At 68.2% G+C, this 53875-nt stretch carries 58 protein-coding genes and 1 tRNA gene; 14 read left to right on the forward strand and 45 right to left on the reverse strand.

Annotated elements, in window-relative coordinates; genetic code table 11:
- Positions 1–3 precede the first annotated feature (3 nt).
- The gene (locus VN378_RS02330) at positions 4–171 is read right to left on the reverse strand and encodes a hypothetical protein (protein ID WP_325740605.1); all 168 of its coding nucleotides are present in this window, start codon (positions 169–171) and stop codon (positions 4–6) included.
- Between the two features lie 113 nt (positions 172–284).
- On the opposite strand from VN378_RS02330, the gene VN378_RS02335 reads away from it, so the two are divergent.
- The gene (locus VN378_RS02335; RefSeq protein WP_325740608.1) at positions 285–1184 is read left to right on the forward strand and encodes a LysR family transcriptional regulator; all 900 of its coding nucleotides are present in this window, start codon (positions 285–287) and stop codon (positions 1182–1184) included.
- 238 nt (positions 1185–1422) lie between these two features.
- Here the strand turns inward: VN378_RS02335 and VN378_RS02340 are convergent, their stop codons facing one another.
- The 3 genes from VN378_RS02340 to tpiA form a co-directional block, all read right to left on the reverse strand.
- The gene (locus tag VN378_RS02340) at positions 1423–3075 is read right to left on the reverse strand and encodes a CTP synthase (RefSeq protein ID WP_325740610.1); all 1653 of its coding nucleotides are present in this window, start codon (positions 3073–3075) and stop codon (positions 1423–1425) included.
- An 89-nt stretch (positions 3076–3164) separates the two neighbouring features.
- Complete coding sequence (gene secG / locus VN378_RS02345) at positions 3165–3581, reverse strand: preprotein translocase subunit SecG (RefSeq protein WP_325740614.1); 417 nt, start codon at positions 3579–3581, stop codon at positions 3165–3167.
- Between the two features lie 86 nt (positions 3582–3667).
- A complete protein-coding gene (gene tpiA / locus VN378_RS02350; RefSeq protein WP_325740616.1) occupies positions 3668–4417 on the reverse strand; it encodes a triose-phosphate isomerase in 750 nt (249 codons plus the stop codon).
- A 177-nt stretch (positions 4418–4594) separates the two neighbouring features.
- Here tpiA and VN378_RS02355 point away from each other — a divergent pair, with 177 nt between their 5' ends.
- Positions 4595–6538 carry a peptidyl-prolyl cis-trans isomerase gene (locus VN378_RS02355; RefSeq protein WP_325740618.1) on the forward strand — a complete coding sequence of 648 codons (1944 nt, stop codon included), beginning with the start codon at positions 4595–4597 and terminating at the stop codon, positions 6536–6538.
- Positions 6535–8049: an anthranilate synthase component I gene (trpE, locus tag VN378_RS02360; RefSeq protein ID WP_325740620.1), complete on the forward strand. Its 1515-nt coding sequence runs from the start codon at positions 6535–6537 to the stop codon at positions 8047–8049. Before VN378_RS02355 ends, trpE begins: the two co-directional genes overlap by 4 nt.
- Here trpE and VN378_RS02365 read toward each other — a convergent pair.
- Positions 8046–8228, reverse strand: a complete 183-nt coding sequence (locus tag VN378_RS02365) for a peptidoglycan-binding protein (protein ID WP_325740622.1) — start codon at positions 8226–8228, stop codon at positions 8046–8048. The genes trpE and VN378_RS02365 overlap by 4 nt on opposite strands.
- A 105-nt stretch (positions 8229–8333) precedes the next feature.
- Between VN378_RS02365 and VN378_RS02370 the strand changes: the two genes are divergently transcribed.
- The 3 genes from VN378_RS02370 to trpC are packed head-to-tail and all read left to right on the forward strand — an operon-like array spanning position 8334 to position 10748.
- Complete coding sequence (locus VN378_RS02370; protein ID WP_325740624.1) at positions 8334–8924, forward strand: aminodeoxychorismate/anthranilate synthase component II; 591 nt, start codon at positions 8334–8336, stop codon at positions 8922–8924.
- Position 8925: 1 nt separating this feature from the next.
- Positions 8926–9960 (forward strand): anthranilate phosphoribosyltransferase, encoded by a 1035-nt coding sequence (trpD, locus tag VN378_RS02375; protein ID WP_325740626.1) that lies wholly within the window; start codon positions 8926–8928, stop codon positions 9958–9960.
- On the forward strand, positions 9957–10748 hold the full coding sequence (trpC, locus tag VN378_RS02380) for an indole-3-glycerol phosphate synthase TrpC (protein WP_325740628.1): 792 nt from the start codon (positions 9957–9959) through the stop codon (positions 10746–10748). The genes trpD and trpC overlap by 4 nt, the downstream gene beginning before the upstream one ends.
- A gap of 1 nt (position 10749) precedes the next feature.
- Here the strand turns inward: trpC and VN378_RS02385 are convergent, their stop codons facing one another.
- Positions 10750–11364, reverse strand: coding sequence for a DJ-1/PfpI family protein (locus VN378_RS02385; RefSeq protein WP_325740630.1), 615 nt, complete (start codon positions 11362–11364; stop codon positions 10750–10752).
- 190 nt (positions 11365–11554) lie between these two features.
- On the opposite strand from VN378_RS02385, the gene lexA reads away from it, so the two are divergent.
- The gene (gene lexA, locus VN378_RS02390) at positions 11555–12247 is read left to right on the forward strand and encodes a transcriptional repressor LexA (RefSeq protein WP_325740632.1); all 693 of its coding nucleotides are present in this window, start codon (positions 11555–11557) and stop codon (positions 12245–12247) included.
- A 67-nt stretch (positions 12248–12314) separates the two neighbouring features.
- On the opposite strand, the gene VN378_RS02395 is transcribed toward lexA, so the two are convergent.
- Entirely contained in the window at positions 12315–14456 is a 2142-nt protein-coding gene (locus VN378_RS02395) for a ComEC/Rec2 family competence protein (protein ID WP_325740634.1), read from the reverse strand.
- On the opposite strand from VN378_RS02395, the gene gltX reads away from it, so the two are divergent.
- From gltX to VN378_RS02415, 4 genes are all read left to right on the forward strand, one after another.
- Complete coding sequence (gene gltX / locus VN378_RS02400) at positions 14455–15879, forward strand: glutamate--tRNA ligase (protein ID WP_325740636.1); 1425 nt, start codon at positions 14455–14457, stop codon at positions 15877–15879. The genes VN378_RS02395 and gltX overlap by 2 nt on opposite strands.
- 65 nt (positions 15880–15944) lie before the next feature.
- Complete coding sequence (gene gltA, locus VN378_RS02405) at positions 15945–17246, forward strand: citrate synthase (protein ID WP_325740637.1); 1302 nt, start codon at positions 15945–15947, stop codon at positions 17244–17246.
- Positions 17247–17470: 224 nt separating this feature from the next.
- Positions 17471–17944 (forward strand): hypothetical protein, encoded by a 474-nt coding sequence (locus VN378_RS02410; protein WP_325740639.1) that lies wholly within the window; start codon positions 17471–17473, stop codon positions 17942–17944.
- Between the two features lie 122 nt (positions 17945–18066).
- The gene (locus VN378_RS02415; protein ID WP_325740640.1) at positions 18067–19152 is read left to right on the forward strand and encodes a transcriptional regulator; all 1086 of its coding nucleotides are present in this window, start codon (positions 18067–18069) and stop codon (positions 19150–19152) included.
- Here VN378_RS02415 and lpxB read toward each other — a convergent pair.
- From lpxB to VN378_RS02605, 38 genes are all read right to left on the reverse strand, one after another.
- Complete coding sequence (lpxB, locus tag VN378_RS02420; RefSeq protein ID WP_325740641.1) at positions 19149–20315, reverse strand: lipid-A-disaccharide synthase; 1167 nt, start codon at positions 20313–20315, stop codon at positions 19149–19151. The genes VN378_RS02415 and lpxB overlap by 4 nt on opposite strands.
- Positions 20312–21163 (reverse strand): UDP-2,3-diacylglucosamine diphosphatase, encoded by an 852-nt coding sequence (gene lpxI, locus VN378_RS02425; RefSeq protein ID WP_325740643.1) that lies wholly within the window; start codon positions 21161–21163, stop codon positions 20312–20314. Before lpxI ends, lpxB begins: the two co-directional genes overlap by 4 nt.
- Positions 21160–21948 carry an acyl-ACP--UDP-N-acetylglucosamine O-acyltransferase gene (lpxA, locus tag VN378_RS02430; RefSeq protein ID WP_325740645.1) on the reverse strand — a complete coding sequence of 263 codons (789 nt, stop codon included), beginning with the start codon at positions 21946–21948 and terminating at the stop codon, positions 21160–21162. The genes lpxI and lpxA overlap by 4 nt, the downstream gene beginning before the upstream one ends.
- Positions 21945–22412 carry a 3-hydroxyacyl-ACP dehydratase FabZ gene (fabZ, locus tag VN378_RS02435; RefSeq protein ID WP_325740647.1) on the reverse strand — a complete coding sequence of 156 codons (468 nt, stop codon included), beginning with the start codon at positions 22410–22412 and terminating at the stop codon, positions 21945–21947. Before fabZ ends, lpxA begins: the two co-directional genes overlap by 4 nt.
- A gap of 25 nt (positions 22413–22437) precedes the next feature.
- Positions 22438–23442 (reverse strand): UDP-3-O-(3-hydroxymyristoyl)glucosamine N-acyltransferase, encoded by a 1005-nt coding sequence (lpxD, locus tag VN378_RS02440; protein WP_325740649.1) that lies wholly within the window; start codon positions 23440–23442, stop codon positions 22438–22440.
- A gap of 7 nt (positions 23443–23449) precedes the next feature.
- On the reverse strand, positions 23450–24031 hold the full coding sequence (locus tag VN378_RS02445; RefSeq protein ID WP_325740651.1) for an OmpH family outer membrane protein: 582 nt from the start codon (positions 24029–24031) through the stop codon (positions 23450–23452).
- 33 nt (positions 24032–24064) lie between these two features.
- Entirely contained in the window at positions 24065–26488 is a 2424-nt protein-coding gene (gene bamA, locus VN378_RS02450; protein WP_325740653.1) for an outer membrane protein assembly factor BamA, read from the reverse strand.
- Between the two features lie 32 nt (positions 26489–26520).
- A complete protein-coding gene (locus VN378_RS02455; RefSeq protein ID WP_325740655.1) occupies positions 26521–27735 on the reverse strand; it encodes an RIP metalloprotease in 1215 nt (404 codons plus the stop codon).
- Positions 27736–27758: 23 nt separating this feature from the next.
- Positions 27759–28955, reverse strand: coding sequence for a 1-deoxy-D-xylulose-5-phosphate reductoisomerase (dxr, locus tag VN378_RS02460; RefSeq protein WP_325740657.1), 1197 nt, complete (start codon positions 28953–28955; stop codon positions 27759–27761).
- Entirely contained in the window at positions 28952–29767 is an 816-nt protein-coding gene (locus VN378_RS02465; protein ID WP_325740659.1) for a phosphatidate cytidylyltransferase, read from the reverse strand. The genes dxr and VN378_RS02465 overlap by 4 nt, the downstream gene beginning before the upstream one ends.
- Positions 29767–30531, reverse strand: a complete 765-nt coding sequence (uppS, locus tag VN378_RS02470; protein WP_325740661.1) for a polyprenyl diphosphate synthase — start codon at positions 30529–30531, stop codon at positions 29767–29769. The genes VN378_RS02465 and uppS overlap by 1 nt, the downstream gene beginning before the upstream one ends.
- Before the next feature lie 29 nt (positions 30532–30560).
- Positions 30561–31118, reverse strand: coding sequence for a ribosome recycling factor (gene frr / locus VN378_RS02475; RefSeq protein WP_055829332.1), 558 nt, complete (start codon positions 31116–31118; stop codon positions 30561–30563).
- A gap of 35 nt (positions 31119–31153) precedes the next feature.
- A complete protein-coding gene (pyrH, locus tag VN378_RS02480) occupies positions 31154–31894 on the reverse strand; it encodes a UMP kinase (protein ID WP_325740664.1) in 741 nt (246 codons plus the stop codon).
- Between the two features lie 76 nt (positions 31895–31970).
- Positions 31971–33644 carry a ribonuclease J gene (locus VN378_RS02485; protein ID WP_325740666.1) on the reverse strand — a complete coding sequence of 558 codons (1674 nt, stop codon included), beginning with the start codon at positions 33642–33644 and terminating at the stop codon, positions 31971–31973.
- Positions 33641–34420, reverse strand: coding sequence for a type III pantothenate kinase (locus VN378_RS02490; protein ID WP_325740668.1), 780 nt, complete (start codon positions 34418–34420; stop codon positions 33641–33643). The genes VN378_RS02485 and VN378_RS02490 overlap by 4 nt, the downstream gene beginning before the upstream one ends.
- The gene (locus VN378_RS02495; protein WP_325740670.1) at positions 34420–35169 is read right to left on the reverse strand and encodes a biotin--[acetyl-CoA-carboxylase] ligase; all 750 of its coding nucleotides are present in this window, start codon (positions 35167–35169) and stop codon (positions 34420–34422) included. The genes VN378_RS02490 and VN378_RS02495 overlap by 1 nt, the downstream gene beginning before the upstream one ends.
- A gap of 6 nt (positions 35170–35175) precedes the next feature.
- Positions 35176–36621 carry an NADH-quinone oxidoreductase subunit NuoN gene (nuoN, locus tag VN378_RS02500; RefSeq protein WP_325740672.1) on the reverse strand — a complete coding sequence of 482 codons (1446 nt, stop codon included), beginning with the start codon at positions 36619–36621 and terminating at the stop codon, positions 35176–35178.
- Between the two features lie 7 nt (positions 36622–36628).
- Entirely contained in the window at positions 36629–38107 is a 1479-nt protein-coding gene (locus tag VN378_RS02505; protein ID WP_325740715.1) for an NADH-quinone oxidoreductase subunit M, read from the reverse strand.
- An 11-nt stretch (positions 38108–38118) separates the two neighbouring features.
- Positions 38119–40212, reverse strand: coding sequence for an NADH-quinone oxidoreductase subunit L (nuoL, locus tag VN378_RS02510; RefSeq protein WP_325740674.1), 2094 nt, complete (start codon positions 40210–40212; stop codon positions 38119–38121).
- A 2-nt stretch (positions 40213–40214) separates the two neighbouring features.
- Complete coding sequence (gene nuoK / locus VN378_RS02515; protein WP_325740676.1) at positions 40215–40523, reverse strand: NADH-quinone oxidoreductase subunit NuoK; 309 nt, start codon at positions 40521–40523, stop codon at positions 40215–40217.
- Positions 40523–41149 (reverse strand): NADH-quinone oxidoreductase subunit J, encoded by a 627-nt coding sequence (locus VN378_RS02520; protein WP_325740678.1) that lies wholly within the window; start codon positions 41147–41149, stop codon positions 40523–40525. Before VN378_RS02520 ends, nuoK begins: the two co-directional genes overlap by 1 nt.
- A gap of 73 nt (positions 41150–41222) precedes the next feature.
- On the reverse strand, positions 41223–41714 hold the full coding sequence (gene nuoI, locus VN378_RS02525) for an NADH-quinone oxidoreductase subunit NuoI (protein WP_055829299.1): 492 nt from the start codon (positions 41712–41714) through the stop codon (positions 41223–41225).
- Positions 41714–41932 (reverse strand): hypothetical protein, encoded by a 219-nt coding sequence (locus VN378_RS02530; protein WP_325740682.1) that lies wholly within the window; start codon positions 41930–41932, stop codon positions 41714–41716. Before VN378_RS02530 ends, nuoI begins: the two co-directional genes overlap by 1 nt.
- Positions 41929–42993, reverse strand: coding sequence for an NADH-quinone oxidoreductase subunit NuoH (gene nuoH / locus VN378_RS02535; RefSeq protein ID WP_325740684.1), 1065 nt, complete (start codon positions 42991–42993; stop codon positions 41929–41931). Before nuoH ends, VN378_RS02530 begins: the two co-directional genes overlap by 4 nt.
- 6 nt (positions 42994–42999) lie before the next feature.
- On the reverse strand, positions 43000–45045 hold the full coding sequence (nuoG, locus tag VN378_RS02540; protein ID WP_325740686.1) for an NADH-quinone oxidoreductase subunit NuoG: 2046 nt from the start codon (positions 45043–45045) through the stop codon (positions 43000–43002).
- Positions 45045–45542: a hypothetical protein gene (locus VN378_RS02545; RefSeq protein ID WP_325740688.1), complete on the reverse strand. Its 498-nt coding sequence runs from the start codon at positions 45540–45542 to the stop codon at positions 45045–45047. Before VN378_RS02545 ends, nuoG begins: the two co-directional genes overlap by 1 nt.
- A 131-nt stretch (positions 45543–45673) precedes the next feature.
- Complete coding sequence (nuoF, locus tag VN378_RS02550) at positions 45674–46987, reverse strand: NADH-quinone oxidoreductase subunit NuoF (RefSeq protein WP_325740690.1); 1314 nt, start codon at positions 46985–46987, stop codon at positions 45674–45676.
- 2 nt (positions 46988–46989) lie between these two features.
- Positions 46990–47220: a hypothetical protein gene (locus VN378_RS02555; protein WP_325740692.1), complete on the reverse strand. Its 231-nt coding sequence runs from the start codon at positions 47218–47220 to the stop codon at positions 46990–46992.
- A complete protein-coding gene (locus VN378_RS02560) occupies positions 47220–47486 on the reverse strand; it encodes a hypothetical protein (RefSeq protein WP_325740693.1) in 267 nt (88 codons plus the stop codon). Before VN378_RS02560 ends, VN378_RS02555 begins: the two co-directional genes overlap by 1 nt.
- Entirely contained in the window at positions 47486–47662 is a 177-nt protein-coding gene (locus VN378_RS02565) for a hypothetical protein (RefSeq protein ID WP_325740695.1), read from the reverse strand. The genes VN378_RS02560 and VN378_RS02565 overlap by 1 nt, the downstream gene beginning before the upstream one ends.
- A complete protein-coding gene (gene nuoE, locus VN378_RS02570) occupies positions 47659–48321 on the reverse strand; it encodes an NADH-quinone oxidoreductase subunit NuoE (RefSeq protein ID WP_325740697.1) in 663 nt (220 codons plus the stop codon). Before nuoE ends, VN378_RS02565 begins: the two co-directional genes overlap by 4 nt.
- Positions 48321–48509 carry a hypothetical protein gene (locus VN378_RS02575; RefSeq protein ID WP_325740699.1) on the reverse strand — a complete coding sequence of 63 codons (189 nt, stop codon included), beginning with the start codon at positions 48507–48509 and terminating at the stop codon, positions 48321–48323. Before VN378_RS02575 ends, nuoE begins: the two co-directional genes overlap by 1 nt.
- Complete coding sequence (locus tag VN378_RS02580; RefSeq protein WP_325740701.1) at positions 48506–48907, reverse strand: hypothetical protein; 402 nt, start codon at positions 48905–48907, stop codon at positions 48506–48508. The genes VN378_RS02575 and VN378_RS02580 overlap by 4 nt, the downstream gene beginning before the upstream one ends.
- Positions 48904–49230: a hypothetical protein gene (locus VN378_RS02585; protein WP_325740703.1), complete on the reverse strand. Its 327-nt coding sequence runs from the start codon at positions 49228–49230 to the stop codon at positions 48904–48906. Before VN378_RS02585 ends, VN378_RS02580 begins: the two co-directional genes overlap by 4 nt.
- Positions 49231–49238: 8 nt before the next feature.
- Positions 49239–50498, reverse strand: a complete 1260-nt coding sequence (locus VN378_RS02590) for an NADH-quinone oxidoreductase subunit D (protein WP_325740705.1) — start codon at positions 50496–50498, stop codon at positions 49239–49241.
- Positions 50498–51112: an NADH-quinone oxidoreductase subunit C gene (locus tag VN378_RS02595; RefSeq protein ID WP_414642205.1), complete on the reverse strand. Its 615-nt coding sequence runs from the start codon at positions 51110–51112 to the stop codon at positions 50498–50500. The genes VN378_RS02590 and VN378_RS02595 overlap by 1 nt, the downstream gene beginning before the upstream one ends.
- Positions 51113–51135: 23 nt before the next feature.
- The gene (locus VN378_RS02600; protein ID WP_370461032.1) at positions 51136–51813 is read right to left on the reverse strand and encodes a NuoB/complex I 20 kDa subunit family protein; all 678 of its coding nucleotides are present in this window, start codon (positions 51811–51813) and stop codon (positions 51136–51138) included.
- Complete coding sequence (locus tag VN378_RS02605) at positions 51783–52160, reverse strand: NADH-quinone oxidoreductase subunit A (RefSeq protein WP_325740709.1); 378 nt, start codon at positions 52158–52160, stop codon at positions 51783–51785. Before VN378_RS02605 ends, VN378_RS02600 begins: the two co-directional genes overlap by 31 nt.
- Before the next feature lie 265 nt (positions 52161–52425).
- Between VN378_RS02605 and VN378_RS02610 the strand changes: the two genes are divergently transcribed.
- The 3 genes from VN378_RS02610 to VN378_RS02620 form a co-directional block, all read left to right on the forward strand.
- Positions 52426–52502 (forward strand) — tRNA-Asp (locus tag VN378_RS02610).
- A 150-nt stretch (positions 52503–52652) separates the two neighbouring features.
- Positions 52653–53027, forward strand: coding sequence for a BlaI/MecI/CopY family transcriptional regulator (locus VN378_RS02615; protein ID WP_325740711.1), 375 nt, complete (start codon positions 52653–52655; stop codon positions 53025–53027).
- Positions 53024–53875, forward strand: an 852-nt coding sequence (locus VN378_RS02620; protein ID WP_325740713.1) for a M56 family metallopeptidase, incomplete at its 3' end; no start/stop codon positions are given. The genes VN378_RS02615 and VN378_RS02620, both read left to right, overlap by 4 nt.

Below are 53875 nucleotides of genomic sequence, written 5' to 3' on the forward strand. Positions count from 1 at the left end.
CGCTTACAGCGAGACGAGGACGTCGACGGCGGCGCAGGCGCGCGGAGCCACGAACAGCAACGCGAGGGCGCGGTCGGGGTTCTCGGCCGCCCACACCGGGCAGGGTTCCGCGGCGGCCTCGATGAGACGGGCGGGCGGCAGCGCCGCACAGGCGGCGGAGTCGAAAGCCATGGCGGAGTCCTCTGAACGAAGTCACGTGCGATAGCGGCGGTATCTCATGGCTTTTCTGTCATGACGATGCAAAGGTTTGAGCAATCGTTGTGCATTTTTGCACAGGAGGGCCAGTGGCGGATTTCAACTGGAACGACCTGCGGGCCTTCCTCGCGGTGGCCCGCACGGGCCGGCTGACTACGGCGGCGGCCCGCATCGCCATGGACCACACGACGGTGGCCCGACGCATCGCGGCGCTCGAGACCGGTCTGGGAGCCCAGTTGTTCGACCGCAGCCCCTACGGCTACGCCCTGACGCCGCACGGCGAGCGGCTGATGCCGACGGCCGAGAAGATCGAAAGCCTGACCCTGCGGGCCGCCTACGAACTCGGCGAGGCCGACCAGGCGCTGAGCGGCACGGTTCGCATCGGCGCCCCCGAGGGTTTCGGCAGCTATGTTCTGGCCCCGCTGATGGCGCGGCTGGCCGATCGCCATCCCGGCCTGGATATCCAGCTCGTGGCGATCTCCGGCGTGCTCAGCCTGTCCAAGCGCGAGGCCGACATCGCCGTGACGCTCAGCGCGCCGCGCGAGGGCCGGTTGGTCTCGCGCAAACTCACCGATTACGGACTGAGCCTTTACGCGGCTCCCTCCTACCTGGATGCGCGGCCGCCGATCCTGGCGCGCGCCGACATGGCTGGTCACCGCTTCATCGGCTATATCGGCGACCTGCTCTACGCGCCTGAGCTGGACTATATGCAGGCGCCGGATGTCGATATTCACGTCGCCTTGCAGAGTTCAAACCTGATCGCCCAGCTCCAGGCCGCCCTCGCCGGCGCCGGGCTGTGCGTGCTGCCGGACTTCATAGCTGCGCGCGAGGCAGGTCTGCGCCGCGTCCTGCCAGACGCGGTGCACCTGGATCGCAGCCTGTGGCTGGTGACTCATGCAGATTTGAGACCGTTGGCCCGGATCCGGGCGGTGACGGCCATGATCCTGGAGGCGGTAAAGGCGGATCGGTCGATGTTTACAGATGGCTGAGCGATCTCCGTTCCACGGGGAACCCTCGTCCCGGCGCTTGCGTTCAAGGTCCAATCTTGCGCTGCAACAAATTATAGAACATTGTTCTTTGGCGTACAGGCGAGGGAAACGGCTGTGTTCGAGTCTCTGAAATGCGCTCGCAAGGGCCACATGTATGTCGACAGCAGAAGTCAGCCCGGCACCGAGGTCTGCGTCCGCTGTCGGCATCGACGGCCGTTTGAGGGGATAAGCATCCCCGTCAAACCAGCCGACTCTGCACGACCGCCGCTTCGATAAATCCGGCGAACAGCGGATGGGGCGCGAACGGCCTGCTCTTGAGTTCGGGGTGATACTGGACGCCGATGAACCACGGATGGTCCTCGCGCTCCACCGTCTCGGGCAGGACGCCGTCGGGCGACAGGCCGGCGAAGGTCAGGCCGCCCTTCTGCTCGATGGCGTCGCGGTAGTTGATGTTGACCTCATAGCGATGGCGGTGGCGCTCGCTGATGGTGGTCGAACCGTACATCTGCGCGATCTTCGAGCCAGGCTTCAGCGTCGAGTCATAGGCGCCCAGGCGCATGGTGCCGCCCATGTCTCCGCCCTGCTGGCGCAGGACCCGTTGGTTGCCCTGGGTCCATTCGGTCATCAGGCCGACCACGGGCTCGGTCGTGGGACCGAATTCGGTCGATGAGGCCCTGGGGTAGCCCGCAAGGTTACGCGCCGCCTCGATGACCGCCATCTGCATGCCGAAACAGATGCCGAAATAGGGGATCTTGCGTTCGCGGGCGAAGCGCGCCGCCTCGATCTTGCCTTCCGAGCCGCGCTCGCCGAATCCGCCCGGCACCAGGATGGCGTGAGCCGCCTGCAGCCGGGCGTCGCAGGCCTCGCGGTCGCCCTCGAAGGTCTCGGCCTCGACCCAGTCGATGTTGACCTTGACGTTGTTGGCCACCCCGCCGTGGTGGAGCGCCTCGATCAGGGATTTGTAGGCGTCCTTCAGCACCGTGTATTTGCCGACGACCGCCACGGTCACTTCCCCATCCGGGTGCAGGCGACGGCGCACGATCTCTTCCCACATATCCAGCCGGGGAGCCGGGGCGTCGGTAATGCCGAAATGAGCCAGGACCTCGGCGTCCAGGCCCTCGCGATGGTAGTCCAGCGGCACCGCATAGATGTCGTTGGAATCCATCGCCTGGATGACGCCGCTTTCGCGCACGTTGCAGAACAGGCCGATCTTGCGCTTTTCCTCCGCTGGGATCGGGAACTCGCAGCGGCACAGCAGGATGTCGGGCTGGATGCCGATGGAGCGCAGTTCCTTGACCGAGTGCTGCGTCGGCTTGGTCTTCATCTCCCCGGCCGTCTTGATGAACGGCAGCAATGTCAGATGAACGAAGCACGACTGGCCGCGGGGAAGATCCTGGCCCAGCTGGCGGATGGCCTCGAAGAACGGCAGGCCTTCGATGTCCCCGACCGTGCCGCCGATCTCGACCAGGACGAAGTCCACTTCCTCACCCTCATCGGTCAGCGCCGGCGTCAGGCAGAAGGATTTGATCTGGTCCGTGACATGCGGGATCACCTGCACCGTCGCGCCGAGATAGTCCCCTCGCCGCTCCTTCTCGAGGATGGTCGAATAGATGCGGCCGGTGGTGATGTTGTCCGACTTGGCCGCAGAGACTCCTGTGAAACGTTCGTAGTGGCCCAGATCCAGATCGGTCTCGGCCCCGTCGTCGGTGACGAAGACCTCGCCGTGCTGATACGGGCTCATCGTGCCCGGATCGACGTTCAGATAGGGGTCTAGCTTGCGCAGACGCACCTTGTAGCCGCGCGCTTGCAGAAGCGCGCCGAGAGCGGCGGAGGCGAGGCCTTTTCCCAATGAGGAAACCACGCCGCCGGTGATGAACACGTAACGGGCCATGGGAGATTACCTTACCGCCGATTCGGGGGCGGCGGACTGGAGACTTTGAGGGCGGGAGCGGAAGGCGGGGATAAGGTCCCCGCTCATCCTTACTGCGCCGGTGCGGGCTGGACGGGGGTCGGCGCGGGGGTCGTTCCCGACAGGCTCGACTCCAGGTTCTGCAGCGACGGCGCGGCGGGCTGGGCCGGGGCCGAGGGATCCGCGGCGGGCGCGGTCTGCGGCGTCGTCGGCGTGATCAACTCGCCGATGGCGTCGGCGTCGACGATCGACCGGCTCGAACGCTCGACGTTGCCGAGGATGGTCAGGCCGATGGCGCAGGCGAAGAAGGCGCCAGCCAGCCACCAGGTCGTCACGGTCAGCAGATTGCCCGCGCCGCGCGCCGTCATGAAGCCCGACGGGCCTCCGCCCATGCCGAGAGCGCCGCCTTCGGAGCGCTGTATCAGGATCACGCCAGCGAGCGCGACCGAAATAAGGATCATGGCGACGAGGAGAATGGTCTGGAGCATGGCAGCCGATATGTGTGGCGCGACACCGCGCCGATCAAGCGGCGGCGTCTAACATTGATGCGGGACGGGAGCAAACGCTCCTCCGGTCAGGCTCCGCGGATGATGCCCAGGAAATCCGCGCCCCTCAGCGACGCCCCGCCCACGAGGGCGCCGCCGACCTCCGGCACGGCCAGTATCTCGGCGGCGTTGTCCGGCTTGACCGAGCCGCCGTACAGGATCGGCGTCGCCGCGATTCCCGGCCCCAGCCGCTCGATCATGGCGGCGCGAACCGCACGATGAACCTCTTCGATCTGCTCCAGCGTCGGCGTCAGACCCGTTCCGATCGCCCAGACCGGTTCATAGGCCACGGCGAAGTCACGGCCGGCCAGCACCAGCGGCAGGGAGGCCATGATCTGCGAACGCACCACGTCCACGGCCTGGCCGGCCTCGCGCTGTTGCAGGGTCTCGCCCACGCAGACGATGGGCTCCAGTCCGGCGCCCAGGGCCGCCTCGGCCTTGGCCGACACCAGAAGGTCGGTCTCGCCATGTCCCTGACGGCGCTCCGAATGGCCCAGGATCACGAGCGTCGCGCCCGCATCCCTGAGCATCGCCGCCGAGACGTCGCCGGTGAAGGCGCCGTGCGTCTCGGCCCGGCAGTCCTGCCCGCCGACCCCGATCGGGCTCCCGGCGGCCGCGCGCGCCATCCGCTCGATCAGGGTCGCGGGCGGACACAGGGCGACGCGGCAGGCCGCGGGCTCGCTTTCCAGCGCCGCGCGCAGGACCTCCACCTCGGTCAGGCTCGCGCCCAGGCCGTTCATTTTCCAATTGCCGGCGACCAGCTTCACGGATTGTTTCATGTGCGCCTTCTATGCGGCGGCGACCCTCAAGCCAAGCCATCCGGGCCGGCCGGGCCCGCGCGGTCCCGAAGAGGCCCATGGCCGCGCCCCGACAAGAATGGCCATCGTCTTGCCGTGCGGGTCGCTCACGCCCTATAGGCCAAGCGACACTCTGCCGCTGTTCCGCCAGGACCGACCATGCTCACCGCATTCCGCACCTTCGCCAAATCCAGATGGGCCATCGGCCTGCTTGTCGTTCTGGCGCTTGCGCTGCTGGTCACGGGAGGCACCCAGCTCGACGTTCTGGCCAACCTGGGACCGAAACATGTGGTCAGCGCCGGCGACCGCAGCGTCGGCCAGGCCGAATTCCGGGACGAGATGGACCGCATCCTCCAGCAGTCCCAGGAACAGGCCGGACGGGCCCTGACCTTCGAGGAACTGATCGGCCAGGGCGGCCTGGTCCAGTATCTCCAGCAGCGGTCGCAACAGCTCGGCTTCCTGAACTGGGCCTGGCAGGCGGGCATTCGTCCGGGCAAGGAACTGGTCCTGCGTCAGATTCGCCAGGCGCCGGGCTTCTTCGATTCCGTCACCGGCAAGTTCGACGAGAACCAGTACAGGAACAAACTGGCTGAAAACAAAGCCACGCCCGAGATGTTCGAGGCGCAACTGCGCGACCAGTACATCACCCAGCACTATGGCTCGGCGCTCGGCGCCGGCATGCGCCTGCCCCGCATCTACGGCGCGGTTCTGGCCAGTCAGGTGCTGGAAACCCGTGACGGCCGCTGGTTCACCGTGACCCAGGCCATGGCCGGCAAGGCCGCGGCCCCGACCGACGCCCAGTTGACCGCCTTCATGAACCAGAACGCGACCGAGCTGCGTCTGCCGGAATCGCGCACCGCCTCCGTCGTCCTGTTCGACGACCGCGCCGCCGCCGCCCCGATCAGCGAGGCCCGGATCGAGGAACGGTTCAACTTCCGCCGGGACGCCCTGTCCCTGCCCGAGAGGCGCACCTTCGTCACGCTGACGGCGCCGAACCGCGCCGCCGCCGACAACATCGCCGCCGCCCTGCGCGCCGGCCAGACTCCGGCTGCGGTCGCGAGCGCCAACAACATCCAGCCCGCAGACTACGCCGACACCCCGCGCAGCGCCCTGGGCGATCCCGCCATCGCCGCCGCCGTCTTCGGCCTGGCCGCCAACGAGGTGTCGGCCCCGGTCCAGGCCAGCGTCGGTTTCGTCGTCGCCAAGGTCACCGCCATCACCCCGGGACGCGCCGCCACGCTGGCCGAGGTGCGCGAACAGGTCATCCAGGAATTGCGCACCGAGGACGCCCGCGCCGCCGTCTATCGTCGGGTCGAGGCCTATGAGAAGGCTCGCCAGGACGGCAAGACGCTGGATGTCGCCGTGCGCGAGACCGGCGCCCGGATTATCCAGGTCCCCGCGATTCGCCAGGACGGCAAGCTGCGCAACGGTCAGGACATCAATCCGCCGCTGCCGCCGCAGTTGGTCCAGACCATGTGGACGCTGGGCAAGGGCGCCGAGAGCGAGGTCATCGACATGGGCCAGGGCCAGTATTTCGTGGTCCGCGTGGACGAGGTCATGCCTGCGGCCCTGCCGCCGCTGGAGGCGATCCGCGCGCCGCTGGCCGAGCAATGGGCTCTGCGCGAAAACGTCCGGCTCCTGACGACCCGCGCCAATGCTCTCGCCGCGCGCGTCCGGGGCGGCGAGGACCTGGCCGCGGTGGCCGCCTCGGCCGGCGCGACTCTCCAGACCGGAACCGGCCTGAACCGGCAGTCGGTCCAGTCCTACGGCCAAGGCGTCATTGCGGGCATGTTCAGCAGCGGCCGCGGCGAAATGTTCTCGCAGCAGAACACCGCTGACAGCTTCGTCATCGGCCGCATCGACCGGATCACTCCCGCCTCGGCCGTTCTGGCCGCGCCCGTGGCCGAGCAGTTCCGCCAGCGCATGGCCGGCGACAATGTGAACGCCGTCGGCGAACTGGCCCTCAAGGACGCCGCGACGCGCTCGAAGGCCCATTATGACGAAGCCCTCGCCCGCGCGACCCTCGGCCTGCCCGCCGAAGCCCCCGCGACGGCGGCCGGCGCTGCGGCGCCCGGTCGTCCGGCGCCCGCCCAAGGTCAATGACCCCAAGGGCCGCCGCGGCCGATTACGACGGCTTTCAGCGGGGGTGGGCCGCCGGCCTTCCCCGCGTGGTCGTCCGCCGACTGGTCGACGACCTGGAAACCCCCGTCTCGGCCTTCCTCAAGGTCGGGCATGGCCGTACCCACGCCTTCCTGCTGGAGTCGGTCGAGGGCGGGGCGGTCAACGGCCGCTATTCGATCATCACGCGCGAACCTGACGTCGTCTGGCGTTGCCGCGACGGCCGGGCGGAACTGGCGCGAGGCCCTGCGATCGACGAAGGCCGGTTCACCCCGGAAAGCGGCGACGCCCTCGCCTCGCTGCGGGCGCTGATGGCGTCGTCGCGCTTCGACCTTCCGGAGGACCTGCCGCCGATGGCCGCCGGCCTGTTCGGCGTCTTCGGCTATGACATGGTGCGGCTGCTCGAGCCGCTCGGCGCGCCCAATCCCGACCCGCTGGACCTGCCGGACGCCGTCCTGACCCGTCCGGCGCTGGTCGCCATCTTCGATTCCGTCCGGCATGAGATCGTGCTGGTTTCGGCGGCCTATCCTGACGCCGGCGCGACCGCAGGGGCCGCCTACGCCGCGGCTGTGGACCGGCTGGATGCCTTCGAGACCGAATTGCGCACGCCCCTGCCGGCCTTGCCGACCCCCATCGAGGCGTCGACGCCGGAGTTCGTCTCGCCGGTGGACGCCGCCGGCTTCGGTGAAATGGTGGCGCGGGCCAAGGACTATATCGGCGCCGGCGACATCTTCCAGGTCGTGCTCAGCCACCGCTTCGCCGCCCCGTGGAACGCCGATCCGTTCGCCTTCTATCGCTCGCTGCGCCGCTCCAACCCCTCCCCCTATCTGTTCTTCCTTGATTTCGGCGACTTCCAGCTGGCCGGGTCGAGCCCGGAGATCCTCGTTCGCCTCAAGAACGGCCGGGTCACCATCCGTCCGCTGGCCGGCACCCGGCCCCGGGGGGACACGCCCGAGGTCGATCGCGCCCTGGAGGCCGAACTGCTGGCCGATCCCAAGGAGCGGGCCGAGCATCTGATGCTGCTGGACCTGGGCCGCAACGATGTCGGCCGGGTCGCTGCGCCCGGCACCGTCGAGGTGATCGAGAGCTTCCGCATCGAGCGCTACAGCTCGGTCATGCACATCGTCTCCGAGGTCCAGGGCGACGCCGACCCGAGGCTGGACGCCGTCGACACCCTGCTGGCCGCCTTGCCCGCCGGCACCCTGTCGGGCGCGCCCAAGGTGCGGGCGATGGAGATCATCGACGAACTGGAGACGACGAAGCGCGGCGTCGGCTACGGCGGCGGCGTGGGCTACATCTCGGCCGGCGGCGAGGCCGATATCTGCATCGTCCTGCGCACCGCCCTGTTCGCCGACGGCAAGATCTTCGTCCAAGTGGGCGCGGGGGTGGTCGCCGACAGCGATCCGGCCGCCGAATACGCCGAGACGCAAGCCAAGGCCCGGGCGCCCATGCGCGCCGCCGAAGACGCCTGGCGCTATCCGTTCGGCAACCGCTAGGGCTGGGCCGAAACCGCCGTCTCGTCGAACCGCACGCCCGGTCCGAGAATAAGGACGCCGGCCATCAGCACGGCCGCCATCGCCGCCAGCGCAGCCGCGCCCAGCGTCGCATAAGGGTTGCCCCGGACGGGCGCCGGCGTCAGCAGGACGCGGGCCCTGGCGATGGTCTTGTCGGTCATGGCCGGTCTCCGTTGGGACAATCCCAATTCGGGACGGTTCGGTTAACGAAGACTTACGGCCCGGCGCGCTTGGCGCAGGCTCTCGCAGCCCCTAGAAGCCAGACCATGATCCTGGTCGTCGATAACTACGACAGCTTTACCTACAACCTCGTCCACTACCTCGCGGAGCTGGGCGCGGAGACGCACGTGGTGCGCAACGACGACCTGACCGCCGCCGAGGCCTGGGCGCTGAAACCCGAGGCGGTGCTGCTGTCGCCCGGCCCCTGCACGCCCAACGAGGCGGGCATCTGCCTGTCCATTCTGGACAGCGCGCCGCTCGACATGCCGGTCTTCGGCGTGTGCCTGGGCCATCAGGCCATGGGCCAGGCTTTCGGCGGCGAGGTGATCCGGGCCAAGGCCCTGATGCACGGCAAGACCTCGCCGATCGAACATGCGGGCCAGAGCGTGTTCAAGGGTTTGCCTTCGCCCTTCACCGCCACCCGCTATCACAGCCTCGCCGTCCGCCGCGACACCCTGCCTGACGTGCTGGAGGTCACCGCCTGGACCGCCGACGGGGAGATCATGGGGCTGGCGCACAGGACCCGGCCGATCCACGGCGTCCAGTTCCACCCCGAGTCCATCGCCACCGAGCATGGCCACGACCTGCTGGCCAATTTCCTCGATCTGGCCAACGTCAGACGCCGGGCGATGGTCTGAGATGGCCGAGGGCTTCAAACCCCTGCTCGCCAAGCTGGTCGACGGCGGCGTGCTGACCGCGGACGAGGCCCACGCCTTCTTCGCCGCCTGCCTGCGCGGCGAGCCGACCCCGGCCCAGGTCGCCGCCGCCGTCACCGCCCTGCGCATCCGCGGCGAGACGGTCGAGGAGATCGCCGCCTTCGCCGCCGCCATGCGCGACGCGGCCCTGAGGCTGGATCACCCCTATGACGTCATCGACACCTGCGGCACCGGCGGCGACGGCCAGCACACGTTCAACATCTCGACCGCCGCGGCCCTGGTTCTGGCCGGCGCCGGCCTGAAGGTCGCCAAGCACGGCAACCGCGCGCTCAGCTCGAAGTCCGGCTCGTCCGACGTGCTGGCGGCGTTGGGCGTCAACCTCGCCGCCACTCCGGCCCAGCAGCGCCGATCGCTGGACGACGCCGGCATCGCCTTCCTGTTCGCCCCCGCCTACCACGGCGCCATGCGCCATGTCGGGCCGGTACGGGCCGAGATCGGTTTCCGTACGGTTTTCAATCTTCTGGGACCGCTTTCAAACCCGGCGTCTGCGAAACGACAGGTGATGGGCGTCTATGATCCCCGCCTGTTGGAGCCCCTTGCCGAGGTGTTGGGCCGGCTGGGCGCCGAACGGGCCTGGGTCGTGCACGGACAGGGCCTGGACGAACTGACCACCACGGGGCCTACAGGCGTGGCCGAATGGCGGGACGGCGCCGTCCGCCGCTTCACCGTCACGCCTGAGGACGCCGGCCTGCCCCGGGCCTCGATCGAGGACCTGCGCGGCGGCGACGCCGAGGAGAACGCCCTGGCCCTGCACAAGCTGCTGGCGGGCGAGGCCGGCGCCTACCGCGACATCGTTCTGCTGAACGCCGCCGCGGCCCTCGTCGTCGCCGACCGCGCCGCCGATCTGGCCGAGGGCGCGGCCATCGCGGCCCGGGTCATCGACGAGGGCCGGGCGGCCCAGGCCCTGACCGATCTGGTCGTCGCCACCAATTCGCCCGTCCCGGAAGAGCTGGCGTGAGCGACGTCCTCGCCGGCATCGCCGCCTACAAGCGCAAGGACGTGGCCGCCCGCAAGGCCGCGACGTCGCAGGACGCCGTCGAGGCGCTGGCCCGTCAGGCCTCGGTTCCGCGAGGCTTCCGCGCCGCCCTTGAGCGCCATGTCGAGGAAACCGGCCGCCCGGCCCTGATCGCCGAGATCAAGAAGGCCAGTCCCTCCAGGGGCCTGATCCGCGCCGACTTCGACCCGCCGGCCCTCGCCCGCGCCTATGAGCGCGGCGGCGCCCAGTGCCTCTCGGTCCTGACCGACGGCCCCAGCTTCCAGGGCGACGACGCCTTCCTCGCCGCCGCCCGCGACGCGGTCGCCCTGCCCTGCCTGCGCAAGGACTTCCTCGTCGATCCCTGGCAGGTGGCCGAGAGCCGGGCCCTGGGCGCCGACTGCATCCTGATCATTCTGGCCATGATCGACGACGCCCTCGCCGCCGAACTGCTGGCCGAGGCCGAGCGATTCGGCATGGACGCCCTGATCGAGACCCACGACGAGGCCGAAATGGCCCGCGCCTGCACGCTGGGCGGTGATCTGGTGGGCATCAACAACCGGTCCCTGCGGACGTTCGAGGTCGATCTGGCGGTGACGGAGCGGCTGGCCATGCTCAGCCCCGTCCGGGCCCTGCTGGTGGCCGAGAGCGGCATCTTCACGCCGGACGATGTGCAGCGGGTGTCCGACGCCCACGCCCAGGCCGTGCTGGTGGGGGAGAGCCTCATGCGTCAGGCGGATGTCCAGGCCGCGACGCGGGCCTTGCTGGCCTGACTCAGGCCGCGAGCGACCTCTCCACGAACGGCGTGACGACCGCCATCGCACGCTCGACATAGGCCGCCTTCTCGCCAACCGGGGCGACGTAGTGGATCGCCTCCTCCGCGTCGCGGACGGAGGCCAGTCGGGCGATGGTCCAGGCGGCGAGGTATTGTGACGCAAGGCAACCGCCGGCCGTGGCGACGTTTCCGTGCGCCACGAACGGCGCATCCAGCACCTCGACCCCGGCCTCGACCACCCAGGGTTTGGTGGTGAGGTCGGTGCAGGCCGGAAGGCTTCCGATCAGCCCCAGCCTGGCCAATAACAGCGTGCCCGAGCACTGGGCGCCGATCAGTTGGCGCGTCGGGTCGAGCTTGATGCGCGACAGGAGAACGGGATCGGCGGCGACTTCGCGCGTGCGGATCCCGCTGCCGATCAGAACCGCGTCGGCCTCGACGGCGAACTCCAGTGGCTCCTGGCGCTGTATCGTGACCCCGTTCATCGAGGTGACCTCGAACGTGGGGGCTGCGATGCGCGCCTCCCAGCCTTTCGCGCGCATGCGGTTCAGAATGCCGGCGGCGATGAAGGAATCCAGCTCGTTGAAGCCGTCGAAGGTGAGGATGGCGATACGCACGGCGCGCTCCGTGATGACGCGGTCTCCCGACGTGGGGACGCTCGCGCTGGTCCATATGAGACGGGGCGCCGTCGAAACGCACGCCGGAATCCGCCGTCGAACCGGCGCTCCGCCGTTAAGTTGACATTAGGCAAGAACACTTACAGAACATCCGCAACGGTTCACGCCTTGTTCTGGACGATTCGACGCCATGCTCACGCGCAAACAGCACGAACTCCTGATGTTCATCCATGAACGCATCAAGGAGACGGGGGTCTCGCCCTCGTTCGACGAGATGAAGGAGGCGCTGGATCTGGCGTCCAAATCGGGCATCCACCGGCTGATCACGGCGCTGGAAGAGCGCGGCTTCATCCGCCGTCTGGCCCACCGGGCCCGGGCGCTGGAAGTCACCAAACTGCCGGAACAGGCCACGCCATCGCAACCGCGCGGCCGACAGCCCTTCCGCCCCGACGTCATCCAGGGCGGCGGTCGCCCCATGGCCGCCGAGCCGGCCAACGACACCCGCGAGCTGTCGCTGATGGGCAAGATCGCCGCCGGCACGCCCATCGCCGCCATCGAACACGAGACGGCCCGATATCCGGTGCCCGAGGCCATGCTGGGCGCGGGCGAGCATTACATGCTCGAGATCGAGGGCGACTCCATGATCGAGGCCGGCATCCTGAACGGCGATCTGGTGATCATAAAGTCGGTCGACACCGCCACTTCGGGCGACATCGTCGTGGCCCTGGTCGAGGGCGAGGAAGCCACCCTGAAGCGGCTGCGCAAGAAGGGCGGCTCCATCGCCCTGGAGCCCGCCAACCGCAACTACGAAACTCGCATCTTCGGCCCCGACCAGGTCGAGGTCCAGGGCAAGCTGGTCGGCCTCATCCGCCGCTATCACTGACCCCGTTCCCGGATCAGGTCCGGGATGACAGGTGCGCCGCCTTGTCATCCCGGAAACGGCGCAGCCGTTATCCGGGACGGCTCCACGGCCGGTCGCCGCGCACATCCGCCGACCAGGCCGCCCGCCAGCGGCCCGCTGACGCCGGCCCCTCACGCCACAGCTCGACCGCGCCGCCGCGCGCGTGGTCGACGCCGTCCAGCACCAGCCGGCCCTCGCACGACGCCGGCAGGACGGTCACGACCGGGCGCAGGCTGACGACCGGCGCGGCCCGGCACAGGGTGTCGATCTGTTCGAACGACGGAGCCTTGGCACCCCACCACAGGGCCAGGGGGCCCGCGCCCGCGACGGCGGGCGCGCAGGCGAACCGGGTGCAGGTCCAGCCCTCCGACGGCCGCTCTTCCGGCAGGACGCCCCGCCGTCGCGACCAGACGTCGACAGCGAACTGCCGCACGCCCGGTCGCATCACCAGAGCCTGCCCATCCTCCACCCAGGCCGCATTGGTCCCCCCGTCTCCGATCCACAGATCCGGCGTCGGCGGCCGGGGCCAGAGCATCACCGCCGCCGCGAACGGCAGGCCCAGCCACCGCAACGGTCCGCGCCACAGGCAACAGAACAGCACCCCGAGGAAGGAGATCGGCAGGGCGGCATCCGGCGCGCTCGCCACCGTCTTGACCGCGCCGGGCAGGCCGGCCGTCCATTCGCCGATCGCCAGCATCAGGCCGATCCCCTGCCCCGCCAGCCACAGGAAGGGCGCGCCCAGTCCCAGGGGCTCCAGCAAGGCTCCGAGCGCCAGCATCGGCATAATCAGGAAGTCTGACACCGGCGCGGTCGCCAGATTGGCCGCCAGCCCGTACAGGGCGGTACGGTTGAAATGCTGCATGGCGAACGGCCCGGTCGCCGCCCCCGCGACCAGACTGGCCAGAACCGCCGCCGCCAGCCAGGCGCCCGCCCGCTGGACGATCAGGATCGGCAGGGGGGCTGAGATTTCCCTGGGCCGCCGCGGCCACGCCTCGACCAGGGCCACCAGCGCCGCCGTCGCCGCGAACGACATCTGGAAGCCCGGCGTGACGATCGCCTCGGGCTGCAGCAGCAGGACGACGAAGGCCGCCACCGCCAGCGCATGCATGGTGATCGCCTGCCGATCCAGCAGGATGGCGAGGAAGGCGATCGAGGCCGTGATCGCCGCCCGCTCGGCCGGCGGCGGCGCGCCCGACACGATCAGATAGATCGCGACCGCCAGCAGCCCCGCGACCGCGGCGACCTTCTTGCCGGACACCCGCAAGGCCAGCCAAGGCCATGCGGCGACCAGCAGACGCGCAAGGAAGAAGGCGAAGCCGCCGACCACGGCCATGTGCAGGCCCGAGATGGACAGGATGTGCGCCAGTCCGGAATCGCGCATCACATCGACGTCGTCGGGGTTCAGCCACGCCTCCTGCCCCGTCGTCATGGCCGCGGCGATCCCGCCCGTCCGTTCGCCCAGACGCGCCACGATCCGGCTGGCCAGTTCGAAACGCATGCCGTTGACCGCCATCGCCGCCCGAACGCGCCATGGCGGGGGAGCCAGGTACGCAGGCCGCGTCTCCCCGAGCGAGAAGGCGACTCCGCCCAGACTCTGGAAGAAGGCGTTGCGGCCGAAATCGTACGCGCCCGGACTGGCCGGAGCCGGCGGCGGATTGAGGATGGCGAACAGCCGCACAGCCTCGCCGGGCCGCGGGACCGGGCCGCGCACCGTGGCCCGCAGGCGGACCGGCGTCTGCTCGGGCGTCAGTCCGCGGACGCGCACCGGCGCGATCACGACGCGCGGGCCCGCCGAGCCGGGACTGTCGACATCGATCACCCAGCCCTCGACCACCGTCGGCTCGGCCATCGCCGGGGCGATGGGGGCCGCGACCGCGTCGGTCCGCAGCTTCGCCACGGCGACGCCGAGGGCGAAACAGGCCAGCATCAGCAGCGGCAGGGTCCACACCCGAGCCATCGCCAGACGGCGCGCGCCCAGCCAGAGTCCCGTTCCGATCGTGGCCGCCAGCAATAGCGGCCACGTCGGCGGCTCGGTCTTCAGCGCGAAATAGACCGAACAGCCGCCGCCGAACGCCACCGGCGCCCACATCCGCCATCTCAGGGTCTGGGCCGCGAGCTGACCCGACACGAACGCGCGGGCGCGCGCGGCGAGGCTGGGCTTTGCCGGCGTCGGCGTTATAACGCCCGCCATGACCTCCCCGTCCGAACCGAACCCAGCTGTCGTCACCCGTTTCGCCCCCTCGCCGACAGGCTCCCTGCACATAGGAGGCGCCCGGACGGCGCTTTTCAACTATTTGTACGCCAAGGGGCGCAACGGGAAGTTCCTCGTGCGGGTGGAAGACACCGACCGCGAGCGCTCGACCGACGACGCCGTAAAGGCCATTTTCGACGGCCTGAGCTGGCTGGAGCTGTTTGCTGACGAGGAACCCGTCTTCCAGTTCAGTCGCGCCGACCGCCATCGGGAGGTCGTCAACGAGCTGCTTGACCGCGGCGCCGCCTATCGGGACTTCACCTCGGCCGAGGAGACCGGACGCCTTCGCGACCTCGCCAAGGCCGAACGGCGCACGTTCGAATCCCCGTGGCGCAATCGCGAGCCTTCAGTCGACGACCTGAGCCAGCCTCACGTCGTCCGCTTCCGCCGCCCCCTGCCGGGTCAGGTGACGGTCGAGGACCAGGTGCAGGGAACGGTCAGCTGGTCCAACGACGACCTCGATGATCTGGTCCTGCTGCGCTCGGACGGGGCCCCGACCTACAACCTGGCCGTGGTGGTCGACGACCACGACATGGGCGTAACCCACGTCATCCGCGGCGACGACCATCTGAACAACGCCGCCCGCCAGAGCCTGATCTACGACGCCCTGGGCTGGACCCGGCCCAGCTTCGCCCACATCCCCCTGATCCACGGCCCCGACGGCGCCAAGCTGTCCAAGCGGCACGGGGCGCAGGCGGTGCATGAATACGCCGAGATGGGCTATCTGCCCGAGGCCATGCGGAACTATCTGGCTCGGCTGGGCTGGGCCCACGGCGACGACGAGCTGTTCAACGACGCCCAGGCGCTGGAGTGGTTCGACCTGACCGGCGTGGGCAAGGCGCCGGCGCGGCTGGACTTCGACAAGCTGGCCCATGTCAACGCCCACTGGATCCGCCTGGCCGACGATGACCGTCTGGCCAAGATGACCCTGGACGTCCACCTGGCCCGCGGCCACGCCCTTGGACCCGATGACGAGGCCCGGCTGCTCACGGCCATGCCGTTCGTGAAGGACCGGGCCAGGACGGTGCTCGAACTGGCCGACCAGACCGCCTTCGTCCTGCGTCCGCGGCCGCTGAAAATCTATGAAAAGGGCCTGCCGCTTCTGGCCGGCGAATCGGGCGAACGCATCGCCCGTTTGCGCGACCGGCTTAAACTGTTCGCCAGCTGGGATGTGTTCGCTCTTGAGTCCGAGCTCAAGGTTTTCGCCGAGGAAGAAGCCGTGGGCTTCGGCAAGATCGGTCCCGCCGTGCGCGCGGCCTTGACGGGCGACGGCGTCTCGCCCGACATCGCCAAAACCCTGGCCGCCCTGGGACGTGAAGAAAGCCTCGGGCGCTTGGATGACGCGCTGCAACAGACTATCTGACAATTCACCAGACCGTGGATTACGCCTCCCCGCGCCGATCCGCCGCCTAACCTCCAGGGGCTGCAATGACTGAACACGCCAAACCCGCCGGCTCGGCCACCCTTACGTATCGCGACAAGAGCGTCGAGCTTCCGGTTCTGTCCGGATCGACCGGGCCGGATGTGATCGACATCCGCAAGCTGTACGGCGCGACCGAGGCCTTCACCTACGACCCCGGCTTCACCTCGACCGCCGCCTGCGAAAGCGCCCTGACCTTCATCGACGGCGACATCGGCACCCTGCTGCACCGCGGCTATCCGATCGACCAGTTGGCCTCACAATCCAACTTCGTCGAGGTCTGTCACCTGCTGCTGCACGGCGAACTGCCGACCGCCGCCCAGTACGAGGTGTTCGAACGCAGCATCACCATGCACACCATGCTGCATTCGCAGTTCGACCGCTTCTTCGAGGGCTTCCGCCGCGACGCCCACCCGATGGCGATCATGGTCGGGACCGTCGGCGCCCTGTCGGCCTTCTATCACGACAGTCTGGACATCCATGATCCGGTCCAGCGCAACATCTCGGCCATTCGGCTGATCGCCAAGATGCCGACCCTGGCGGCGCGGGCGTACAAATATCATATCGGCCAGCCGTTCATCTCGCCACGCAACGATCTCACCTACGCCGAGAATTTCCTGCGTATGTGCTTCGCCGTTCCGGCCGAGGACTATGTGGTCAATCCGGTGCTGGCCAGGGCCATGGACCGCATCTTCATCCTGCACGCCGACCACGAGCAGAACGCTTCGACCTCGACCGTCCGCCTGGCCGGTTCGTCCGGCGCCAATCCCTTCGCCTGTATCGCCGCCGGCATCGCCTGCCTGTGGGGCCCGTCGCACGGCGGCGCCAACGAAGAGGCGCTGAACATGCTCAAGGAGATCGGCACCCCGGACAGGATCCCGGAGTTCATCGAGGGCGTGAAGGCCAAGAAATACAAGCTGATGGGCTTCGGCCACCGCGTGTACAAAAACTACGATCCGCGCGCCAAGGTGATGAAGGAGAGCGCCGACGAGGTGCTCGAGGCGGTCGGCGACAAGAACGATCCGCTGTTCCAGGTGGCCAAGGAACTGGAGCGGATCGCGCTGAACGACGAGTATTTCATCGAGCGCAAGCTGTTCCCGAACGTCGACTTCTATTCGGGCATCACCCTGTCGGCGATGGGCTTCCCGACCTCGATGTTCACCGTGCTGTTCTCGCTGGCCCGCACGGTCGGCTGGATCGCCCAGTGGCAGGAGATGATCGGCGACCCGACCCAGAAGATCGGCCGCCCGAGGCAGCTGTACACCGGGCCGACCGAGCGCGACTACGTGCCGATCCAGAAGCGCGGCTGAGGCCGTCCGGATCGCGACAACCCCGACACAGTCGACCGATACAATTCGACCGCGACAAGCGCGACAATCGGACCGCTGAAACCGGGACAGGGTCGCGACATGCACGACAATGAAGACGCCGGGGCCCAAGCCCCGGCTTTTTTCAGCGGACAGCCTGCGATCAGCTCACTGGACCTGGCCAGACGGCGTCACTAGCCTCCGGGCACGAGGCTGCGGGGGAACGCGTGCTCATCATTCAGCACCAATGGTGTCGGTGGACCGCGCCGGGGCGGCAAACCGCCTTTCCCGGGCCGCGTGAGGTTCAGGTGTCGACCGAGCGGGTCTTCGGGTGGGGCCAGGTGTTTGATTACTCCGAAGACGCCGTCCGGTGCTTTCGCGTGCGCCTGGACCAGCGCCCGGACGATCGGTGGCGACCGCTCGAATGGCGTGGCGGCGCCATGGAGATTCAAATTGGCCTGCACCGACCGGGCGCGATCCGGTCAAGATGGCCCGTCGGGTATCATTCGCCCGATTGGCTGTTCACACTGAAATGGGGCCAGACCGGCCGCGTACGGTGGAACGGCCGCTTCGGCGCCCGGGGCGGGGTCGGTCCGTGCTTCGAGGAGCACACCTACTGGATCGGCGTCGGCGATCCCGATCCGGACATGTTCCGCGACCGTCCCCTGCACGCCACGCAGGAACGCATCTATCTGCGATAGCGAGGCGCGGCGGTCCCGTCCGTGTTCGCCATTGCCTTGCCGCCGTCGATGGTCGAGGCTCCCACCCTGTATTGCACGGTCGGCGAGCGGCACGGGCAACGGCTGAGGTCCTGCTGAAAAACATGGCGCACGGCCGCTTTCGTTTCGAACGCTTCCAGCTCGACACCGGCGACCGGCTGCTGACCCGGGATGATGCGCCGGTCGAGCTGAACGCCCGCTATCTCGACGCCCTGACCCTGCTGGTCCGCGAGGACGGCAGGCTGGTCTCGAAAGACCGTTTCCTCGAGGAGGTCTGGCGCGGCGTCCCCGTCACCGACGAGGCCCTGACCCAGTGCATCCGGACCATTCGCAGGCAGCTGGGCGACGACGCGGCCCGTCCGCGGTTCATCGAGACGGTGCCCAAGCACGGCTACCGCTTCATCGCGCCCGTCACGCACCTCGAACCTGACGCCCCGCGCCTGGCGCCTGGCGACCGCCCGGCCGCCGGGATTTCGCCGCACGATCGATGGCGGCCCTTTCTCCGTCTCGGCGTGGCGGGCATGGCCGGCGGGGGAGTCGCCGGCGTGTTCGGAGGCCTGTTCTATGGCGTCATCGGCGCCGCCCAGCCGCAGCCGTCCGGCATGGGCGCCTTGTCGATCATCCTCGTTCTGGTCTGCCTCACCACCATCATCGGCCTTCTGGGCGGGGCCGGCGTCGGCTTCGGCATCGCCACAGCGAGCGTGATCCCGGGCCGGACCGCGCTGTGGAGCACGGTCGGCGGGGCCGTGGGCGGAATGTTTGTCGGCGCCGTCGTGAAGCTGGTCGGCGTCGACGCCTTCAGCCTGCTGTTCGGCCAGACCCCCGGCGAGATCACGGGCGCGGCCGAAGGCGCCCTGCTGGGCGGCGCGATCGGTTTCGGCGTCTGGCTGGGACGGCGAGCGGGCGGTCCGTCCTCGCCGGGGTACAGCACCGCCGTCGCCGGTCTGGCCGGGGGCGCGGCCGGCGCGCTCATCCCCCTGCTGGGCGGACGGCTGATGGGAGGCAGCCTCGAACAACTCGCCCGAGGGTTCCCCAACTCCCGCCTCGGCATCGACCGGATGGGGGCCCTGTTCGGCGAGAGCAGTTTCGGCCCGGTCAGCCAGGTCATCACGGCCGGTCTCGAAGGCGCCCTGTTCGGCGCCTGTGTCGCGGGCGCCCTGCGGTTGGCGAGGCGCCGGCCGGGCGGCTAGGCCCGCTTGCTCGCGATGACCCGGAGCACCGCGTCGGCGGCGATCTCGGACGGGTCGCGCCCCGCCCGCCCCATCAGGTCCAGCGCCGCCGTCTGCCGCTCCGCCTGCGCCCGCCGCGCCTCCGGATCGGCCAGCAGCCGGCCGACCTCGGCCGCCGCCGATTCGGGCGTGGCTTGGTTCTGGATCAGCTCGCGCGCGATCTCGGCGTCGGCGGCGTGGTTGAACAGGGTCGCGTATTTGCCCGTGAAGAACGGCTTCATGATCGCATAGCTGAGCGGCTGGAACCGATAGGCGATCACCATGGGCGCCCCGGCCAGGGCCAGTTCGGTCGAGACCGTGCCGCTGGTCGCCAGGGCGACCGTGGCGGCGCGCATGGCGGCGTATTTCTCGCTCTCCGGGACCAGATACGCCCGGAAAGGCCAGGCCGCGACGCGGGCCGCGACGTCGTCGGCGACGGTGCCGGCCGCGACGACGGCCACCTCCAGCGACGGATCGGCCGCCTTCAGCCGCGCGACCGCGGCCTCATAGACCGGCGTCATCAGCCGGATTTCGGAGGGCCGGCTGCCCGGCAGGACCAGCAGCAGGTTCGCATCGGAGGCAATTCCCCGCGAGGCCCGGAACGCCGCCGGATCCGCGTCGCCGAAATCGACGTGGAGGGCCTGCGAACCGACCACGGTGGTCGGCAGGCCTTCCTGTTCGAACCAGGGCGCGTCGAAGGCGTAGAGCGCCAGCAGATGATCGACCGACGCCGCCAGCGTCTTCGCCCGGCCGGGCCGCGAGGCCCAGACCTGGGGGCCGACGTATTTGATCAGCGGCACGCCCGGCAGGGCCGTCCTCAGCGCCTTGGCGACGCGGATGGTGAAACCCCAGCTGTCGATCAGGACCACGGCGTCGGGCTTTTCAGCGACGGCGAGCGCGACGGTGTCGATCACGCGACGCTTGACCAGGCCATAGGCTTTCAGCCCCTCGAGCCAGCCCAGGATGGACAGTTCGGCGATGTCGAAAGGGCTTTGGACCCCCTGTTCGGCCATCCGGTCGCCGCCGACGCCGACGAAGACCACGTCGGCTCCCAGCCGCGCCTTCAACGCACGGGCCAATCCGGCTCCCAGCGCGTCGCCGGACGCCTCGGCCGCGACCAGCATGATCTTCAACGGCCGGCTCATCGGTCCGTCTCGCCCCAGACGAACAGGCCCAGCCGGTCGGCGGCCTCTACGATGGCGGGATGATCGATCAGGATCAGCTTGCCGGCGATCCCGCCGACGCCGGCCAGGCCCGCCGCAGCGGCCATCTCGACGGTGCGCGCGCCCATCACCGGCATGTCCACACGCAGGTCCTGGATCGGCTTGGGCGCCTTGCCCAGCGCGCCCTTGTGGCTTGTGGCCGAGCCGCGCAGGTCCGCCGGCAGGGCCGCGACCCGCGCCAGCATGGCGTCGGTGCCCTCCTGCGCCTCGACCGCCAGGACCAGGCCGTCGCACACGACCGCGCCCTGACCGATATCGAGTTCTCCTGCTTTTTCCGCAATGTGAAGCGCTTTCCTCAGGTCGAGGATCTGCTCGGGTGTCGGCTCGACCGCGCCCAGGGCGCCGGCCGGCAGGGTCTCTCCGCCCAGAATGTCGTCGGCGCCTTCGATGGCGTAGCCCTCATTCTCGAACACCGACAGGATCTTGCGCAACAGGGCGTCGTCGCCCTTGCTGGCCGCGGCCACGATGCCCGGCAGCAGGGTCGCCCCCTTGAAATCCGGCTTCAGGCTTTTGAAGTCGGGCCGGTTCACCGTGCCGGCGAAGGTCACCGCGGCGCAGCCAGCCTTCCTGAGCGCCGACAGCACCTTGCCGATCTCCGCCATCCCCGCCTCGATCCCGGGATAGCGCGCCAGATGCGGATCGGCGAAGCCGGTCAGCCGCACCACGAACACCGGCCGTCCCTCGGCCTCGCATCGCGCCGCTACGGATATCGGCAGGGCGCCCGCGCCGGCGATCAGGCCCAGCTTGCCGCCCGTCCCGGCGCCGCTCATTCGCCCGGCAGGCAAAGGGGCCGTTTGCCGTCCTCGCGGATGAAGGCCGTGATTTCCATGATCTCGGGCAGGTCTGCGTAGGCGGCCTCGACCGCGTCCAGCCGGTCGGCGAAGGTCCCGCCGCCCTCGAACAGATCGCGGTATGCGGCCAGCAGGCGGCGGATCGACGCCTTGTCATAGCCCTTCCGCTTCAGCCCGATCAGGTTCAGGCCGTGCAGCTGCGCGTGATTACCCCAGGCCGAGCCATAGGGGATGACGTCGCGCGTCACCGCCGCGAGGCCGCCGACGATGGCGCCCTGCCCCACCCGGCCGTTCTGGTGCACCGCCGCCAGACCGCCGAGGAAGACCTTCGAGCCGATCCGGGCATGCCCCCCCAGAGTGGCGTTGTTGGCCATCACGACATTGTCCCCGACCACGCAGTCGTGGCCGACGTGGGCGCCGGTCATGAACAGGCCATGGGAGCCCACCCGCGTCACGCCCGCGCCCTGCGGCGTGCCGCGGTTGAAGGTGGAGTGTTCGCGGATGCTGTTGTCGGTCCCGATCTCCAGCCTGACAGTCTCGCCCTTGTAGCCGGTGTGCTGGGGGTCGCCGCCGATGACGCAGAAGGGATGGATGACCGTCCGCGCGCCGACCGTCGTGTCCTGCTGCACCACCGCGTGGCTGACCAGCCGCACCCCGTCGTCCAGCACCACCCCGGGGCCGACGATGCACCACGGGCCGATCTCGACGCCGTCGGCGATCCGGGCGCCGGGGTCCACGACCGCCGTGGCGTGGATGCGGCTCACGCAGCCACCGGCTTGTCGATGGTGACCATCATGGCGGCGAAGTCGGCTTCCGAGGCCAATTTGCCGTCGATGAAGGTCTCGCCGCGGAATTTGAAGATGTCGCCGCGCATCTTCGTCACCACCACCTTCATGCGCAGCTGGTCGCCGGGACGCGCGGGTTTGCGGAAGCGCACGCCGTCGATGGACATGAACATGATCACCTTGCCCTCGACCTGGACGTCCATCGACTTGGACATCAGCAGGGCGCCCGTCTGGGCCATGGCCTCGATGATCATCACCCCGGGCATGACCGGATCGATCGGGAAATGGCCCGGGAAATAGGGCTCGTTGTGGGTGACGTTCTTGATGCCGGTGATCGAGGTGTTGGCCACGAAATCCTCGGCCTTGTCGATCAGCAGGAAGGGATAGCGGTGCGGCAGCCGCCGCATCACCTCGGCGTAGTCGATCTTGCCGTCACTGCTCATCCTGCGGCCTTCCTCGCCGACGACGCTACGAACGCGCCTTTCCGGACGCCTGTTTGGCGAGCCAGATCGTTTCGCGCAAGAACTGTCGGATCGGTTTGGCGGGATAGCCCGACCAGGTCTCGCCGGCGGGGATGTCGGCCAGCACCCCCGCGCCGGCCGCCACGCGGGCGCCTTCGCCGATCCTGATATGGTCGCCGATCCCCGCCTTGCCGCCGAAGATGACGTTGTCGCCGACGATCACCGAGCCCGAGATGCCGGTATTGGCCGCCATCAGGCAGTTGCGGCCGATGACGCAGTTGTGGCCGATCATGACCAGATTATCGATCTTGGTGTTCTCGCCGATGACCGTGTCGTCATAGGCGCCGCGGTCGATGCAGGAGTTGGCGCCCAGGGTGACCCCGTCCTGAAGGATGACCCGACCCAGCTGGGGAATATCGACCGGCCCCGTCTTCGACCCGGCCGCGCCGAAGCCCTGTTCGCCGATCCGGGCGCCCGAGTAGATTTTCACCCGGTCGCCGACGAGGGCGAATCCGACCGTGACGTTCGAACCGATCTGGCAGTCGCGCCCGATCTGGACGCCGGGCCCGATGACGGTGTTGGCGCCGATGCGCGTGCCGCGTCCGATCCGGACCCCCGCGCCGAGGACGACGCCGGGCTCAAGGACGACCGATCCGTCCTCGGCGGCCTGGTCCCGGTCCGCCGCTACGTCCAGCGGGACGGGCCGGTGAAACTGGAGCGACGCCCTCGCCCATGACGCCTGGGCCTCGCCGGATACGATCACCGCCGCGTCCGCCGGCGCGAACTCGACCGCGCTGCGGGGCACGATCACGCAGCCCGCGCGGGTTTCGGTCAGGACTGACTGGAATTTACGGTCGCCCAGAAAGGCGACCTCGGTCGGGCCGGCCGAAGCCAGGGGCGCGACGGCGGAGACCTGACGGTCTCCGCCTCTTTGGGTTTCGCCCCCGATCCGTCCGGCCAGTTCGCCGACGCTGAGCGCCGGCAAGCTGTCGAAAAAACGCGGATCGGGCATCGAAAGCTTACTGCTGCGGCGCTTGCACCGGCACCGGGGTTCGGTTGAAGCTCAGCGACGGCAGGGCGGTGTTCAGGCGTTGGATGACCACGTCGGTGATGTCCATCGCCGGATTGGCGATATAGACCGCCGAGCGGTCCAGCAGCAGGCCGCAGCCGCGCTCCTGATAGACGGCGACCAGGATCGGATCGGCCGCCTGGGCGATGGCGCGGATCTGCAGCTGCTGGGTGTACTGCAGCTCCTGTTGACGGGTCTGCTCGAGCTGCTGGGCCTCCTGGGCGCGCTGCTGCAGAGCCTGACGGCGCGTGCCCTGCGGGTCGGCGGCGGCGCCGCCCTGCTGCAGCTGTTGGGCCTCCGTCTGGATCGCGGCGGCGTAGGGCTGAAGCTCGCCCTGAACCTCGGTGACCAGACGCTGCATGCCGGTCTGGACCGATTGGCCGGCGGTGGAGGTGGCCAGCAGGCGGTCATTGTGGAAGATGCAGACGCCGGCGATCGCCGGGCCGGGGTTGGCCGGAGCCTGGGCCTGGGCGGCGGCCGAACCGGCGGCCAGCGAAGCGAGCGCGAAAGCGCCGAGAGCGAACAGTTTCATCGTTAACCTTTGAGCGGAACCGGGTCCCGCAAGTTAGAACTGGGTTGAAGTCGAGAAGCGGAAGGTTTCTGTCTTGTCGTATTCTTCCTGGCCGATGATGTGGCTCAGATCGAAGCGGATCGGGCCCATGGGCGAACGCCAGTGGATGCTGACGCCGGCCGAAGCTCGCAGCTGAAGCTCATCAATGATGCCGGGATCGGGATTGCCAAGCGAGTTCACCGTATAGCGTTCGTCCAGGACGCCCAGCGTCCCCACGTCGGTGAACAGAGAAGTGCGAATGCCGTATTGCTCGGGCAGGAAGTTGGGAACGGTCAGCTCGAGCGTGCCGATGGCGTAGAAATTGCCGCCCAGGGCGTCCGTCGTGTTGAGGTCGCGCGGGCCCAAGCCGGCGGTTTCGAAGCCGCGGAAGCTGTTGCCGCCCTTGAAGAAGCGGTCGTTGATGCGGATAGGATCGCCGCCCCACCCCGCGATATAGCCGGTCGAGGCGGTGGCCGTGACCACCCATTCAGGCGTGATGCCCCAATAGGCCGAAACGTCGCCCTCGGTCTTGATGTAGTTCACGTCCCCGCCGATGCCGGCGAAATCCTGACGGAAGGAGCCCGTCCAGCCGCGGGTCGGGCGGACGGGGTCGTTGCGGCGATCGACCAGCAGGGTGTAGCCCGCCGACGAGTTGAGGAACGACCCCACCTGGTCGCACAGCGCCGTCGAGCCCGAACCGGTCGCCGAGCAATAGCCCGTCGGAACGATGATCTCGTCGCTCTTGAGGAAGTAGCGGGTGCTCAGCAGCGTATAGCCGTTCAGCGGATACGACAGGCGCACGCCGCCGCCCGTCGAGCGATAGTCGTAGGACGAATATTCGCTGAGATCGTACCGCGAGTGGAAGGCGTCGAAGCCCGCCCGCAGGTCGCGGCCGAGGAATTTCGGCTCGGTGAAGCGGAAATCGATCTGCTGGCGCAACGAGCCCCACTCCAGACGGGCCACGACGTTCTGGCCCCGGCCGCGGAAGTTGCGCTCGGTGATGCCCAAGTTGACGACGAAGGAGTCGACCGAGCTGAAGCCGGCGCCGACCGAAAGCTCGCCGGTCGGCTGCTCCGTGACCGTGACGTTGATGACCGAGCGATCGGGCGCCGAACCGCGCGCCTCCTCGACCGTGACGTCCTTGAAGAAGCCCAGGGCCCGCAGGTTGTTGCGCGAGCGCTCCTGAAGTGTGCGGTTGAAGGCGTCGCCCTCGGTCAGCATCATCTCGCGGCGGATGACATTGTCCAGGGTGCGGGTGTTGCCGATCACGTTGATCCGGTCGACGTAGACCCGCTGGCCTTCCTTGATGTTGAAGGTCACATCGACGGTGTCGGTCTCGGGATTGGCCCGATAGGTCGGCTCGATCTCGACGAAGGCGTAGCCGGCGGAACCGGCGGCGAACGTCAGGGCGTCGACCGCCGTCTCGATCTTGTCGCTCTCGTACAGGTCGCCGGTCCGGATCGGCAGCAGCAGCTTGAGGAAGTCGGGGTTCAGCCGGTCGTTCTCGGTGACCACGTCGACCGTGCCGAAATTATACCGGTCGCCCTCCTCGATCGTGAGGGTGATGCCGAAGGCGCTGTCGTCGGGCGCCAGTTCCGAAATCGCCGACAGGACGCGGAAATCGTAATAGCCGCGGTTGGTGTAGAATTTCCGCAGCTGCTCGCGGTCGTAGTCGAGCCGGTTCGGGTCGTAGTTGTCGTTGGTCGTGAACAGGCGGTACCAGGCGGACTGCTGGGTCACCATCACGCCGCGCAGGTCGTTGTCCGAGAAGGCGGTGTTGCCCAGGAAGGTGATCGCGCGCACCCCGGTTTCCGGTCCCTCGTCGATCTCGAACACCACGTCGACGCGGTTCTGGTCCAGCTGGACCAGCTTGGGCGTCACGGTCGCGGAAATCCGGCCCGACAGGCGATACAGCTCGACGATCTTGCCGACATCCTCCTGAACCCGGGCGCGGGTGTAGATGCCGCGCGGCTTCAGGGTGACTTCCTCGGTCAGCTTGTCCTCGCTGAGCGCGCCGTTCCCCTCGAACACCACCTGGTTGATGATGGGGTTCTCGACGATCTCGACGACCAGGTCGCCGTTCGGCTGGACGCCCAGCTGGACGTCGGCGAACAGCTGGGTCCGGGTCAGGGTGCGCACGGCGACGTCCAGCACCGCGGCGTCGACCACGTCGCCGGGCTGGATCGGCAGGTACGACAGCACCGTCGTCTGGTCGATGCGCTGGTTGCCGCGCACGAGGATGCGGCTGATCTGGATCCGCTCTTCCTGGACCGGCGCGGCCGCGGGGGCCGGCGCGGCCTCGATCGGTGCGCCCGGCTGGATGGCGGGGGCGGTCTGGGCCAGCACGGGGCCGGCCAGACCCGCCGCGACCGCAAGGGCCAGCAGGCTCGGGCTCAGGCGCCGGGCGAAAGAGAGGGCGGACGCGTCTTGTCGGATCATGCGGGAAACCATCGGGGGCTGGCGTCGGCTCGTCATGCGAGCCCGCCGAGGAATTTGAACAGGCTCAGCTTTTGCAAGTCGTTCCAGGTGGCGAACAACATCAATCCCGCCAGCAAAGCAAGGCCGACGCGATAGCCCGCCTCCTGAACGCGGGCGGGGACTGGCCTGCGGGCCACAGCTTCATAGCCGTAGAACAGCAGGTGGCCCCCATCCAGAACCGGAATCGGCAGCAGATTAACAATGCCAATTCCGATCGAAACTATGGCGGCGAACTGAAGAAACGTCAGGCCGAGGTTCGCGGCGATGTAGCCGGGGTCGGGATCGGCAGCCACAGCCTGACGGGTAGCCCCTCCGGCTGCCCGGGCGATTCCGATCGGTCCGCTCAGCAGATCGCCCGATTCCTTGCCCGTGAAGATCCGGCCGATGTAGGTGCCGGTCGTCGCGACCGTCGTCCCGATCATCTCCGCGCCCTTCCCCGCCGCCTCGAGCGGGTTCAGGCGGCGAAACCGGTAGTCCTCACGCAGGGGCAGAAGCGCAAGGCCGACCTGGGCTACGCGCACGCGGCCGGACAGTTCGTCATCCCGCAGTTGCCGCTGTGGCGTGGCGACCAGGTCCAGCCGCCGGCCGGTGCGGTCCACCGTAAAGCGCAGGGATTCGCCCGCGCTCAGCATCACCGTCTGGGTGACTTCGGCCTGATCCTGGATCGGGCGGCCGTTGATGGCGAGGATCTTGTCGCGGGGCAGGAAGCCGGCTTCGGCCGCCGGGCTGCCGGGCACGACGGCCGCGACGCGCGGCGCGGCGATCCGCTCGCCGATGACGCTGAACAGGATGGTGAACAGCACGATCGCCAGCAGGAAATTGGCCGCCGGACCCGCGGCGACGATCAGGGCGCGCTGCCAGATCGGCTTGAAATGGAAATAGTCACGTTCCGCCCCCGCCCCGTTCTCGGCGACGACCCGCTGGCGCAGCTCGGCCAGGCCGGCCTGATCCGGCACGCTGGACGCGTCCAGATCGCCGGCGAATTTGACGTATCCGCCCAGCGGCAGCCAGGCCAGCCGCCACTCGGTCCCGCGCTTGTCGGTCCGGGCGACGATCGTCTTGCCGAAACCGATCGAGAAACGGTCGATCTTCACGCCGAAGGCGCGCGCGACGAGGAAATGGCCCAGCTCATGGATGGTGACGATGAACGTCAGCACCAGAAGGAAGGGTACGATGTAGAGCAGCGCCTGGCCGAGAAAGCCCGTCATGCCGATAAGGGTCCCCTCCGCCGTCAGGCTGCCGCCGCGATGCCCTGGATGATCGATTCCGCCGTCCTTCGCGCCTGCGCATCGACCTCGAGGGCCGCGTCGCAGGCGTCGTCGGAACAGGAAATCGCCCCAGGGGCCGTCATGCGCGACAAGGTGTCGGCGACGACTGCGGCAATATTGAGAAAGCCCAGTCGGCGGTCAAGGAAGGCCAGGGCGGCCACCTCGTTGGCGGCGTTGAACACCGTCGGCGCCGCGCCTCCCGCCCGCAACGCCTGCCGGGCCAGTTTGAGGGCCGGGAAACGCTCCTCGTCGGGGGCCTGGAAGGTCAGCCGGCCAAGGGCGGCCAGATCCAGCCTGGGGGCCCGCCATGCGATCCGGTCCGGCCAGCCGAGGGCGTAGGCGATCGGAGTCTTCATGTCCGGCGGCCCCATCTGGGCCAGGGTCGAGCCGTCGACGTATTCGACCATGCTGTGGATGATGGATTCGGGATGGACGACCACCTCGATCCGCTCGGCCGGCATGTCGAACAGATAGGCCGCCTCGATGGCTTCCAGACCCTTGTTGGCCATGGTGGCGCTGTCGACCGAAATCTTGGCCCCCATGCTCCAGTTGGGGTGGGCCACCGCCTGCTCGGGCGTGATCCCGCCAAGGGTCTCGCGCGGCATGGTCCGGAACGGTCCGCCTGACGCCGTCAGCACCAGTTTCGCCACCTGTCCCGGCGCCTCGTGCGGAAACACCTGATAGATGGCGGAATGCTCGGAATCGACCGGAATCAGCCGCCCGCCGGACCGCCGCACCCGCTGGATCAACGCCGGTCCGCAGCAGACCAGGCTTTCCTTGTTGGCCAGGGCCAGCGTCGCCCCCGTGGACGCGGCCGCCCAGGCCGAACGCAGGCCCGCCGCGCCGACGATGGCGGCCATGATCCAGTCCGCGGGCCGGGTCGCGGCCTCGATGACGGCCGCGTCCCCGGCGGCGGCTTCGACGTCCGTCCCGGCAAGGGCCTCCCTCAGCTCCTGCAGGCGCGCGGGGTCCGCGGTCACGGCGATCTTCGGCCTCCAGCGCCGGGCCTGTTCGGCCAGCCGGGCGATATTGGCGCCGCCCGTCAGGGCCACGACCTCGAAGGCGCCGGTTCCGGCCGCCTCGATCTGGTCCATCAGGTCCAGCGTCGAACAGCCGACCGACCCGGTCGAGCCCAGCACGGTGACGCGCCGCCGGATCACGCTCCGCCTCCGAACACGCCCGCCAGCAGCCGCCCGCAGGCCACCACCACCACGGCGAACATCAGCCCGTCGACGCGGTCCAGCAGGCCGCCGTGCCCGGGTATCAGCTTGCCCGCATCCTTGACGCCATAGCGCCGCTTCAGGGCGGATTCCCACAGATCGCCGGCCATGGTGGCCAGCGCCGCCGCCAGACCCAGCAGGGCGCCCCAGGCCGGGCCGACGCCCATGTCCAGGAAGGCCGCCAGCAGGGCGCCCGCGGCCGTCCCCGCCGCCAGACCGCCGATGAAGCCCGACCAGGTCTTGTTGGGCGAGAATCGCGGCCACAGCTTGGGTCCGCCCACCAGACTGCCGACCAGATAGGCCATGATGTCCGAGGCCCAGGCGATGGCGAAGGCGTACACCGTCCAGGCCAGCCCCGACTGGCTGTCGACGTCCCTCAGCCAGATCAGCAGCACCGCCGGCCAGCCCAGGTACAGAACCCCATAGGCCGCATCCAGCGCCTCCTGCCCGCGGTTGCGCGCGAACAGGCCCGCGGCGACGGCGCCGAAGACGAGCATCACCAGGGCCAGCGACAGCTGTTCGGCGTGGGCCGCCACGACGCCCGCGACCAGACCGAAGGCCACCGCCCCGGCCATGACACGCCACGCCCTGGCGGCGCTCATCATCGCCCATTCGACGGCCAGCAGGGCGCAGGCCAGCAGCATCAGCCCCAGGAACCACAGGCCGCCGGCCCAGATGGCCAGAACGGCGGCGGGAGCCAGCACGACGGCCGATGCGGCCCTCAGGCCAATGTCGCCCGCCTTGACCGCCATCAGCCGGCCGCGAGGGCGGGCGCCGCATTCGGCGCGGCCCGTCCGCCGAAACGCCGGTCGCGGTTGCGGTACTGCTCGACCACGTCCGCCAGCGCTTCCGCTCCGTAATCGGGCCACAGCACATGCTGATAGACCAGTTCGGCGTAGGCGGCTTCCCACAGCAGGAAGTTGGACAGGCGTTGCTCGCCCGAGGTGCGCACGATCACGTCGACCGGCGGCGCGCCCGCAGTGGACAGGCCGGCGCCCAGCGCCTGCTCGTCCAGCGGTCCCGTCGCTTCGCCGGCCAGCACCCGGTCCACATGCCGCCGGGCCGCGTCGACGATGTCGGCCCGGCCGCCGTAGTTGAAGGCCACCTGCAGGGTGAATCGGTCGTTGTGGGCCGTCGTCGCCTCGGTCCGGTCGATGATGGCGGCGATGTCGGCGGGCAGGCCCGCGCGGCGGCCCAGAATCCGCACTCTCACGCCCTCGCGCTCCAGCCGCTTCAGATCGCTGGCGACATAGGTGCGGACCAGCCCCATCAGATCAGAGACCTCCTCCGCCGGCCGGCTCCAGTTCTCGGTCGAAAAGCCGAACACCGTCAGACAGGTGATACCCAGCGCCGGCGCGGCCTGAACCGTCCGCTTCAGCGCCTGCACCCCCTCGCGGTGACCCATGGCGCGCGGCAGGCCCCGGGCTTGGGCCCAGCGGCCGTTGCCGTCCATGATCAGGGCGACGTGACGCGGCCCGTCAGTCGGCGCGGCGGGATGGGAAGGTTTGGCGGGCATCGGCGCTTATCCTACGGCAATTCGCGCCGTCAAACCTGCATGATCTCAACTTCCTTGGCCCTCAAGGCCTCGTCGATGCGTTTGATGGCCGCGTCCGTGTCCTTCTGGACCTCGGTCTCCATCTTCTTCTGTTCGTCCTGGCTGATCTCGCCGGCCTTCTCGGCCTTCTTCAGGTCCTCGTTGGCGTCGCGGCGCACGTTGCGGACGGCGATCTTCTGCTGCTCGGTGTATTTGCCCGCCAGCTTGGCCAGGTCCTTGCGGCGTTCTTCGGTCAGCGGCGGCACCGGAATGCGCAGGGTCTGGCCGTCCACGATCGGGTTCAGGCCCAGGCCGGCGGCGCGGATGGCCTTCTCGACCGGCCCGACCATCGACTTGTCCCAGACGTTGACCGAGATCATGCGCGGCTCGGGCACGCTGATGGCGGCGACCGAGTTCAGCGGCGCGTTCGAGCCGTAGGCCTGCACCTGCACCGGATCCAGCAGGCCGACGTTGGCCCGGCCGGTGCGCAGACCGTTGAACTCTTCCTTCAAGGCGGCGACGGACTTGTCCATACGCTCGCGGTAGGTTTTCAGGTCGGGCTTGGCCATGGTCGTTTCTCTCGTGGTTTCTTGGCTTTGGCGGCTCAGGCGGCCTTCTTGGATGAGATGACCGTAAAGGTCCCCTCCCCCGTCAACGTCCGACGCAGCGAATTGTCTTCCCGGATCGAGAAGACCACGATCGGAATGCCCGAGTCACGCATCAGGGCGATGGCCGAAGCGTCCATGACCTTGAGGTCCTTCGCCAGCACGTCGTGATAGGTCAGGGTGTCGTACCGCGTCGCGGTCGGGTCCTTCTTGGGATCGGCGGTATAGACGCCGTCCACGCTGGTGCCCTTCAGCAGGGCGTCGCAGCCCATCTCGGCGGCCCGCAGGGCGGCGCCCGAGTCGGTGGTGAAGAAGGGCGCGCCGACGCCGGCGGCGAAGATCACCACCCGGCCCTTTTCGAGATGGCGCAGGGCCCGGCGGCGCACATAGGGCTCGGCCACGGCGTTCATGGTCAGGGCGCTCTGCACCCGCGTCTGGACGCCGATCTTCTCGAGCGCGGCCTGCATGGCGAGCGCGTTCATGACCGTCGCCAGCATGCCCATATAGTCGGCGGTGGCGCGTTCCATGTCGCCCGCGGCCTTGCTCAGGCCCCGGAAGATGTTGCCGCCGCCGATGACCAGGCAGATCTCGACGCCCTCGCGCGCGACGTTGGCGACGGCCTGGGCCACGGTCGCCACCGTCTTCTGGTCGATGCCATAGGCCTGGTCGCCCATCAGCACCTCGCCCGAAACCTTCAGCAGGACGCGCTTGTAGAGAAACTCGGGCGGGGCGTCGGGCATGAGGCGGTCCTGGGGGCGGCGGATTCGGCTCCTTATAGGAAGCGAACCCGCCGGTTCAAAGGCCTGACTGCCGCGATTACATCCGCAGGATGATGGTCTCGACGATCGGCCGCCGGTCCCAGATCTGCTGGCTGGCCTTCTTCAGCGCCCGCGAGACGGCCTGTTCGATGACCATCTCGTCCTCCAGCGCCGCGCCCTTGAGCTTCAGCACCGCCTGTTCGGCGCGCTCGGCCAGATCATCCAGCGCGTCGCCCAGCGGCGATTCCGCGTCGCCGGGCAGGCCGATGGCCCGCACGTCGATGTCGCTGACGATCTTGCCGCGCCTGTCCATGGCGAAGCTGACGATCAGAACGCCGTTGGTCGAGGCGTGACGGCGCTCGTGCAGGGCCTCGCCCTGTTCGGTGACCAGACGCCCGCCGTCGACGTACAGCCGGCCGCTGGGGACCTCGTCGATTATGGCCGCGGGGCCGGGAGCCAGTCGCACCATGTCGCCGTTGCGTGGGGTGACCGTCTCCGGCACGCCCATGTCCTTCGCGAGGTTGGCATGTTCGGCCAGGTGGCGGCGCATGCCGTGGGTCGGGACGGCGATCTTCGGCCGCGCCCAGCGGTACATCTGGCGCAACTCCTCGCGGCACGGGTGGCCCGAGACGTGGATGCCGGGATGGTCCTTCTCGGTGTAGAGGCGAACGCCGCGGTCGGTCAGCTTGTCCTGCAGCCGGCCGATCGACAGCTCGTTGCCGGGGATGACCCGCGACGAGAAGATGCAGTGATCGCCCTTGCTCAGCTTGATGTAGGGATGGGTCCCCTCCGCGACGCGCGACAGGGCCGCCCTCGCCTCGCCCTGACTGCCGGTGCACAGATACAGAATCTGGTCGGCCGGCCAGACGCGGGCCTCCTCGTCGGTCAGGAACGGCTTGACGTCGTTCAGCATGCCGACCGACTTGGCCGCCGAAGTGATGCGATGCATCGATCGCCCCGCCAGCGACACGCGCCGCCCGGCCTTCTCCGCCGCCCGGATCACGCTGTCCATCCGCGCCACGTTGGAGGCGAAACAGCCGACCGCGATCCGGCCCTTCAGCCCGCCGATCAGTTCGGACAGGGCGTCGCGCACCCCGCCTTCAGACCCCGCCGATCCCTCGACGAAGACATTGGTCGAATCGCACACCATGGCCAGGACGCCCTCGTCGCCGAGGCGGCTGATGGCGTCGGCGTCGGTGACCCCCCCGATGATGGGATCGTCGTCGATCTTCCAGTCGCCGGTGTGCAGCACCGTGCCCAGGGGCGTCCTGATGGCCAGGCCGTTCGGCTCGGCGATCGAATGGGTCATGGTGACGAAGGTGACGTCGAACGGCCCCAGATTGATGGTCCCGCCCAGCGGCACCTCGATCAGCTTGACCTGGTCCAGAATGCCGGCCTCGCGCAGCTTCTCGCGGATCAGGAAGGCCGTGAACGGCGTGGCGTACAGCGGCGCCTTCATCCGGCTCCACAGCCAGCCCAGGGCGCCGATATGGTCCTCATGAGCGTGGGTCAGGACGATGCCGCGGATCGTCTCGCCTTCCAGGAAGGACGGATCGGGCACGATCACGTCGACGCCGGGCGTCGACAGGTCGCCGAAGGTCACGCCCACGTCGACCACGATCCACTCGCGGTTCGCCTCGGGGCCGTAGCCGTACAGATTCAGGTTCATACCGATTTCGCCCGACCCGCCCAGCGGCAGGAAGACGAACTCGTCGTTGGTTTGCTTTTTCATACGTCCTTGAGATGGGTATTCCGCCGCCAGATTTCGAGCAGGCCGCGGATGGTCAGGTCCGGATCGAACCGGTCGATGGAATCTGTTGCGCCTTCAAACAGCGAGGCGACGCCGCCGGTTCCGATGACGGTCATGGGTTTCCCCCACTCCGCCTTGATACGCGCGACCAGGCCCTCGATCAGGGCGACATAGCCCCAGAAGACGCCCGATTGCATGTTGGAGACGGTATCCTTGCCGATCACCTTGTCCGGCTTCTGGATGGCGATGCGGGGCAACATTGCGGCGGCCTCGTGCAACGCCTGCAGCGACAGGTTGATGCCGGGCGCGATAACCCCGCCCTCAAAGGCTCCGTCGGCGGCCACAACGTCGAAGGTGGTGGCCGTGCCACTGTCGATGATGATCAGATCACCGGGATAGACCATGTGCGCGCCGATGGCGTTGACCAGCCGGTCGGCCCCCGCCTCGCTCGGCTTGGTGATCCGGGCCGTCATGCCCAGTTCCACGTTCTCGCCGACCACCAGCGGTTCGACCGACAGATAGCGGCGGGCGAGGTTGCGCAGGTTGAAGATCGACTGCGGCACAACGCTGGAAATGATGCAGCCGTCCAGTTGGCCGATCGCCAGTCCGCGCATGGCCAGCAACTGGCACAGCCAGACGGCGTATTCGTCGGCCGTGCGGTTGGCGTGGGTCGCGGTCCGCCACTGGGCGACCCATTCGGTCCCGTCGTGGACCGCGAACAGCGTGTTGGTGTTGCCCTGCTCGATCGCCAGAAGCATTACGCGGCCTCCCCGAAGAAGACGTCGCCGGCCGAGATCAGCCGCAGCGACCCGTCCGCCAGTCTCAGTTTCAGCGCCCCGTCCGGCGCCACGCCCTCGGCGCGGCCCTCGACGGTCTCGCGTCCCAGCCGCGCCACGGCGGGTCCGTCCAGCCCCGGCGTCCGCGCCTGCCAGGCGTCGAGGATCGGCTGGAAGCCCAGCGTTTCCCACCGGTCCATCCACGCCGCGAAGGCTTCGGCCAGCGTCGCCGCCGCGACCTCGACCGTCGGCGGCGCCAGCACGTCGCCGCGCAGATGATGGACCAGCGCCGTCGCCGGTCGCTCGGTGCCCTCCGGCGCATGGACCAGATTGACCCCGATCCCGACCGCCAGCCACAGGCCGCCCGTCTCGTGGGCCCCGGACTCGACCAGCACGCCCGACGCCTTTTCGCCCGCCAGCATCGCGTCATTGGGCCATTTGATCGTCACCAGCGACGGCGGCGCCCAGGCGTCCAGCAGGTCGGCGATGGCCAGGGCGGCGACGAAGGTCACCTGCGCCGCCTCGGCCGGCGGCTTGCGCGTCAGCTGCAACAGGGTGGCGAACAGATTGCCGCCCTCGCTGGCCCATTCCCGCCCGCGCCGTCCGCGCCCCGCCGTCTGGCGACGCGCGACGATCCACAGCGGCCCCGTCTCGCCGGCCTCGGCGCGGCGGCGGGCGTCCGCATTGGTGGAATCGGTGTCTTCCAGCAGCAGGATCGGGGCGGCGGGCATCGCGCCCTATCCGGCTCCGAATCCGACGGCGGCGGCGCGGCTCAGCGGCTCGATCCACGTCAGACCGACGATCACCAGCGGGAAGCTGAAGGCCGCAGCGGCCCAGGCGATGGTCTTCGCCTCGATCGGCGAGGCGTCGGTCGGCAGGGCGTCTTCCGGCGCCTTGTCGAACCACATCAGCTTGATGATCCGCAGATAGTAGAAGCCGGCCACGACCGAGGCGACCAGACCGGCCGCGCCGACCATCCAGTAGCCGGCGTCGGCGGCGGCGCCGAAGACATAGAATTTGCCCCAGAAGCCCGAGAACGGCGGCATCCCCAGCACCGACAGCGACAGCACCGTCAGCGCAATGGCTGTCAGAGGCTTGTCCTTGCGCAGCCCCGCCAGATCAGCGATGCGCCGGATCGGCCGCCCGCCGCGCGACAGCGACAGCAGGATGGCGAAGAAGCCGAACTGGTCGATCACATACAGGGTCATGAACAGCAGCATCGCCTGGATGCCCATGGTCGTGCCGGCGGCGATGCCCAGCAGGGCGTAGCCGATGTTGGCGATCGACGAATAGGCCAGCAGCCGCTGGATGTCCTTCTGCGCCAGACCGCCGAACGCGCCGACGGCGAAGCTGATCAGCGAGATCAGGATCAGGACCTGGGCCCACTGGTCGTGCGATCCGGCGAAGGCGCCTTCCAGGGTGCGCGCGATCAGCACCATGGCCGCGACCTTGGGGGCCGTGGCGAACAGGGCCACGACCGGCGTCGGCGCGCCCTCATAGACGTCGGGCGTCCACATGTGGAACGGCGCGGCGGAGACCTTGAAGGCCAGACCGCAGATCAGGAACACCAGGCCGAAGATCAGGCCCGTCGACGGGTTGGCCGCGGCGTAGGCGGCGATCTCGTCGAACCGCATCGAGCCGGCGAAGCCGTAGATCAGGCTGGCGCCGTACAGCAGCAGGCCCGACGACAGGGCGCCCAGGACGAAATACTTCAGCCCCGCCTCGGACGCCTTCAGGTCGTCGCGATGGAAGGCGGCCAGCACATACAGGGCCAGCGAATGCAGCTCGATGCCGATGTAGAGCGAGATCAGATCGCCCGACGACGCCATCATCCCCATGCCGGCCGAGGCCAGCACGATCAGGATCGGATATTCGAACCGCGCGATCCTCGCCCGATGCATCCAGCCGTCGCCCAGGACGATGGCCACGGCGCTGGACAGGAAGATCACGGCCTTGCCGTAGACGGCCAGAGGATCGGCGACATAGGCGCCGTTGAACGCCTGTCCCAGCGGGCCGGTCACGGTAACGGCGGTCGCGGCGACCAGAAGCGCCGCCGACAGGACCGACACCAGCCGGGCGCTCTTCTCGCCCATGAAGGCGCCGAGCATCAGCAGCACCAGGCCGCCGACGGCGAGCGTGCTCTCGGGGGCGGACAGGCGCAGGGCGAAATCGAGGTCAGGCATCATGGTCTCACCCGCCGATCGCAAGTTGATAGGCGGAAGTCAGGGCCTCGACCGAGGCGGCGGTGTAATCCAGCACCAGGCCGGGCTGCACGCCCAGCCACAGGGTGCCGATGATCAGCGGCGCGAAGATCAGCAGTTCGCGCCTGTCGACGTCGGTGATGGCCTTCATCGCCGGATTGGTGATCTCGCCGAACATGACGTTGCGGTACAGCGTCAGGGCGTAGACCGCCGAGAAGATCACGCCCGAGGCCGCGAACAGCGCCGTCCAGGTCGAGACGCCATAGACGCCCGTCATGGTCAGGATCTCGCCGATGAAGCCCGAGGTGCCCGGCAGGCCGACATTGGCCATGGTGAACAGCAGGAAGATGGCCGCGAACCACGGCATCCGCGCGGTCAGGCCCCCGTACAGGGCGATCTCGCGGGTGTGCATCCGGTCATAGACCACGCCGACGCAGAGGAAGAGCGCGCCCGAAATCAGGCCGTGGCTCAGCATCTGGAACACCGCCCCCTGAACGCCCAGGGCGTTGCCGGCGAAGATGCCCATGGTCACGAAGCCCATGTGCGCCACCGACGAATAGGCGATCAGCTTCTTCATGTCCGTCTGCCGGAAGGCGACCAGCGAGGTGTAGACGATGGCGATGGCCGACAGCACGAACACCAGCGGGGCGAACATCTTCGACGCGTCCGGGAACATGGGCAGGTTGAACAGGATGAAGCCGTAGCCGCCCAGCTTCAGCAGGATGCCGGCCAGGATGACCGAGCCCGCCGTTGGCGCCTGCACGTGGGCGTCAGGAAGCCAGGTGTGAACCGGCCACATCGGCATCTTGACCGCGAAGCTGGCGAAGAAGGCGAGCCACAGCAGGGGCTGGACCGTCGGGCTGAAGGCGTACTCCTTGAGCGCCGGAATGCTGGTGGTGCCCGCCTCATGCGCCATCCACAGCATGGCCAGCAGCATCAGGACCGATCCCAGCAGGGTGTAGAGGAAGAATTTGTAGGCCGCGTAGATCCGGTTCGCCCCGCCCCACACGCCGATGATGATGAACATCGGCACCAGGGTGCCTTCGAAGAAGATGTAGAACAGGAAAAGGTCCAGCGAGGTGAACACTCCGATGACCAGGGTCTCCAGCACCAGGAAGGCGATCATATAGTCGACCACGCGGTCGGTGATCGTCTTCCAGCTGGCGATGATGCACAGCGGCATCAGGAAGGCCGTCAGCAGGACGAACAGGATCGAGATCCCGTCCACGCCCATGAAATACTGGGCCCCGGCGAACCACTGGTAGCGTTCGGTGAATTGATAGGCCGCCGTCAACGGATCGAAGCTCGCGACCAGCACGGCCGAGACCGCCAGAACGACGACCGTGGTCAGCAGCGCGATCCAGCGCGCGGCCCCGTCGGCCGAGGCCTTGTTCAGCAGCCGCGCCAGCAGGATCAGTCCCGCGCCGACCAGCGGCAGGAAGGTGACGACGCTGAGGATGTAGGGGATCTGGGGCAAGATCAGGCTCCCCACGCATAGATGGCGAAGGCGAGGAAACCGGCCACGCCGAGCAGCATCACGAACGCATAGTGATAGACATAGCCGGACTGGATTTTCGCCAGCCGGGCCGCGGATTTCAGCGACGCCCAGGCCGCGCCGTTCGGGCCCAGCCCGTCGATGATCTTCACGTCGCCGATCTTCCAGAACAGGTCGCCGACCGCCTTGGCGCCCTTCACGAACACGGCGTCATACAGCTCGTCGAAATACCATTTGTTGTAGAGGAAGCCGTGGACGACCCCGCCCCGGTCGGCCATGCGCCGCGCCAGGCCTTCCTTGAGGACATAGAACCAGAAGGCGGCGAAACTGCCGATCAGCGTCAGGATCAGCGGCGACCACTTCACCCAGGTCGGGACCGAATGGCTCTCGTGCAGGACGTGGTTGTCGGGGCCGGTGAAGATGGCGCCGCGCCAGAAGGCGTGCTCGCCGCCGCCGATGAAATACGGCGCGAAAACGAGACCCGCGGCGACCGCGCCGACCGACAGAACCAGTAGCGGAACCAGCATCACCCACGGGCTTTCGTGCGGTTGCAGCGGACCGTGGTGGCCATGGTCATCGTGCGCGTGCCCGTCAGCGGCGTGATCGTCCGCGATCGGCTCGGAATGGGTTTCCAGCTGGGCGTGCGAGGCGTGGTCGTCATGCGCGTCGTCGTGATGCGCGTCCTTCCAGGCCGGCTTGTTGTGGAAGGTCATGAACACCAGCCGCCACGAATAGTAGGCGGTCAGACCGGCGGCGGTGATGCCGACCAGGAAGGCGAACAGGCCCATGGCGCTGTGGCCGTTGGTGAACGAGGCGAAGGCGCTCTCGATGATCGAGTCCTTGGAATAGAAGCCCGCGAACCCGCCGACGCCGGGAATGCCCAGGCCGGTGATGGCGATGGTGCCGATGGTCATCACCGCATAGGTCACTGGCAGAAGGCGCCACAGCCCGCCCATCTTCCGCATGTCCTGCTCGTGGTGCATGCCATTAATCACCGAGCCGGCGCCCAGGAACAGCAGGGCCTTGAAGAAGGCGTGGGTGAACAGGTGGAACATGGCGGCCTGATAGGCGCCGACGCCCGCCGCGAAGAACATGTAGCCCAGCTGCGAACAGGTCGAATAGGCGATGACCCGCTTGATGTCGTTCTGGGCCAGGCCGACCGTGGCCGCGAACAGGGCCGTGATCGCGCCGATCAGGGCGACGATGGCCGAGGCGACCGGGGCGTATTCGAAGATCGGGCTCAGCAGGCAGACCATGTAGACGCCGGCCGTGACCATGGTCGCCGCGTGGATCAGGGCCGACACCGGCGTCGGGCCCTCCATGGCGTCCGGAAGCCAGGTGTGCAGGAAGAACTGGGCCGACTTGCCCATGGCGCCGACGAACAGCAGGAAGGCCGCCAGATCGAGCGCCGACCAGGTGTGGCCCAGGAATTCCCAGCCCGTCCCCGCCTTCGACGCGATCATCGGGAACAGCTCGGCGAACTGGATCGTGCCGAACATCCAGAAGACGGTGAAGATGCCCAGGGCGAAGCCGAAGTCGCCGACGCGGTTGACCACGAAGGCCTTGATGGCGGCGGCGCTGGCGGTGGGCTTCTTGTACCAGAAGCCGATCAGCAGATAGGACGCCAGCCCCACCCCTTCCCAGCCGAAGAACAGCTGCATGAAGTCGGCGGCGGTGACCAGCGCCAGCATGGCGAAGGTGAACAGCGAGAGGTAGGCGAAGAACCGCGGCTTGTCGGGGTCCTGGGCCATATAGCCCCAGGAATACAGGTGCACGAGCGAAGACACCGTCGTCACCACCACCAGCATGGTCGCCGACAGGGCGTCGACGCGGATCGACCAGACCGACTGGAAATCGCCCACGTTGATGAAGGGGAACAGCTCGACCGTGAAGGCCTGCAGCCCGCCCCAGATCCACTGGCTGAACACGATCCAGGCCACGGCGCACGAGAAGAACAGCAGGCCCGTGGTGATCGACTTGGAAATCAGGTCGCCGAGCCGGCGGCCCGACAGGCCGACGATGGCCGCGCCGAGCAGCGGGGCGAAGACGCCGAGGGTGACGAGGGTCTCGAGATTCACGATCAGCCCTTCATCACGGACGCATCATCAACCGCGATGTCGCCGCGGTTGCGGAAGAAGGTCACCAGAATGGCCAGGCCCACGGCGGCCTCGGCCGCGGCCACGGTCAGGACGAACATGGCCATGATCTGCCCCTGCACGTCGTTGAGGTAGGCCGAGAAGGCGACGAAATTGATGTTCACGGCCAGCAGGATCAGCTCGATCGACATCAGGATGATGATGACGTTCTTGCGGTTCACGAAGATGCCGAACACGCCGATGGTGAACAGGATGGCGGCGACCGCCAGATAGTGCTGCAGGGTGACGACCATCAGACCAGATCCTCGGGGGTGACGCCGGCGCCGGTCGCGACCGACTTCACTTCCATCGCCGTCTTCGCGTCGCGGCCGACCTGGCGGGCGACGTCCTGGCGCTTGATGTTGGGCTTGTGCCGCAGGGTCAGGACGATGGCCCCGATCATGGCGATCAGCAGCACGATCCCCGCCGCCTGGAAGATGTAGACATAGTCCGTGTACAGAACGCGCCCGATAGCCTCGACATTGGAGGCCTCGGCCGTCGCCGCGACCGGTCCGACGGCATCGGCCGCCGCGCCGCCGCTGACCACGGCCAGCGATATGATGATCATCTCGGCCAGCAATATGCCCGCCACGATCATCGCCAGCGGCAGATAGCGGGCATAGCCCTCGCGCAGCTTCACGAAGTCGACGTCCAGCATCATGACGACGAACAGGAACAGCACCGCCACGGCGCCGACGTAGACGACGACCAGCAGCATGGCCAGGAACTCCGCGCCCAGCAGGACGAACAGCCCGGCCGACGAGAAGAAGGCGAGGATCAGCCACAGCACGCTGTGCACGGGGTTCTTCGCCGTCACGACCATCAGGCCGCCCAGCACGGCCACCGCGGCCAGCAGATAGAAGGCAATGCCTTGCAACATCGGAGGCCTTCGCCCCTTTCGGACTGTGGGCGGCGATCCCTGTCGGAATCACGGCCCGGTGAGCGTCTGCGCCTTACCGGTAAGGCGCGTCGAGTTCCAGATTCTTTGCGATCAGCCGTTCCCAGCGGTCGCCGTTGGCCAGCAGCCGGTCCTTGTCATAGAGCAGTTCCTCGCGGGTCTCGGTCGTGAACTCCGAGTTCGGACCTTCCACGATGGCGTCGACCGGGCAGGCCTCCTGGCACAGGCCGCAGTAGATGCATTTGACCATGTCGATGTCGTAGCGGGTCGTGCGGCGGCTGCCGTCGGCGCGCGGCTCGGACTCGATGGTGATGGCCTGGGCGGGGCAGATGGCCTCGCACAGCTTGCAGGCGATGCAGCGTTCCTCGCCGTTCGCATAGCGGCGCAGGGCGTGCTCGCCGCGGAAGCGCGGCGACTGCGGATTGCGCTCGAACGGATAGTTCACCGTGGCCTTGGGGCGGGCCATGTATTTGAACGACAGGCCGATCGCGCCGATGGCGTCGATCAGCAGTGCGCCCTTCGCGGCCTGGACGAGACGGTTCAACATTACTGGCTGGCTCCGGAGACGCCGCGGCAAAGCTCTTCCTTGCGCGGATCGTCTTCCTTTGTGATGCGGCACAGGCGTTCGCGCTCGGCATGCTGGCGCTGGATGCCCTCCTGCCGGCGTTCCCACTGATAGACCGACACGGGGTCGGCTTCATAGGTCGGGATGGTGCAGCCGCCGGCCATGGAGGCCAGCAGCACGAGGGTGAGGATCCGGGTCATGCGCCCACCGCGAACACGCGCCAGGCGGCGACGACGACGACGCAGACCAGCGAAGTCGGCAGGAAGATCTTCCAGCCCAGACGCATCAGCTGGTCATAGCGGTAGCGGGGCACGAAGGCCTTCACCAGGGCGATGAAGAAGAAGGCGACGACGATCTTGGCCAGGAAGGTGACCAGGTAGATCGCCTGCTCCAGCCAGCCCGGCAGGGCGTCCAGCCAGTCCTGCGGCACGCCCGGGTTCCAGCCGCCGAAGAACAGCAGGCTGATCATGGCGCACATGAAGACGATGTTGGCGTATTCGCCGATCATGAACAGCAGGTACGGCGTCGAGGAATATTCGACCTGATAGCCGGCGACCAGTTCCGACTCGGCCTCGGGCAGGTCGAACGGCGGGCGGTTCGTTTCGGCGAGCGCGGAGACGAAGAAGATCACCGCCATCGGGATCATCACCACGATGGTCGGCCAGGTGTCCGCCCCGCCGCCGAAGGCGAACCAGTTCCAGAACATGCCCTGCTGCTGGGTCACGATCGAGGTCAGGTTCATCGAACCCGCCAGCAGGATGACGTTGATGATCACCAGGCCGATGGAGACCTCATAGGACACCATCTGCGCCGCGGACCGCAGCGACCCCAGGAACGGATACTTCGAGTTCGAAGCCCAGCCGCCCATGATGATGCCGTACACGCCCAACGAGCTGATCGCGAAGATGTAGAGGATGCCGACGTTCAGGTCCGAGATCACCCAGCCCGGCGCGAACGGAATGGCCGCCCAGGCGATGAAGGCCAGGACGAAGGTCAGCAACGGCGCCATCAGGAACACCACCTTGTCGGCGCCGGCCGGCACGATGATTTCCTTGAGCACGAATTTGAAGAAGTCGGCGAACGACTGCAGCAGGCCGAACGGCCCGACGACGTTGGGCCCTTTGCGCATCTGCACGCCGGCCCAGATCTTGCGGTCGGCCAGCAGCAGGAAGGCCAGCGAGATCAGGATGCCGACGGTGACGAGCAGGATGCCGCCGACAGTGGCGAGGGTCCAGCCGAGCGGGGTGGTCCAGAAATCCATCGGTCCTTACTCCGCCGCCATGGCGACCGGGGCGATCCGCAGGGCGGACAGCTCGGTCATGGTCGCGCTGGCGCGCGTGATCGGGTTGTTCAGATAGGGGTCGCGCACCGCCGAGGTGAAGGCGACGTCGCCCAGGTCGCCCTTCTTGCCCAGCGAACCGGCGTCGAACGCCGCCGGCGTCGGCAGCCAGTCGATGCGGCCGAAGGTCGGATAGTCCGCCATCAGCTTCGCGCGCAGGGCGTCCAGCGTGTCGTACGGCAGGGTCTGGCCGACGCGCGCCGACAGCGCCCGCAGGATGGCCCAGTCTTCCTTCGCCTGACCCTTGGGGAAGACGACGCGTTCGGCCATCTGCACCCGGCCCTCGGTGTTGACGTACAGGCCCGACTTCTCGGTATAGGCCGCGCCCGGCAGGATCACGTCGGCGCCGTGCGCGCCGCGGTCGCCGTGGCTGCCCAGATAGACCCGGAAGGCGTCCGACGCCGTCGGATCGACCTCGTCGGCGCCCAGCAGGAACAGCACGTCCAGCGCCCCCGGCTTCAGCATCTCGCAGGCCGTCTTGCCGCCGTTGGCCGGCACGAAACCCATGTCCAGACCGGCGACGCGCGAGGCGGCCGTGTGCAGCACATTGAAACCGTTCCAGCCGTCCACGACCGCGCCGACCTTCTTCGCCAGGGCGCCGATCGCGTTCAGCACGGCTGGTCCGCCGGCGCCCGACAGCGCCCCGCCGCCGACGATGATCGCCGGCCGTTCCGCCCGGGTCAGCGCATCCATCGCCGCCTTGGGCAGCTTGACCAGCGTCTTCGAACCCGCGCCGAGGTAGCTGTATTCATACGTCAAATCGGCCTGTTCGCCGATCAGGCCGATCTCGCTGGTCCCCGCCAGCCACGCCTTGCGCAGCCGGGCGTTCAGCAGCGGCGCCTCGGTGCGCGGGTTGGAGCCGACGATCAGCACGGCGTCGGCCTTCTCGACCCCGGCCAGACCCGAGTTGAACAGCCAGCTCTCGCGCGGGCCATAGCCCAGGGCCGAGCCGTCCTGACGGCAGTCGGTGTTGGCCGATCCCAGGGCGCGGAACAGGTCCAGCGCCGCCTTCATCGATTCCGCGTCCTGCAGGTCGCCGGCGACCACCCCGATCCGGTCGGCCGCGGCCGCCTTCAGCCGGCCGGCCACGGCGTCCAGGGCCTCGTCCCAGGTCGCGGGCCGCAGCCGGCCGTTCTCGCGCACCCAGGGCTGGTCGAGCCTGCGCGCCTGCAGGCCGTCAACGGCGTAGCGGCTGACGTCCGACAGCCACTCCTCGTTGATGCCCTCGTTGACGCGCGGCAGGATGCGCATCACCTCGGCGCCCTTGGCGTCGGCGCGGATGTTCGAGCCCAGGGCGTCCATGACGTCGATGGTCTCGGTCTTCTTCAGCTCCCACGGGCGGTAGTGGTACTGCCACGGCCGGTGGGTCAGGGCGCCGACGGGGCACAGGTCGTTGACGTTGCCCGACAGCTCGCTGTCGATGTTCTTCTCGAGATAGGTGGTGATCTCGGCGTCCTCGCCGCGCGAGATCATGCCGATGTCCGGCACGCCGGCCACCTCGGTGATGAAGCGGACGCAACGCGTGCACTGGATGCACCGCGTCATGAACGTCTTCACGGTCGGGCCCATGTTCTTTTCTTCGACCGCGCGCTTGTTCTCTGCATAGCGCGAGCCGTCGCGGCCATAGCCCATGGCCTGATCCTGCAGGTCGCATTCGCCGCCCTGGTCGCAGATCGGGCAGTCCAGCGGGTGGTTGATGAGCAGGAACTCCATCACCCCTTCGCGCGCCTTCTTCACCATTGGCGTGTCGGTGAAGATCTCCTGGCCCTCGGCGGCCGGCAGGGCGCACGACGCCTGCGGCTTCGGCGGTCCGGGCTTCACCTCGACCAGGCACATGCGGCAGTTGCCGGCGATCGACAGCCGCTCATGATAGCAGAAACGCGGAATCTCGTGCCCGGCGCGCTCGGCGACCTGCAGCACGGTCATGCCGGGCTCGAACTCGGTTTCTACGCCGTTGACCTTGGCGACGGGCATCAGCGGGCCTCTTGCTCAGCAGCCACGGAATAGGTTTCCGTCGCAGTGCTCCCATCCGGGAGCGTCGTGTTGATGGTGATGGCGTCGCCGTCAAGGACGAAGCGGGCAACCGGATCGCCGGACTGGTTCATCCAGCGGGCCTGTTCGGGATTGGCGGCGCCGACCGGCTTCCAGGTGACGATATCCCCGTCGACCCGGCATTGCGCCCGGCGGCGTCCCCCGTCGACCGGGGCGCGCCACGAGGCGTTGACCACCTGGCCCTCCAGCCCGTCGATCTCGATAGCCGACAGGTCCTGTCCGTGGATCGCGGCCAGACCGGCCTTGCACACCCGGCGCAGATCGGCGGCGGTCAGCACCACCGGCACGCTGGCCTCGGCGTCGGAAGCCGGGTTCACGGCCGAGACCTTTTCCGCCGGCGTCGGCGCGACCTTTTCGGCGGCCGGGCCGCAAGCCGCCAGCGCAAGCGCCGCCGCCGCCATCACCCCCACCGCCGTCATCCTCGGGCTTGACCCGAGGATCGGACGTTCAGACGCACATCCGCGGATCGCCTTGCTCGACGGAGCGGCGGCGCCTCTGACCCTCGGGTCAAGCCCGAGGGTGACGGACAGGGTGCGGACCGACTTCATCCCTACTCCGCCGCGATCGCGTGGCCGGCGAAGTTCGCGCGGCGGCTGCGGTAGGAGGCGATGCGCTCCTCGATCTCGTGACGGAAATGCCGAATCAGCCCCTGCACCGGCCAGGCCGCCGCGTCGCCGAGGGCGCAGATGGTGTGGCCCTCGATCTGGGTCGAGACCTCCAGCAGCATGTCGATCTCGGACGGGTCGGCCTCGCCGACGGCCATCCGCTCCAGCACGCGCCACATCCAGCCCGTGCCCTCGCGGCACGGCGTGCACTGGCCGCAGCTCTCATGCTTGTAGAAATAGCTGATGCGGGCGATGGCGCGGACCAGATCGGTCGACTGGTCCATGACGATCACCGCCGCCGTGCCGAGGCCCGACCGCATCTCGCGCAGGCTGTCGAAATCCATCAGCGCGGTTTCGCTCATCTCGCGCGTGATCAGCGGCACCGACGACCCGCCGGGGATGATGGCCTTCAGATTGTCCCAGCCGCCGCGCACGCCGCCGCAATGGTCTTCCAGCAGCTGGCGCAGCGGGATCGACATCGCCTCCTCGACATTGCACGGCCGGTTCACATGGCCGCTGATCGACATGATCTTGGTGCCCGTGTTGTTCGGCCGGCCGAAGCCCGCGAACCACTCGGCCCCGCGGCGCAGGATGGTGCCCACCACCGCGATCGACTCGACGTTGTTCACCGTGGTCGGGCAGCCGTACAGGCCCGCGCCGGCCGGGAACGGCGGCTTCAGCCGCGGCTGGCCCTTCTTGCCCTCCAGCGACTCCAGCAGGGCCGTCTCCTCGCCGCAGATATAGGCGCCGGCGCCGTGGTGGATGTAGACGTCGAAATCCCAGCCATGGACGTTGTTCTTGCCGATCAGCTTCGCCTCATAGGCCTGCTTGACCGCCGCCTCCATGCGCTCGCGTTCCAGCACATATTCGCCGCGCAGATAGATGTAGCAGGCGTGCGCCTGCATGGCGAAGCTGGCGATCAGACAACCCTCGATCAGCAGCTGCGGATCGTGGCGCATGATCTCCCGGTCCTTGCAGGTCCCGGGTTCGGATTCGTCGGCGTTGACGACCAGATAGTGCGGCCGGTCCTTCACCTCTTTCGGCATGAAGGACCACTTCAGGCCCGTCGAGAAGCCGGCGCCGCCGCGTCCGCGCAGGCCCGAGTTCTTGACGTTGGTGATGATCCAGTCCCGACCGAGGTCGAGCATGTCCTTCGTCGCGTTCCACGCGCCCCGCTGCTTCGCCCCCTCCAGACCCCAGTCCTGGAGCCCGTACAGGTTGGTGAAGATGCGATCCTTGTCTTCGAGGATTCCGACCATGGTCAGTCCTGTCTCCCGCCGGGACCGGAGTCCTGGCTCAACTTGCTACGCGCCCAGATGACGATGCCCGCGCCGCACAGGGCCACGGCGCCGCCGACGATCGCGAAAATCTGGCCGTCCTCGCCGAGGAAGCCCATCAAGCCCGCGACGGCCATGCCGACGCCGACGACGATGTCCCCCAGCCCGGCGTACATGATGATCCGCCAGGTGGCGGGCGTGGGCGCGTCGGACATCACCCCTCCTCCCGCATGCGCTGGCGGTGATAGCGGGTGCGCATGAAGATGGCGCCGAGCATCAGCGCCCAGCCGAAGGCCAGGGCGCCATAGCCGACCCATTGCACCATCGGTCCGGCCGCGCCCGCATAGCCCGCGCCCCAGACCGCGACGGCGCCGAGAATGACAAGGGCGAACCCGGCCAGCCGCTGGTTGCGGCCGACCGCGCGCAGCTCGGCGCGGTATTCGGCGATCTTCGCCTCGTCGGAAAGATCAGGCTTTGACATCACCCGCCCCCCTTTCGCGACCGGGCAAACGTCGCCAGGCCCAGCAACACGAACATGACTCCCACGCCGTAGAAGGCGACCTCGTCTCCCAGCCATGCGGCGGCGAACCACAGCAAACCCGCGGCCGCAAAAAGGGCGCCGCCCGTTCGGGCGCTGATGATCCTGCGCTCCGTCATGCGGACACCGGATCGCTGTTGGGCAGCTTCCTGATCGGTTTGGCGGCTGAGCCGTCGTACAGTTTCGGATCGGTCAGGGTCAGGGCCCCGCCTTCCGGCTCCGAACTGGTGCGGCCCACGCGCGACCCCGGCTTCGGCTTCTTGCCGGCGGCGAAGTCGTCGATGATCTGGCCCATGGTTTCGGCAGTCAGATCCTCGAAATAGTAGTCGTTGATCTGGGCCATCGGCGCATTGGCGCAGGCGCCCAGGCATTCGACTTCCTGCCAGGTGAAGCGGCCGTCGGCGCTCAGCGTGTCCTTGGGCCCGATCTTCTTCTTGCAGACCTCCATCAGCTCGCCGGCGCCGCGCAGGGCGCAGGGCGTCGTGCCGCAGACCTGGATCAGGGCCGCCGTGCCGACCGGCTCCAGCATGAACATGGTGTAGAAGGTCGCGACCTCCAGCACCCGGATGTAGGGCATACCCAGCAGCTCGCCGATCGCGCGCAGCGCCGGCTCGGGGCACCATCCCTCCTGCTTCTGGACCAGCCACAGGATCGGGATCACCGCCGACTGACGGCGGTTCTCGGGATATTTGGCGATCCACCAGTCGGCCTTGGCCTTGGTCGCCCTGGAGAAGGCGAACGAGGCGGGCTGTTCCTTGGCGAGACGACGAACGCTCATCAGACTTCCATTTCAGAGGCGACGACGCCTTCGCCCATCATTTTCTTCCGCACGGTCAGCACCTTGTGCTGGCCTTGGCGGCGCAGCAGGAAGATGTGCTTCCACGCGTCCCCGCCGCTGTCGGTCACGGTGAAGCCGACCACTTCCCAGCCCTGCCGGACCGCATCGCTCAGGGGCTTGTCGCTCATCGCGCGGTCCCCATCCAGCGGCCCAGACGCTCGCTCCATACGGCGCGGCCGGCGTCGCGCAGGTCGCGCGACAGCCACGCCATCGGCGGCAGGAACCGCACCGCCATCTGGCCGGCGAAGATCGCCCCGCTCATCCACACCACCGAACGCAGATTGGCTTCCCAGAACCCCCGGCCCTCTTCCATATAGCCCAGCCGGTACGCCCCGCGCACAAGCGTAATCCCCGCCAGACCCGGCGCCGCCACGACCGCGCTGGCAAGGGCGAACTTCACCCCGCCCATGATCGCGCGCCGCTTCGGCGAAAAGGCCGCCTGCACCGCGACGGCGAACGTCAGCAGCGCGGCGAACCAGATCGCCTGCGTGGTGGTGAACACCGGATCGACGGCGAAGGCGCTCATTGCGGGGGGTACCTGTGCGCCGCGCTCAGTCGCGCGCGGGCGCGACGGCTGAATGGCAGGGCTGACCAGGACAGAACGCCAACAACGAGGCCGACCCAGGCCCATAACCACGCCGGGCCATCGTCCACGGTCGTCAACTGGCCGATGGCGAGCATGGCGAGAAGCGCGCCCCCCGGAGCCAGCATGAGCAGATTGTCCCTCGCCATGCCGGCGCGACCGCCGGGATGCCGTTGCACCTTGTCCGTCGCGAAACCCGTAACCACCAGCGTCAGCAGCAGGAGCCCGCCGGCCGTCACGCAGATGGTGGTCAGGATGGTCAGCAAGGTCCCGCTCACCGGTCCACTTCCCCGAACACGATGTCCAGCGAGCCGAGGATGGCCGAAACGTCAGCCAGCATGTGACCGCGGTTCATCCAGTCCATGGCCTGCAGCGAGCGGAAGCCCGGGGCCGAGATCTTGACCCGGTACGGCTTGTTGGTGCCGTCGCTGACCAGATAGATGCCGAACTCGCCCTTGGGGGCCTCGACCGAGGCGTAGACCTCGCCCTCGGGCGTGCGGAAGCCTTCGGTATAGAGTTTGAAGTGGTGGATCAGCGCTTCCATCGAGCGCTTCATCTCGCCGCGCTTGGGCGGGACGACCTTGTTGTCCTCGGTCATCACCGGCTCGCCGGGACAGTTGCGCAGTTTATGGATGCACTGCTCCATGATGTGCACCGACTGCTTCATCTCCTCGATGCGGCACAGGTAGCGGTCCCAGCAGTCGCCGTTCTTGCCCACGGCGATGTCGAACTCGAGATCGGCGTAGCACTCGTACGGCTGCGACTTGCGCAGGTCCCACGGAATGTCCGAGCCGCGCAGCATCACCCCGGTGAAGCCCCAGTCCAGCGCCTGCTGCTTCGACACCACACCGATGTCGACGTTGCGCTGCTTGAAGATGCGGTTCTCGGTGACCAGGGACTCGATGTCCTTCAGCGCCGCCGGGAACTCGCGGCACCAGCGGCCGATGTCGTCGATCAGGTCGTTCGGCAGGTCCTGATGCACGCCGCCAGGGCGGAAATAGTTGGCGTGCAGACGGGCGCCCGAGGCGCGCTCGTAGAACACCATCAGCTTCTCGCGTTCCTCGAAGCCCCACAGCGGCGGCGTCAACGCCCCCACGTCCATGGCCTGGGTCGTCACGTTCAGCAGGTGCGAGAGGATGCGGCCGATCTCGGAATACAGCACCCGGATCAGCTGCGCCCGGTACGGGATGTCGACGCCCAGCAGCTTCTCGATGGCCAGGCAGAAGGCGTGCTCCTGGTTCATCGGCGCGACATAGTCGAGCCGGTCCAGATACGGCACGTTCTGCAGATAGGTCCGCGCCTCCATCAACTTTTCGGTGCCGCGGTGCAGCAGGCCGATGTGCGGGTCGACGCGCGTCACCAACTCGCCGTCCAGCTCCAGCACCAGACGCAAAACACCATGTGCGGCAGGGTGTTGCGGGCCGAAGTTGATCGTGAATTTGCGGTCGTCCAGCGCCCGGGCGTGGTCGGTCAGGCCGTCGTCGAAGACGTCCGTCGCGCCGATCGGCAGGGGCGTGTTGTGTCCGTCAGCCATCAGGCCTTGCTCCCCGCGAGGCCCTGGGCCTTTTCGTCGCCCGGCAGGACGGTCGTCGCATATTCCGCGCCTTCCCACGGGGACAGGAAGTCGAAATTGCGGAACTCCTGGGTCAGTTTGACGGGCTCATAGACCACCCGCTTCTGCTCCTCGTCGTAGCGGACCTCGACATAGCCGGTCATGGGGAAGTCCTTGCGCAGCGGATGCCCCTGGAAGCCGTAGTCGGTCAGCAGCCGGCGCAGGTCCGGATGGCCCTCGAACAGGATGCCGTACATGTCGAACGCCTCGCGCTCGAACCAGTCGGCGCAGGGGAAGACGCCCACGGCGCTCGGGACCGGCTGGACCTCGTCGGTCGTCAGCTTGACCCGCACACGTGCGTTCCGCGTCATCGACAACAGGTGATAGACCACCTCGAACCGCTCCCTGCGATCCGGGAAGTCCACCCCGCACAGGTCCAGCAGTTGCTGGAAGCCGAACCGCTCCTTCAGCGCCGTCAGCACCTGCAGGATGTTCTGGCGCGTGGCGATCAGGGTCAGTTCGCCGAACGCGATCTGCGCCTCGACGCCCAGTTCCCCGACCATCTCGGCGCCCAGCGGCGTCAGGGCGGTCTCGATCTGCTGAATACGGGCGAGCGCGTTCATCGGTCGATCGTCCCCGTCCGCCGGATCTTCTTCTGCAGCTGCAGCAGCCCGTACAGCAGCGCCTCCGCCGTCGGCGGACACCCGGGCACATAGACATCCACCGGAACGACCCGGTCGCAACCCCGTACGACGCTGTAACTATAGTGATAATACCCGCCGCCGTTGGCGCAGCTGCCCATGGACAGGACGTAACGCGGGTCCGGCATCTGGTCGTAGACCTTGCGCAGGGCCGGAGCCATCTTGTTGGTCAGGGTGCCGGCGACGATCATCAGGTCCGACTGGCGCGGGCTGGCGCGCGGGGCCATGCCGAACCGCTCCATGTCGAAGCGCGGCATCGACGCCTGCATCATCTCCACGGCGCAGCACGCCAGGCCGAAGGTCATCCACATCAGCGAGCCGGTCCGGGCCCAGTTGATGACGTCGTCCAGCGAGGTGGTGATGAAGCCGCGCTCGCCCAGTTCGGCGTTCACGGCCTCGAAGAATTTGTCGTGGATGGCCGGATCATAGCCCTCGACCGACGACCGCGCGCCGGTGTTGAACATGGTCGTGCTCATCGGCCCGGCCAGACGCGAGGACGCCCCCGGCGCCACGGGCGAACTGCCCTGGTTGCCGACCCCGATCAGCGGGACGGTGTTCGTGGTCGTCACTCCCATTCGAGCGCGCCCTTCTTCCATTCGTAGATAAAGCCGACGGTCAGAACGCCGAGGAAGACCATCATCGACCAGAAGGCGAACACCATGCCCGCCTGCGACAGGTCGAACATCGACACCGCCCAGGGGAACAGGAAGGCCACTTCCAGATCGAAGATGATGAAGAGGATCGACACCAGATAGAAGCGGACGTCGAACTTCATGCGCGCGTCGTCGAAGGCGTTGAAGCCGCACTCATAGGCCGACAGCTTCTCCGAGTCCGGGTTCTTCGGGGCCAGCACCCAGGCCGCCAGCATGAAGCCGACGCCGAGCACCGCCGCGATCCCTAGAAAGATCACGATCGGCAGATATTGGAGCAGGAATGCATTCATCCGGGGGGACCTCGTCCGCCTTTGAAGGGAGGGGCGGATTCGGCGCTTTCTAGCCCCGGAACCGCGCCCGTTCAAACCCATGTGACGAAAGGTTTTTCTTGCGAACGGTTCGCAGATTTCGGGGCGCTCCCGGCGGCGGCCCGAACCGCGCCGGAACGGAGGAAAAACTGTCCCGAAGGCTCCTATCGTCGCTTGACAGTGCGAGCCGCCCCCGCCTAAACGACGCCCCTCGCCGCGACGCACCTCAGCGCCGCGGCCGGGATACGCGGGTGTAGCTCAGTTGGTTAGAGTGCCGGCCTGTCACGCCGGAGGTCGCGGGTTCGAGTCCCGTCACTCGCGCCACTTCTCCTGACCGGAGAGGTGGCGCGGATCCCCCGCCCCCCGAAAAGCTCCCGCAGCAGCGATCCTTACCGCGGTTTCATCTCCGCGCCGCAGTCTTGCCTTTTTCCGCTACAAACGTAACACTACAAATGTAGCGGAGAGTCTGGCGGCATGATCGAAACCCTTCCCCGGCGCGAACGCGAGGTGTTCGAGATCCTGTGCCGGCTGAAACGGGGCACGGCCGCGGCGGTGCGGCAGGCCATGGCCGGCTCGCCCAGCGATTCTGCCGTGCGGACTCTCCTGACCCGGCTGGAAGCCAAGGGCCTCGTCAGCCACCATGCGGAAGGGACGACCTATGTCTATGCGCCCGTGCCCCACCCCGGGACGGTCGCGACCGGCGCCCTGAACCGTCTGGTCGACACCTTCTTCGCCGGCTCCGCCGCCAGCGCCGCCACAGCCTTGCTGGGCCTGACGAAGAAGCTGAAGCCCGACGAACTGGCGGCCCTTGAGCGCGCCATCGAGAACGCCCGGGAGCGGGGATCGTGATCGCCGTCCTCCTGTCGCTGCTGATAAAGTCCAGCCTCGTGGCCGGGCTGGCGCTGTCGGCCGTCCGGCTGCTGACGGGACGGGCGCCGGCCGAACGCGTGACCCTGCTCCGCGCGGCGCTGGCGGCCCTGCTGGCCCTGCCCCTCGTCGCCCTCGCCGGTCCTGACCTGACCATCTGGCTGGCCGCCCCGTCTCCGGAACTCCCTGTCCCGGCGGTTCCGGCCCTGGCCGGAAACGCACAGGCCGCCGCGGCCGCCCCGGCGGGCCCGGGCCTTCCGACCTGGCTCGGCCTCGTCTGGAGCCTCGGCTCCGCCGTCATCCTCGGGCGCTTCGCCCTCGGGGTCCTGACCCTGTCCCGCTGGACCCGCGACGCCCGGCCCGTGTCCGAGCCCGCCTGGACCGCCCCGCTGCTCCGGATGGCCGGCCGGTCTCCGCCCCGCCTGCTGGCGACCGACCGCATCCCGTCGCCACTGAGCTGGGGCGTTCCGCCCGGCGTGGTCCTGATCGGCGCCGCCCAGTTGCAGCAGCCGCGCGACGCCGAGGCCGTACTGGCCCACGAACTGGCCCACATCCGCCGCCGCGACTGGCTGTTCCTCGCCCTGTCGCGGGTCGCCACGGCCCTGTTCTGGTTCAACCCGCTGGTCTGGCTGCTGCAGGGCGAACTCGCACGCCTCTCCGAGGAGGCCGCCGACGCCGACGCCCTGCGCCATGTCGAACCCGAGGCCTACGCCCGCACCCTGCTGGGCATGGCCGCCGACTTCACCCCCACAGCCGCCACCGGCATGACCGGACCGGCCCGTTCCCTCGCGAAAAGGATCACCAAGGTCATGACCCCGCGCCGTCCCGCC

The sequence above is a fragment of the Brevundimonas sp. genome (genome assembly GCF_035561115.1).
Taxonomy (GTDB): domain Bacteria; phylum Pseudomonadota; class Alphaproteobacteria; order Caulobacterales; family Caulobacteraceae; genus Brevundimonas.

Coding starts and splice junctions, on each gene's coding strand:
- VN378_RS02330 (WP_325740605.1), bottom strand. CDS start 171: ATGGCTTTCGACTCCGCCGCCTGTGCGGCGCTGCCGCCCGCCCGTCTC.
- VN378_RS02340 (WP_325740610.1), bottom strand. CDS start 3,075: ATGGCCCGTTACGTGTTCATCACCGGCGGCGTGGTTTCCTCATTGGGA.
- secG (WP_325740614.1), bottom strand. CDS start 3,581: ATGCTCCAGACCATTCTCCTCGTCGCCATGATCCTTATTTCGGTCGCG.
- tpiA (WP_325740616.1), bottom strand. CDS start 4,417: ATGAAACAATCCGTGAAGCTGGTCGCCGGCAATTGGAAAATGAACGGC.
- VN378_RS02355 (WP_325740618.1), top strand. CDS start 4,595: ATGCTCACCGCATTCCGCACCTTCGCCAAATCCAGATGGGCCATCGGC.
- trpE (WP_325740620.1), top strand. CDS start 6,535: ATGACCCCAAGGGCCGCCGCGGCCGATTACGACGGCTTTCAGCGGGGG.
- VN378_RS02365 (WP_325740622.1), bottom strand. CDS start 8,228: ATGACCGACAAGACCATCGCCAGGGCCCGCGTCCTGCTGACGCCGGCG.
- VN378_RS02370 (WP_325740624.1), top strand. CDS start 8,334: ATGATCCTGGTCGTCGATAACTACGACAGCTTTACCTACAACCTCGTC.
- trpD (WP_325740626.1), top strand. CDS start 8,926: ATGGCCGAGGGCTTCAAACCCCTGCTCGCCAAGCTGGTCGACGGCGGC.
- lexA (WP_325740632.1), top strand. CDS start 11,555: ATGCTCACGCGCAAACAGCACGAACTCCTGATGTTCATCCATGAACGC.
- gltX (WP_325740636.1), top strand. CDS start 14,455: ATGACCTCCCCGTCCGAACCGAACCCAGCTGTCGTCACCCGTTTCGCC.
- VN378_RS02395 (WP_325740634.1), bottom strand. CDS start 14,456: ATGGCGGGCGTTATAACGCCGACGCCGGCAAAGCCCAGCCTCGCCGCG.
- gltA (WP_325740637.1), top strand. CDS start 15,945: ATGACTGAACACGCCAAACCCGCCGGCTCGGCCACCCTTACGTATCGC.
- VN378_RS02415 (WP_325740640.1), top strand. CDS start 18,067: ATGGCGCACGGCCGCTTTCGTTTCGAACGCTTCCAGCTCGACACCGGC.
- lpxB (WP_325740641.1), bottom strand. CDS start 20,315: ATGAGCCGGCCGTTGAAGATCATGCTGGTCGCGGCCGAGGCGTCCGGC.
- lpxI (WP_325740643.1), bottom strand. CDS start 21,163: ATGAGCGGCGCCGGGACGGGCGGCAAGCTGGGCCTGATCGCCGGCGCG.
- fabZ (WP_325740647.1), bottom strand. CDS start 22,412: ATGAGCAGTGACGGCAAGATCGACTACGCCGAGGTGATGCGGCGGCTG.
- lpxD (WP_325740649.1), bottom strand. CDS start 23,442: ATGCCCGATCCGCGTTTTTTCGACAGCTTGCCGGCGCTCAGCGTCGGC.
- VN378_RS02445 (WP_325740651.1), bottom strand. CDS start 24,031: ATGAAACTGTTCGCTCTCGGCGCTTTCGCGCTCGCTTCGCTGGCCGCC.
- bamA (WP_325740653.1), bottom strand. CDS start 26,488: ATGATCCGACAAGACGCGTCCGCCCTCTCTTTCGCCCGGCGCCTGAGC.
- VN378_RS02455 (WP_325740655.1), bottom strand. CDS start 27,735: ATGACGGGCTTTCTCGGCCAGGCGCTGCTCTACATCGTACCCTTCCTT.
- VN378_RS02465 (WP_325740659.1), bottom strand. CDS start 29,767: ATGGCGGTCAAGGCGGGCGACATTGGCCTGAGGGCCGCATCGGCCGTC.
- uppS (WP_325740661.1), bottom strand. CDS start 30,531: ATGCCCGCCAAACCTTCCCATCCCGCCGCGCCGACTGACGGGCCGCGT.
- frr (WP_055829332.1), bottom strand. CDS start 31,118: ATGGCCAAGCCCGACCTGAAAACCTACCGCGAGCGTATGGACAAGTCC.
- pyrH (WP_325740664.1), bottom strand. CDS start 31,894: ATGCCCGACGCCCCGCCCGAGTTTCTCTACAAGCGCGTCCTGCTGAAG.
- VN378_RS02485 (WP_325740666.1), bottom strand. CDS start 33,644: ATGAAAAAGCAAACCAACGACGAGTTCGTCTTCCTGCCGCTGGGCGGG.
- VN378_RS02490 (WP_325740668.1), bottom strand. CDS start 34,420: ATGCTTCTGGCGATCGAGCAGGGCAACACCAACACGCTGTTCGCGGTC.
- VN378_RS02495 (WP_325740670.1), bottom strand. CDS start 35,169: ATGCCCGCCGCCCCGATCCTGCTGCTGGAAGACACCGATTCCACCAAT.
- nuoN (WP_325740672.1), bottom strand. CDS start 36,621: ATGCCTGACCTCGATTTCGCCCTGCGCCTGTCCGCCCCCGAGAGCACG.
- nuoK (WP_325740676.1), bottom strand. CDS start 40,523: ATGGTCGTCACCCTGCAGCACTATCTGGCGGTCGCCGCCATCCTGTTC.
- VN378_RS02520 (WP_325740678.1), bottom strand. CDS start 41,149: ATGTTGCAAGGCATTGCCTTCTATCTGCTGGCCGCGGTGGCCGTGCTG.
- nuoI (WP_055829299.1), bottom strand. CDS start 41,714: ATGTTGAACCGTCTCGTCCAGGCCGCGAAGGGCGCACTGCTGATCGAC.
- VN378_RS02530 (WP_325740682.1), bottom strand. CDS start 41,932: ATGACCCGGATCCTCACCCTCGTGCTGCTGGCCTCCATGGCCGGCGGC.
- nuoH (WP_325740684.1), bottom strand. CDS start 42,993: ATGGATTTCTGGACCACCCCGCTCGGCTGGACCCTCGCCACTGTCGGC.
- nuoG (WP_325740686.1), bottom strand. CDS start 45,045: ATGCCCGTCGCCAAGGTCAACGGCGTAGAAACCGAGTTCGAGCCCGGC.
- VN378_RS02545 (WP_325740688.1), bottom strand. CDS start 45,542: ATGACGGCGGTGGGGGTGATGGCGGCGGCGGCGCTTGCGCTGGCGGCT.
- nuoF (WP_325740690.1), bottom strand. CDS start 46,987: ATGGTCGGAATCCTCGAAGACAAGGATCGCATCTTCACCAACCTGTAC.
- VN378_RS02555 (WP_325740692.1), bottom strand. CDS start 47,220: ATGTCCGACGCGCCCACGCCCGCCACCTGGCGGATCATCATGTACGCC.
- VN378_RS02560 (WP_325740693.1), bottom strand. CDS start 47,486: ATGTCAAAGCCTGATCTTTCCGACGAGGCGAAGATCGCCGAATACCGC.
- VN378_RS02565 (WP_325740695.1), bottom strand. CDS start 47,662: ATGACGGAGCGCAGGATCATCAGCGCCCGAACGGGCGGCGCCCTTTTT.
- nuoE (WP_325740697.1), bottom strand. CDS start 48,321: ATGAGCGTTCGTCGTCTCGCCAAGGAACAGCCCGCCTCGTTCGCCTTC.
- VN378_RS02575 (WP_325740699.1), bottom strand. CDS start 48,509: ATGAGCGACAAGCCCCTGAGCGATGCGGTCCGGCAGGGCTGGGAAGTG.
- VN378_RS02580 (WP_325740701.1), bottom strand. CDS start 48,907: ATGAGCGCCTTCGCCGTCGATCCGGTGTTCACCACCACGCAGGCGATC.
- VN378_RS02590 (WP_325740705.1), bottom strand. CDS start 50,498: ATGGCTGACGGACACAACACGCCCCTGCCGATCGGCGCGACGGACGTC.
- VN378_RS02600 (WP_370461032.1), bottom strand. CDS start 51,813: ATGGAAGAAGGGCGCGCTCGAATGGGAGTGACGACCACGAACACCGTC.
- VN378_RS02605 (WP_325740709.1), bottom strand. CDS start 52,160: ATGAATGCATTCCTGCTCCAATATCTGCCGATCGTGATCTTTCTAGGG.
- VN378_RS02615 (WP_325740711.1), top strand. CDS start 52,653: ATGATCGAAACCCTTCCCCGGCGCGAACGCGAGGTGTTCGAGATCCTG.